Origin of the sequence: Prevotella melaninogenica ATCC 25845, assembly GCF_000144405.1 — a bacterium.
In the GTDB taxonomy this organism is placed as follows: Bacteria; Bacteroidota; Bacteroidia; order Bacteroidales; family Bacteroidaceae; genus Prevotella; species Prevotella melaninogenica.
This window is the reverse complement of the sequence record NC_014370.1, coordinates 954,217-1,011,887: the sequence shown is the minus strand read 5'-3', so window position 1 is coordinate 1,011,887 and position 57,671 is coordinate 954,217. Positions and strand designations below refer to the sequence as shown.

Below are 57,671 nucleotides of genomic sequence, written 5' to 3'. Positions count from 1 at the left end.
GTGTAATGACCGATTCGGTTTTAATCATATAGAGGACGATAATGAATAAACGAAAAGAGGAGACCCTGTGGTCTCCTCAAAACAATATAGTATTTGTTTTAATGATTTACAAGTCAAACTTGTAGCCCAAAGTAATTTGGAATACGCTGTTCTTATTCTTGTAGTTCTCAAAAACCTTGGTCAAACCCCAGTTGTAACGAGCGTCAAGCTGGAAGTTGTTGTATTCGTAAGAGATACCTACAGGAATAGAGAAGTCAACTGACTTTGCTTTAATATCATTAGTAGAACTTCCTGTTCCAAGGAATGTGTTAGCTTCTGCCTTAGTAGTGCTACTAACCAAGAAGCCAGGTTGAACACCCAATTTAACAGCCAAACCCTTTGTTACATAAACGTTTGCCATAATTGGAACGTTAATGTAATCAAGTTTATATGTATGCTTAAATGTCTGTTTCAGAACAGAATACTCCTGCTTAGCACCTTGCATAGAGTAGAGAACTCCTGCACTTACAGAGAAGATGTCACTTGCTTGATACTCGCCTTCAACACCAGCAGCAAGACCAATACGTGGATCTGAATCTTTTACTTCTGTGAGGTTAGCGATGTTTACACCAACCTTTGGCTGAAGGTTGAATGAACCAACTGCATGCTGTGCGAATGTAGATACTGATGAAAGCATCAGTGCTGCTACAACTAAAATCTTTTTCATAACTCTTTGTTTTTTTATTAAGTATATTTTATTCTATAGTTATCCTTTATTATTCTCCTCATCATAAGCCTTTTAAAGCCTCCAATAGAGAAGTTTTATATTGAATATTTCGTTAATTATGTGCGCAAAGTTAAACGAAACTAATGTAACTTCAAAGGTTTTTGCGTTAAATATTATTTATATGACACAACAACAAAGAAAATACATAGAAAAAGGTGGATTGAAAAAGATTTTTCTTTCAATCCACCTTATTGTATACCTAATACTGACCTTATAATCTTTATGAGGATTATAAGACTCTAATACTTACTTTACTTGGCAACTAAGTTCCTTACCCTCTGATAGTTCTTTTACACTGCTAAGGGTTGAAACAGCGATGTTGTAGAGCGCTTCCTTTGTAAAGAATGCCTGGTGAGAGGTCAATACAACGTTTGGAACCATCAGTAAGCGAGCCAATACGTCATCGTCAATCATCTTGTCGCTCTTATCCTCATAGAAGTACTCCTTCTCCTCTTCATAAACATCAAGACCAGCTGAACCCACCTGCTTTGTACGCAAGCCTTCGATAAGGTCTTCTGTGTGGATAAGCTGACCACGACCAGTATTGATAATCATCACACCCTTCTTCATTTTCGCAATACTTTCCTTATTGATAAGGAACTTTGTGTCTGGTGTCAATGGGCAGTGGAGGGAGATGATATCACTATTCGCATAAAGTTCGTCAAGCTGAACAACCTTCACATTATACTGCTTTGCAAACTCTTGATCTGGATAGAGATCGTATGCCATAATATTCATACCAAAGCCGTGAAGAATCTTTATAAGCTCTTTGGCAATACGACCCATACCAACAACACCTGCTGTCTTACCATGCATGTCGAAGCCTAACAAACCATGTAATGTGAAGTTTCCATCACGTGTACGGTTCACAGCACGATAAATCTTACGGTTAAGACTTAGCATCAGTGCTACAGCATACTCAGCAACAGCATGTGGAGAGTAAGCAGGTACGTGTGTCACCTTAATACGACCTTCAGCAGCCTTAAGGTCAACATTATTGAAACCAGCACATCGAAGAGCTACAAGTTTTACACCATTGTTCACTAATTCATCAATAACTCTTGCATCGCACTCTGCATTTACGAAAATACAAACCACGTCTGCGCCCTTTGCCAAAGGCACAGTACTAATACTGAGACGCTCTTGATAATAGCGAATATCGAAATTATAATCCTTGTTTACTTCGTTGAAAGACTCGATGTCATACGACTTTGCGTCGAAAAATGCTATCCTCATTGCTATTTACCTAATTTAATTATTATAAGTGCTATAGATAATCCTTAATATGGTAAAAGGATTTCTTTATTTTTCTGATTCCTCAGGTAATCTTTAATGTGTAAGTTATCCAACTTACTTAAGACAATGCAAAGGTACACATAATTTGTAATTCTTGCAAATAATTATCTTTTATAGTTGTTCTTTATGAGATAGAATAGTTTATCATTTTGCAGAAATGAAAGCTATATTACTATGATAGTTTTAATTTTATTTTGCTGTCACTTTTAACATTTTAGATGAATCTGTTATAAATCAATGAGTTACAAGTCTTTTTCAGATGATAGGAGTGAAAGGAAATCTATTTTAAAGAATTTGTGATGTTATTAGAAAGTAGAAATTTGGAATGAATTGACGAGGTAGCGTATAATGGCTCAGAATTACTCATGGTTAAAAGTACAATTTAGTCACTCTCACCGTTGATAACATCCCTTATCAACAAGTCTCTTTTCTTCGCTTAGAAAAGAGTCATTATAAATTTTTCTCCTCTTTCCTTATCTATGTTTAAAGTCCCAGCACATATGGTGCGAAGGCACAGCACCAATGGTGCGGATGGGGAACACCAATAGTGCGAATGGTGAAGAGTGGAACGAAATAAAGTATTCTAATGATACGAATAGTAGTTTCTTGCTTGTTTTTAATAGAGGTTTTAATTTCAATGGGACCTATAAATTGAACGGTAAATTTTCTTTTTATGTTGTAAATGATTATCTTTGCTTTTTCAACTGTTTATTATCAAACCTATTAACAAAACATTAATGATGATGAATAATAAAATAGAATTATATAAAACAGATGCGAAACTGAGAGTATACAGAATGGAATTGAGGAGAACCTCTAAGAACTATCTTAGAGGAATACTCTGTTGTGTATTTTTGTTACAAGCATATATACTCAATGCACAGATGTCAACAGAGGTTGTATATGTTAAAAACGGAATCGTAAAAAGCTTTTATGAGGTATATGATAATCAATTACAAGGTGGGGGAATTACTTATCGTCACATTGGACGTACGATTTCATTGAACAGGAAAACATATCCCTTCTATGTAAATTTAGAAGATAATGCCAGTATTAGAAGGTTTATAAATCCTAAGGATACTATGGGTTATAAACAATTTTACAATGAGGATTTTGCTTTAGATGCTCAAAAGGGTATTTATAAATATGATTTAGGACTTTCGCCATTTGAATACACGTATGATAGTGTTGTATCATCATCGGGGTGTTGGTATTATCCAAAGAGGAATTGCAAACAGATAATAGCTTGTTATTACTTTTCAGGATATGTAATTCTATATCATGTAGATATAAAGAAGAAGGACATTGACTCACACTATAGGATTAATAAAATGCTTGAGCAAAAGACGTTTATGATTCTGAAAGAAGCAGAAACATTAGATTATATACCTTTAAAGGTTACCTCGTCAATGGGGTTGAGAAACACCCCAGTTTATTCTATATTTCGTTACTTAGAGGAATAATAAAAGGTCAATTGGAGAATCATTTTTATTGAGTTTGAGTTCATATTAGTCTAAACTTATTAAAGGAGTGTTCGAATATGGTTCAGATATTCATCTACTTGTGGGTCTGACATACGCTTCCATATATCTCCTAATAACGCAACACCACCAAAGTGCCACTCTTTGACAAGAAAGATGTTATTAGCAGTTATACCTCCCAAGGCAATTACTTTTTCATCAATGATGTTTTCCATAGCAGCCTGCTTAAGTGAGGTAGGGGAGAAGGCTGCATGATATCCTACTTTAGAGATACTATCAAAGATAGGGCTCAAGAATACATAGTCTTTTGAGTCTTTTTGTGTTATAACTTCCTCTATGGTATGACAAGAGCAAGAAATGCTTCCATGATAAGCCTTGGGAGCTACAGAACAGAGCCGATTCAAATGAATACCATGAAGTTTATATTCTTCTGCCAATTCGAAATGTTCGTGCAGAACGATTCTACTGTGCCACTGTTCGGGTATTTGAAGAAGAAGCTGCTTGTAGGCTTCTAATGATGCTTCAGGCTTACGCAGATGCAATAAATCAAGCCCTTGTGAAAAGAGTTTACTTATGAAGGTAGCCTCTCCCGATAAGAACTCGGGAGAGGTAATGATTATCCATTTCATCAGATAATGTTTATTTCTTTAGTTTATCTATAATCAAATCGGCTACCTTCTTGCCAGATAGTAACATACCACCAAATATTGGACCCATTCTTGGAGTTCCTGCTACGGCTGAAGAAGCCATGCCACATACATAGAGTCCAGGGTAAATTTCACGCGTTCCTTCAACGACCATGCGTTCACCTTCAGCTACATCCAAGGACTTTTCACCCACAACTCCGCCTGTAGCAGTGTCAAGTCGGATACCATTCTTACGTGCCACAACCTTACATATCTCGCTGTCGTGACCGGTACCATCAATCACACATTTAGACATGATGTTTAATGGATCAACATGTAGTCCTTCACGAAGGACTGGAGTCCAGTTGACTACAACACCACTTACAACATCATTCTTGAAGACAACATCTTCAACAGAATAGCAGTTGAAGATTGTTGCACCAGCATGAGCTGCATGATAAAGCAAAGCGGAGGTACTTTCAACGGAGTCAATGGTATAAAGTTCGTTTTCATAAGGCTGATAGCTGATATTGAAGTCCTTGACAATGTGCAATGCTTCTTCCTGTATAACAATTTGGTTGAACATCATTGCGCCACCCCACATACCCCCGCCAGGTGACAACTTACGGTCAAATAAAGCTGTTTTTAACCCTGCTTTCGCCAGATAATACGCTGCTACAATACCAGAAGGGCCACCACCAACGATGGCAACATCGAGTTGTAAATTACGCTGAAGTTTGTCGAAATAGGTACTAATAATACCTTTTGATACTTGTGTCTCAATCATAATAAATTTATATTTACGGATAATTGTTATTTTTTTGCTTATTCCTCACAGTCCTTGAGAGAATGACTTATACGTGCAGCACAGAAATGTGGACCGCACATTGTACAATAGTTTGCATCAACAGAGTTGCTTGCTTTGTAATATTCAAGCGCACGCTCAGGGTCGAGTGCTAAGTTAAACTGGTCTTTCCAACGAAAGTCGTAACGTGCTTTACTCAATGCATTATCACGGATAGAAGCACTTGGATGTCCCTTTGCAAGGTCTGCTGCGTGGGCAGCTATCTTATAAGTGATGACACCAATACGTACATCTTCTTTCTCAGGTAGGGCAAGATGTTCCTTTGGTGTTACATAACATAGCATGGCTGTTCCATACCATCCAATGAGAGATGCACCAATAGCAGAAGTGATATGGTCGTATGCTGGTGCAATATCTGTGACAAGTGGACCTAATGTATAGAAGGGTGCACCATGGCACTTATTAATCTGTCGTTCCATATTCTCCTTGATTTTATGCATTGGAACATGACCAGGACCTTCAATAAAGACCTGTACATTCTTATCCCATGCACGCTCAACTAATTCGCCCATCGTGTCAAGTTCAGCAAATTGAGCCGCATCATTCGCATCGTGCGTACAACCAGGACGTAGTCCGTCTCCCAACGATATAGCAACATCATACCTTGCACAGATATCACATATATCATCAAAATGTTCATAGAGGAAACTCTCTTTCTGATGTTCCTTACACCATTTAGAGATAATACTACCGCCACGACTTACGATACCTGTCAATCGATTGTCAGCAAGATGTATATTCTTTAATCGTATGCCACAATGAATTGTAAAGTAATCCACTCCTTGTTCGCACTGTTCAATTAAGGTATCACGGAAGATTTCCCAGTTAAGAGCTTCAATTTTCCCATTAACTTTCTCAAAAGCTTGATACATAGGTACAGTCCCAACTGGTACAGGACAGTTACGAAGAATTCGTTCTCGTGTCTCATGAATATCCTTACCTGTAGATAAATCCATTAATGTATCGCAACCCCATTTACAACTCCAAACAGCCTTTTCAATCTCTTGTTCGATATCAGAAGATGTGGAGGAATTGCCGATATTGGCGTTTATCTTCACAAGAAAGTTCGTCCCGATAATCATCGGTTCAGATTCTGGATGCTTTTTGTTAGCAGGTATTACAGCCCTCCCTTCGGCAATTTCCTTGCATACAAACGCTGGAGTGATACGCGTGTCGATACCCAATTCCTCACAATTCATATTCTCTCTGATGGCAACATATTCCATCTCTTCAGTTATTATACCCTGTTTGGCGAAATACATTTGGGTCTCTCTTTCCTTACGTTTTATGACCCAAGGCTGTCGAAGTTTAGGCAGTCCGCACTCTAAGTTGATATCAATATTAGGATCACTGTAAGCACCACTGGTATCATATATATACACAGGAGCATTGTTTTCCTCACATCTTTCTCCTTTCTTGATAGTAACAGTAGGTGTAAGATGTACTTTACGCATTCCCACTTTGAGTTCAGGATAGAGTTTTCCACTTAGGTAAACCTTCTCAGAGGAAGGATAACTAAACTTGAATTCTGCTTTCATTTATTGTTTGATTTAAGTTCATTAATAAATCTTTTCATGGTGGTAACTGGGTCATAACCATTGTTAGCATTAAGGATAGCACCACTAACAGCTACACCACTTACCCCTGTCTGCATTATATCCGATACATCTTGTAGAAGTATACCACCAATGGCAATAACAGGAATATTAATCCCGTAAGCAGTCATTTGCTCAATGATACGGCTATACCCATCTAACCCTAAGATAGGAGATAGCTTTTTCTTGGTCGTAGTAAAACGGAAAGGACCACAACCAATGTAGTCTGCTCCAGCAGAATAAATACGTTTGATATCCTCAAAAGTATTTGCTGTACCACCAATGATTTTATCCTTTCCAATAAGGCGACGTGCTTTATCGATAGGCATATCGTTCTTACCAAGATGCACACCATCAGCACCTGTCCTTTCTACCAGTTCTACATAGTCATCAAGAATAAGGACTGCATCGTATTGTCTGCATAGTTTTCTCGTACTTTTAGCAGTCTTCAGAACCTCCTCTTCTGAAGCATCTTTCATTCGAAGTTGAATCCATCGGCATCCTCCTTCGAGTGCCATTCGAACGCCATCTATGTAATCATAGCGTTCATTGGTATGTGTAATAAATTGTATCATAAAGTTATTAGTTTCTTAGGATTAAACAAATGGTTGACAGGCCCGTGTCCTTCGCCTATATGAATATCCTTACCAGCTTCCAATGCTTGAGAAAGATAGTTCTTTGCAGCAGCTATAGCATCAGCTAAATCCAGTCTACGTGCTATAAAGGAAGTGATAGCAGAGGATAGAGTACAACCTGTTCCATGAGTGTTTCGGGTGTCTATTGTTTTATGGGTGAAAGTTTGTACACCTTCATTAGTCGTATAAAGTCGATCTACCTTTCTATCTCCTTTCGCATGTCCTCCTTTTATCAGAACAGCTTTACACCCCAAACTCAAGATTCTTTGTGCTGCTATATCCATGTCATCAATAGTATATATTTTCATATTTGACAATATCTCAGCCTCAGGAAGATTAGGAGTCAGTAGGGTAGACATAGGAAGCAAAGAATGACAAAATAGTTCTAAAGTATCTTGTTTCATAAGTCTAAAGCCACTCGTAGATATCATAATCGGATCAATCACTATCGGAATGTTCGGATAAAACTTCAACGTATCAGCTATGGCGTGTATAGTAGCACAATCATTTACCATCCCAATCTTTACAGCATCAGGTTTTATATCGTCCATAACCGCCTTAATCTGATCTGCAACGATAAGAGGATTCATGCCATAAACAGCCTGTACACCTTTCGTATTTTGCACAGTAATAGATGTAATAACAGCTGCAGCATAGACACCCAAGGCTGACATAGTCTTTATGTCTGCTTGTATTCCAGCTCCACCGCTACAGTCAGAGCCTGCAATTGTCAATGCACAAATATATCTCATGCACCATATCGGTTTGTAGAGGTACGTCTATTGCAGTTTTTCAAAAGATGATACGAGATAGAAAACAGTCTCATTAATGACAAACAAAGTGTAAGTATAGAATGAGACAATCCCTGCGGCTGCATTATCAGCGTCAGGTTCTATGGGTATAATCTCAGCAACACAACCGTGAAGCACCCCTTGTTTCTTAATTTATTTATCGGTTGACAAAAGTAAATGTTATTACTTAAATAGGAAATAGTTACCTAAGATTTAACTTATATTTAACGTTTAGTGCGCCATATTATATGGTTCTCTCCCCAATTAAAAGACTATGTTTGCCAAGGAGTTGATGCTCCGCACATGTGGTGCTAATGGTAAGCACCAATGGTGTTGGGGGCTAAATGCCTTGCAATAGTTAGCCAAAGTAAAAGCTATTTATTGTTGCCATACCTCATGGTATAGTCATTATTCCCTATTCTTGACCTTTTTATAGAAGCTTTCGGTACATATATTGCAGAAAAATATGTAAATTTGCACTTATATTAGCGTTAATCAACACACATATAAATCGTGAATAATTCTTCCACTATAAAGGGTTATGGCTATGCCAGCCTTTCTGCAATTACGTTCGGTACTATCCCGCTTTTCTCCATTCCTGTAATGGAATCGGGAATGTTATTGCCGTCAGTTTTAATCTATCGTTTCGCCTTCGGTTGTCTTTTTATGATGGTGATCCTCTTATGGCGTAAGCAAAATCTACATATACGATGGGGAGATGGACTCCGTATCACATTCCTTTCGATTCTGTATGCTGTGTCGGCTGTATGTCTTTTCAGTAGTTACGAATATATGCCTGGTGGTATAGCTACCACCCTGCTATTCTCTTATCCGGTATGGACGGAGATTCTTCTCATTCTTTTCTTTAATGAAAAACTTACAATTCGCATATCCTTAGCTATTTTACTTGCTATTGCCGGTGTGGCTTTTCTTGGTGGAATAGGGCATACAGACGGTATTAAGTCGATGTGGGGTGTTACACTTGCCATGTCTTCAGGACTGCTGTATGCTATCTATATGGTACTTTTCCCTCATATGCGTATTCGTAAGTTGCCGGCGTTGAAGGTTAATTTCTACATCTTTTTTATGGCAATGTTGCTACTCATTCTTTATGCAACATTTACGACAGGAGGTGTACAACGAATTACGAATGCAGACTCTTTCCTTTCATTGATACTACTGGGTTTGATTCCAACCACTATCAGTAACGTTACATTGGTTCGTTCACTCACCTTGATTGATTCTGCCAGTGTTGCTATCTTAGGAGCCTTTGAGCCACTCACTGCAATGACTATTGGTATCACACTCATGGGCGAACCACTCACAACATCTATTATTATTGGTTGTGTACTTATCATTACTTCCGTAATAATTCTTATCACAAAGGGTAAAACCTTACCTAATCCTCTTAGGAAATATGCCGAACATCAAGAATAAAAACATACTATGGCATCTTCTTGCCATTGCTATTGTCGCCGTATGGGGCACTACCTTTGTAAACACAAAGGTGCTTTATAACAGTGGGTTAACACCGTTGGAAATCTTTTTCCTACGCTTTGTTATTGCCTATATTTGTATATGGTTTATCTCGCCACGTCAGCTTTTTTCTCATACATGGCGTGATGAATTAATTATGGTTTTATTAGGTATAACGGGAGGTTCAGTGTTCTTCCTTGCAGAAAACTATGCAGTAGGACTTACTTATGTCAATAACGTTAGTTTCATTGTTTGTACTGCACCACTGCTTACAGTACTACTTGGTATTACCTTTGTGAAGAGTATTAAAGCAAGTTGGTCATTGATTCTCGGTTCGTTGATAGCCTTGATGGGTGTTGCTATCGTTATCTTCAATGGTAGTTTTGTCCTACATCTGAATCCTTTGGGCGACCTCCTCACGTTATTGGCATCACTATGTTGGGCTGTTTATTCCTTACTAATGAAGAAGATATCAAACAGTTATTCGGCTGTTTTTATAACACGTAAGATATTCTTCTACGGACTTGTAACGGTATTGCCAGCCTTTCTTTTTGACCCATGGACGGCAACTACCTCCATGCTCCTCACACCGAAAGTTATCTTAAACCTATTGTTCCTTGGTCTTGTAGCGTCTTTCCTTTGCTTTGTTCTGTGGACATTAGTCATTGCGAAGATTGGTGCCATGACATCATCGAACTATCTATATCTAAACCCTATCACCACAGTAGCAACCAGTGCTATCTTCCTCAACGAGCCAATGACAGCCATAGCCTATGTCGGGAGTGCGTTGATATTAATAGGTGTGGCGGTGTCGAATAAATAATAGTAGTGCTTTATAGATACTAACCATTACATAAGAAACTGGTAAGGGAAGCAAGTTCTCCTTTCTATTAGTTTGTCTTAAACTATATTGTCTTTCAATAATAACTTAGTCATAATATGAGAAAAATAGTATTGATTACTGGTGCTACCAGTGGAATTGGCGAAGCCTGTGCACGTAAGTTTGCGCAAGGAGGTTATGATGTTATCATTACTGGGCGTAGAGCACAACTTCTTGCTAACCTAAAGAAAGAACTCGAAGCAGAAGGAGTGAGAGTGTTAGCACTTGCTTTTGACGTACGTAATCGTAATGCGGCAACTGCAGCTATCAACAGCCTACCACTTGAATGGCAGCAGATTGATGTCTTAATTAACAATGCTGGTTTGGCTCTTGGCTTAGAACCTGAATATGAAGGTAGCTTTGAAGATTGGGAAACGATGATTGATACCAATATCAAAGGACTCTTAACCATGACACGCCTTGTTGTTCCAAGAATGGTAAAACGTGATAGTGGACATGTTATTAATATCGGTTCTGTGGCAGGCGATGCAGCCTATGCAGGCGGTAATGTCTATTGTGGTACAAAGGCAGCAGTAAAGACTATTACCGACGGACTCCGTATCGACCTTGCACATACCTCTGTACGTGTGACGAATGTAAAGCCTGGATTGGTAGAAACCCACTTCTCTAACGTACGTTTTCATGGCAATGATGCTCGTGCTGAAAAAGTATATGAAGGTGTTAAGCCACTCACTGGTGCCGATATAGCTGAGGTTGTGTTCTATGCTGCTTCTGCTCCTGCGCATGTTCAGATTGCCGAAGTGCTTGTTCTTGCTACGCATCAGGCAAACGGAAGTGTGCTACATAGAGACACATCAAAGTAAGTCTTTCTTTTCCACCTTGCATAAGGGTAGCATTTAACACAAAGAAGAGAGGACACTTCTACTTTTAAGAGTGATATAAGAAGATATATTAGTTATGGGAATACAAGTTTATAGTTTATTATAGATGTATCTAATAGACGTATAAACTTATATTCCCATTTGTCTTATTCAATTCAAATTGGGGCTATAAACACTTACTTTTTAGAATAGATAGTATTTGAATTTATTTTACATTAATCCTTAATCTCTTTATAGAAATCAGGTAAAAAAGTACTATTTTATTTGCCTTTGTAACTGTCTTGCTATTAAGATGTTACAAGATTGCATGAGAAAAGGTGCTTAATTGGCCTTCAAAAGGGCGTTAGTAAGACTTCAAAAGGGCACCTTTTGCAAGTCAAAAGGGCGTCTTTTCAAAGCCAATTAAGCCTTGATAAGAATAGTGATGGTGAAAAATATTTACAAAGTAGATTATTCTTTCTGCTGTAAAGGGTTCTACTTCTCTATTATATCAATAAAGAGCATTGTATGCTAAAACCTTTTCTTAGAATGTTTATTATTCCTTAGACTTCTTCTCACGAGCAGTCTTAATCCTATCTTGAATCATCTGATAGTGTGAGATAGCATGTTTACGAGCATTGATAATCTGGAACCTATAGACAAAGCAGGTTGTAACAAAATATACGGCTGCTTGTATCCATAACGCACGAACTTCTGGCAATACATCATCAATGGTAGCACCCATAGAGGCTATTCGTAAATATCCACGAACGCCAAAGGTGGAAGGAATAAGCCAACTGACACCCTGCCAGCCACCAGGAATACTACTCTGTGGCCATGATGCACCCGTAAGGAAAAGGAAAGGGATAGAGGTAAAGACCACTAAAAGCATCACATTCTCACGATAACGCACAAGACACGAGATAGTCATACCGAAGAAGATAACCGCTAACAAATATGGCAACAGAAGCCAAAAGAGGTCAGCAGGACGGGCAAGCATCGTGAAGTTAAACAAATGGGGTACAACCATTGTTACGTATGCTGCCATAACACAATAAATCATGAAATAGCAAGAGGATTTGCCCAGTACTATCTTCATAATTCCATTGTAGTGTTTACCGATAGGGACAAGATCTTGGAAACGGTTGTTTTCACGTGCTGTACCTGCTGATAAGCCAATTCCGAGAAGTAATGTTTGCTGTAGAATAAGAATCAACACACCAGGAAGAATAGCATTACCATAACCTCCCGTTGTGTTAAAGATAGGCTCTGCATCTACTATCATTGGTTCGGTGCTAACCTCTTCATCTCTTTCTGTAAACGATAAGGTATGTTCTTTCTTTATGTCAGTACCTATTTCCATTGATACTGCCAATGCAGTCTGATAGATAGCCTTATAAGTAAGCATCAGACTCATATCACAATACACGCCCACATGAGCCTTTTCACCACGGTGCAAAGTGCGATCAAAGTCACTTGGAAAGTAGAGTACACCATGTACAGCCTGTTTTCCTACCAATGCTTCAGCCTCTTGCAGATTATTACAATAGTAGGCAGCACGTACATCAGGTGACGCATCAAAGTCTTGAATAAACTCACGTGAAGATGAAGAGTGAGATAAATCGACAATAGCGACAGGAACTTCACGCACCACCTCATTATTATATATCCATGAGTAAAGCAGTGGGTAAGCCAAAGGTACAACAAGAAAGAATATTAATACTCCTTCGTCTTTAATCGTACTCTTCGTCTCCAACCACCATATATAACAAAGAGAAGACAGAAAACTCAGTGGTCCTGAGCTTGCTTTCTTTTTGTTAATAGACTTCGTTGTATTCTTTGTTTCTGACATAATTGACCGTTTGTTAACCCTCTTCTTTGAGAGATTATTTAATCAGAGATGAGTAATACACATAAATATAACTCTTTATGGAACTTTTCCTTTGATAAAATTCTGCACATAAACTCATCCTTTATGACCGTTAGTGGCTGACACTTGCATATCTTTAAGGTATATACACATATTCAACCATTGCTCGTTTAATATTTCTAATCACAAGGATTGGCAGTGAGGCAAAAGCTACCAGTGCTATGACATTCACCCACGCATTTATCAAAGGATACCCATTAAAGATACAGATTTGATAAATCATATAGTAATGGCGCAATGGTATAATCTGTGCCAAGGCTTCAATCATACCGTCCATAGCAAATAGTGGGAAGGTTGCACCACAGGCAGAGAAGCCTACCACAGCCCAAAGAGAACATATACTCATAGACATTCGCAGAGAAGGCATCAATCCAAAGACAAAAACACCGAATCCCTGAGATGACAGTACAGTAAGTATGGCAAGGAAGATAATCATGCCCAGCCCACCGGGGTGTGGAAAGTTTAGATAACCATAGACATACCATTCATATCCTAAAAATATGGATAAGAAGATGAGTGTCTGTGGTAATAGTTTACCTGTAAGTGCTAAAAAAATATTATTTCCAGCCATAGACATCCACTCATTAGCTCTACCAAACTTTAGTTCTGTACCGATAGAATAGGCGGTAATAAGAAACATGAATAGCACCAGAATACCAGGAATCATAATACTACTTAAATAAACATTATAGTTCATCCAAGGATTACCAACCATGTGTACGTCGAGACCTATTGGCTGAATGATTGTTTTAATCTCATCAGGCGTCTTTCCAAGCATCTGCAACTTAGCTGCACCAACAGCTGCAGAACTAAGAGTAGTTACAGTCTTGAGGTCTTTGAAAATCATACCTCCCGCAACGAGTGTCACATTACTATAATAGAAAGATACCTCTGGCTGCCGCTGGGAAACAAGCTTAGCCGTTGTTCCTTCTGGGATATAGAGGAAACCATATATCTCATTGCGCTGTATGGCTTTACGTGCTTCAGATACATTGTTGTAATGCCCTGCGACACGAGTACTTTGAAAACCATCCAACTGACGAATCATAGCACGTGTAACAGAAGTGTTATCATTGTCGACAACACCACAAGGGAGTTTTTCTGGCTGCCCAGTACTCATCAGAGATGTAAAGAAAAAGATGATAACAAGAGGAAAAACCACCATACAACAGATGTAGATGGGGTTATGTATCATCAATCCAACTTCACGAGCAGAGAGATTAACAATCCTTCTTATGTATAAGAGTAACTTCTTCATTATGATTAAAAAGCCTCCTCAACTCCCTATATAAAAGGATATTATGTGAGGAAAACTGCCTTTAAATGTCTTTGTTAGATGGTCTTTAAATAATGATTTTTTAATAGCTTATTAGTAAAGCAAGCCCCTCTGTCTTTAGTATTAATCCTTAGCACCATTGGGGTTAGCCATCAGCACCACATGTGTTTACCATCAGCACATCTATAGAAGGTGCTAAGAGAGTTTTGCTTTTGCCATTATTAGAGAACTAACATCCCGTTAGGCAACTCCCCTCCTTTGGAGGGGCTGAGGGAGGTCCTACTTCTTTAGTATCAACGACATACCAGGCTTTAAACCTTCAACCTTCTTTGTTGGTTTTGCCTTAACTTGGAATGTCTTTAGATCATACTGTCCATTGGTCTTAGTAGCCTTCCACACAGCATAAGAACCTTTATCCTTTAAGGAGGTTACACGCAGTTCAATATTCTTATCAAGAGCAGGAACAAAGGCTTTTAGAACTGTACCAACCTTCATGTCCTTGAGTTGATCCTCACGAACATTAAAGGTTCCCCATATATCATCAACCATTGAGATACTCATAATAGGACTACCTAAGCCGACAAGTTCACCTACCTTTGGATAGATTGTTTCAACCTCTCCGTCTGCTGTTGCACGCTGTACGGTTTCTTTCAAGACTGATCGAACAACATCAACTGCAGAACGAGCAGCCTGCGCTTGCTTTCTTGCAGCCTCTTTTGTCTCACGTTGTGCACCATTTTTAGCAAGTTCCCACTGCGATTTAGCAACTTGTACACCAGCCTTTGTTGCTTCGTATGCTGCCATAGCCTCATCACGTTTCTGTGCACTCATCACTCCTTCGTCGTACAATCGTTGCATACGACCGTAGGTCTTTTCGGCAATATCATTTGCTGCAATAGCCTGCTGATAAATTTGATAAGCACTTTCTACAGTCTCACGACGTGTAGGACCTTCTGCCAAAGCACTCAAAGCATCTGTTGCACCAGCCGCAGCTTCAGCCACTTTCTCTTGTGTACTTGCTTCAGGGATAGCCAATGTAGCAAGGACGTCTCCCTTGTGAACAAAGTCGCCTTCTTTTACTTTAATGTCTGTGATACGGCCTGGGAACTTACAAGCTACACGATATTCACTTACTTCTACTTCTCCTTGTATGGTTTCTTCTGTGCGGTCAATGGTGAAATAACCAATAACGGCCACGATAACTACTACAGAAACAAAGCCTATTACGGCTAAAAGTATGTTATTATGTTGTGATTTTGCTGACATATTTTTGAAGTTTGATTTTTATGTATTAAGTATTTTATTCTTGCAATATGAACCTTTAAGATATGAGTTTGTGACTTTCTAATACTCCATGAAATGCAAGTCTCAAAGTTCAAACTTGTATTATAAACCGCCAAGAGCCTTTTGTAATCCTGTTTGTGCTAACTTTACGCTGATTTCTGCATCAATGATTGCCATGCGTGAAGTCTGCCAAGCAGTCTGAGCAGCCATAACTTCTGTAACCGTCATAACACCCTCTTTGAAGCCTACGTTGGCACAACGAAGGTTCTCTTCTGCAGCAGCCATATTCTTCTGAGAGGTAGCAAGTTGCTTGTTTGCATCTTTAAGACGGAGTCTGTTCTGCTCTATCTCCAAGTCAATCTTCTTACGTACGTCATCCATTTCTAACTGTGCTATAGTCGTAGCGGTCTTACTTGCGCGTATCTTATATTTGTTTTCTCCCCAATTCCATACTGGTACTTGAACTGTTATTCCAATGTTCCATAAGTCCGTAAAACGTTTCTGAAAACCATTAAAGAGATTCGGATTTGATACGGAATAGCCAGCAGTAAGAAGTACATGAGGCATATAAAGTGAACGAATAAGTTTGGTATTCTGTATGCTCAAATCAACAGCATTCTGTAAGAGACGTAGCTCTGGGCGAGCTTCGTTAAGCCCTGTTGTATCTGAAGAAGAGACTGTATAGTTGTCAAACTGCGTTGATGGAGTAGGAGGGAGGTCGGCATCACCTTCATCAGACAGAGGTATATCACCATTCAAATCAAGACCACAAAGTTCGCACAATGCCATCTTTGCCAATGAAACACCACTTTGAATACGAGCAATTTGCATGTCAGCTGTATTAACAGCTACCTCAACCTTCAATCCATCAGCTCGAGTAGCTACACCCTCGCGTATCATCTTCTTAACATCCTCATTGAGCTTTTGAGCTAAATCACGATAGCGAATTGCTAACGCTTCTTTCTTCTTTAAGGAGATAGCAAGCCAATACGCATTATCAACTCCATAGAGGACTAACTGTCGTTTAAGGCTGATATTGTTTTGTGCAATCTGCTCACCAATAGCTGCCATATCGTTAGCTGCTTTGATAGCACCTCCCATATAAATAGGTTGATTGACAACAATACCACCGGCATAGACGTTCTTTGTGTTTGAACGGAATGCGTCATTGATACTTTGTCCAATATTGTTTCCTACCTGAGTGAGTGGTGTCGCAACATTGCTAAAGAGCTGACCAAGTTGCTGAGCTATCTGTGGACTGAGGATACCTTGTTGTGCTAACGAGGTCAAGTTCTGTCCGATCTGACCACCTAACTGCCCAAAAGTATTTGTTCCAAGATTGCTAAATGCATTCTTCTGATCATCGCTGAGAAGTGAAATCTCTTGTGAAAAGTGTTGATAACCAGCAAGTGCATCAACACGTGGCAGATACTTTGTCTTAGCTGCCTTACGTGTGTTTTCTGCCACATCTACTGTCATACGCGAAACCTTTAGCTGACGATTGTTTTGTAAAGCCAGCTCACGACACTTCTGCAGAGAGTACACCTCCTGTGCATGAATGCCCAAGGTGACACCCAATAACATTGCTATGGTGAATAACTTTTTCATTATTTAATTCTTCTAAAATATCTTTATGCAAAAATAGTCTTTTTCTATTGATTAACAAGGAAAAGGAAAGTGATAATCATTAAAATACAAAAATATGCCTATTTTTAGGGAAATATAGAATAACTTTGAAAATAAATGTTTAACTTTGCAGGATAGGTTTGTATAAAATACAAGTACGAAAACATTTCATACAGTGAACAAAAACAATTTCTTTTATCGTGCGTTTGACCTCTATTATGATGGGTTTCGGCACATGACATTGGGTAAAACACTTTGGACAGTGATAATAGTTAAGTTGGCTATTATGTTCCTTGTGTTAAAAATTTTCTTCTTTCCAAACTTTCTAAAAGCGAATGCAGAAAAAGGAAAAGAGGGTGAATTCATTGAGCAACAACTGATGAAAAGATAACGAACTTCAGTTATTATCATCATTTATTACCGATAGCAATATATTCAATTCATAACATTTTAATAAATAACAACAAACAATGGAAAACCTACTTTTAGCCATTGATCCAGGAACTGTTGACTGGTCACGTGCACAGTTTGCACTGACAGCCATCTATCACTGGCTTTTCGTTCCCTTGACACTGGGCTTAGCTGTCGTAATGGGAATCATGGAGACTTGTTATTATCGCACCCGAAAGGAGTTCTGGCGTACTGCAACTCGCTTCTGGCAGCGATTGTTTGGTATTAACTTTGCCATGGGTGTTGCTACTGGTATCATCCTTGAGTTCGAGTTTGGAACTAACTGGAGCAATTATTCTTGGTTCGTTGGTGACATCTTTGGTGCACCACTTGCCATCGAAGGAATCTTGGCTTTCTTTATGGAGTCAACATTTGTTGCAGTGATGTTCTTCGGTTGGAACAAGGTTTCAGCGGGCTTCCACCTTGCATCAACATGGCTCACTGGATTGGGAGCAACGCTCTCAGCATGGTGGATTCTCGTGGCTAATGCGTGGATGCAGTATCCTATCGGTTGTACATTCAACCCTGATACGATGCGTAATGAGATGACCTCATTCCTCGATGTTGCACTGAGTCCATTTGCAATTGACAAGTTCACACATACCATTACTTCTTCTTGGATATTGGGCGCAGCATTCACAGTTGGTGTAAGTTGCTGGTATCTGCTTCGTAAGCGTCACATAGAGCTTGCAAAGGAGAGTATTAAGGTAGGTGCAGCTGTTGGTCTTGTAGCTTCTCTTTTAGCAGGTTCTACAGGTCATAACTCTGCTTATATGGTAGCGCAATCACAGCCAATGAAGCTTGCAGCTATGGAAGCTCTCTATGAAGGAGGTACTGATCAGAGTTTGACAGCAGTTGCTTGGGTGAACCCATTTGAGCAGCCTGATTACATGAACCAGTCTGAACCTCCTATGCGAATAGCTGTACCTAACATGCTTTCTATCCTTGCAACAAAGGATGCTCATGGTTATGTTCCTGGTGTAAAGGATATTATCCGTGGTTATAAGAAGGCTGACGGCACAATGGAACCATCGTTGAAGGAGAAGCAGGAACGTGGTCGTAATGCCATCCAAGCACTTAAAGACTATCGTGCAGGAAAGGACAAAGAGTCTAATCTCAAAGTTCTTGAAAAGGATATGAAGTACTTTGGCTATGGATATATTAAGGATGCTAAGCAGGTTGTACCATTCATTCCTGTTAACTTCTGGTCATTCCGCATTATGGTAGGCCTTGGATGTTTCTTCATCCTTATCTTTGCAGTGATATTGTTTATTGTTTACAAGAAAGATATTACTCGTCCACGCTGGTTACAGAGAGTAGGTATTGCACTCATTCCATTAGCTTTTATTGCAAGTGAGTGTGGATGGCTTGTTGCCGAATTTGGCCGCCAGCCATGGACAATCCAGGATATGCTTCCAACATGGGCAGCAGTGAGCGACCTCTCAAGTGGTGGTATCGCATTCACCTTCTTCCTCTTCCTTGTTCTCTTTACTGCAATGTTGACAGTTGAAGTTAGTATTATGTGTAAGCAAATTAAGAAAGGACCAGAACTATGACATACGATTTTCTACAACACTACTGGTGGTTCATCGTCTCACTTTTAGGCGCGCTACTTGTCTTCCTGCTGTTCGTGCAGGGTGCAAACTCAATGATTTTCCAATTGGGTAAGACAGAAGAAGAGCGCCGTATGCTCATTAATTCAACAGGTCGTAAGTGGGAGTTCACCTTTACAACACTCGTAACATTCGGTGGAGCATTCTTTGCTTCTTTCCCATTGTTCTATAGTACCAGTTTTGGTGGTGCTTATTGGGTGTGGGTATTGATTCTCTTCACATTTATCATTCAGGCTATTAGCTATGAATTCCAGAATAAGGCAGGTAACCTCTTTGGTGTTCGTACCTTCCAGACGGGATTGATTATTAATGGTATTCTTGGTCCATTGCTCTTAGGTGGAGCTGTTGCAACCTTCTTTACAGGTTCTAACTTCATCGTAGAAAAAGGTAACATTACTGACTTCATGCAGCCTGTTATCTCTCATTGGGCAAATGGTTCACGTGGACTCGACGTACTGCTCAATCCTTGGGTAGTTATCTTTGGTATTTCAGTAGTATTCCTTGCACGTATCCTCGGTACACTCTATATTAATAATAATGTGAACGATGATATTATCCGTGGACGTGTTCGCAAGCAGTTGCTCGTTAACACAGTTCTTTTCTTACTGTTCTTCTTGCCTTTCCTTATTGTAACATTGGTAGGTGAGGGCTACGCAGTAAATGAAGCTGGCGTTATCGTTATGGAGCCAATGAAGTATCTGAACAACTTATTAGCAATGTGGCCATTGGCTATCATTCTGCTTGTAGGTGTTGTTCTCTTGCTTTTCGGAATTGTTAAGACAGTTCTTAAGCCAGAGTATGTACGTGGTATTTGGCCTGCAGGTATTGGTGTCGTATTGGTTGTTTTGGTTCTCTTCCTCATTGCAGGATGGAACAACACAGCTTACTATCCATCAACAGCCGAGCTACAGAGCTCATTGACGCTTCAGAACAGTTCTTCAAGTGAGTTCACATTGAAGGCTATGTTCTATGTTAGCTTCCTTGTTCCATTCGTTTTGGCATACATTGTTTATGCTTGGCGTGCAATCGACAAGAAGGCTATTGATCGTAAGGAAATTGCTGAGGACGACCACGCTTACTAAGTTTTAGTCTTCCTTTTCTATACAGATAAAAGCCTATGGGGGTGAGAGAAGTTTCTATTTATGAGCTTCTCTCACCCCTTTCTTCTTATAGAAAGAAGTACTAAACTTGATTTTAAATCAGTTTGTTTATTAGACAACAACACTCACTTATTCATAAAAAAAAAGATAATTTTGTGATTGAAATATATTTACAAACATCTCTATAAAAGGCACTTTTGAACTCAAGAAATGACCATCAAAAAGCATAGTTGCAACTATCAGTTAATCAATAGATTACAAAGTCAGAAAACAAAAGGTGCTTAATTAGCTTCTAACTAACGCCCTTTAAGGCTTCAATTAAGCCTTAGTTAGAGGTCAATTAAGCCTCAATTGAACCCTTATTGGGCGTCTTTTATTTTGTGTGTTTAGAATTATCTTTACAAAACAGCAGCTTTGTATCGTATCAACCAAAATGGAATTAAAAAAATAAAGTTCAAATTCCGATTTATAGAATATGTTTTATATCTTTGCAGAAAATATGCTGCACTCGGCAAAGTGGAAGCAAGCTTCCTTTGCTCTCGTTTGCGTTATTTTTGCAGAAAATAGTTGTATGAATTTGAAGATAAAGATATTAGTTTTATTGATTACTCTATTTCTCTTTGGTGGTTGTTCTTCAGAAGTAAACTATAGTAGTAAAATAATAAACTACGATTTTAATCAATTAGATGGTGTCTTAATCTATAATAGAGATATTGACGTGACCATTTTTGAGCTATTTAGGGAAAAGGGGAGCGGTCTTGTGTTTGTAGATAACCAGTTGATAATAACTAAAAAGCCAAAGAACTATCCCTTACAGGATAACGAGATAATTAAGTTTCTCAAGGCTTATAAGAAATTAAACCTATCGTATTGTTGCATAGATAATGGGAAGATAATAAGAGTGATTTCTAATGGCATTGACTATATAAAAATAAATAAAGACTATAATGACAAAAGATACCTTTTCGACTCGCATAAGCAAGAGTATGAATATATAGGCAATGATTGGTATGTAAAGAAGATGTAAATACCATAGACAAAAGAAAAATGAAACAGAGATTATTATTTTATACGGTATGGATTGCCATTTTCCTATGCATATCGATTTTGATTCTTTTCATAACTGCCATAACACAAGGCTATTTTCCATATCTAAATTTGCTGATATACGTACCAATGATTATACTTTCGTCTGTCTCATTTGCAGTCATCTTTGAAGACAAATGGTGGGTAAGTCTAATTGAAGGTATGGTCACAAGTCTGCCAGCTCTTTACCTATTCTCTTTTATTTAAATACCTTTAATTGTAGAAAAGTAAAAGAATATTCTTTCTACTTCTCTTTATCACCCTCTACTTCACCAATTTTTCGTGTAGAATTGTCAGCTAACACGTCGTTGACTATGTTCGTAAGTTGCTCTTTCAATTCGTTAATAAATTGAGAAGCATCATACTTTTTAGCTTCGATATCACGAAGTTTCTTCTCCCAGATACCCGTCAATTCGGCTGATGTAAGAAGTTTCTCGTGAATAGTATCAATCAGTGCAATACCTGTCTCAGTTGCTTCTATATTCTTTCTTTTACGACGAATATAATGGCGTTTAAAGAGCGTTTCAATAATTCCTGCACGTGATGAAGGGCGTCCGATACCATTCTCCTTCATAGCAGCACGCAGGGTTTCGTCCTCAACAAACTTACCAGCTGTTTCCATTGCACGAAGCAAAGAGGCCTCAGTGTAATGTTTTGGAGGGGTTGTTTGTTTTTCGGTAAGGGTAGGGGTGTGCGGTCCTGATTCCCCTTTCTTAAAGGTAGGAAGTAGAGGAGAGGTTGTATTGGTTCCTTCTTGGCTGTCATCTGATGGAGTAGAGGAGGAACCTGTAGGGGTATCAGTGCAAACTCTCCAACCCAAATCCAATATTTCTTTGCCAGAAACCTTAAACTCTATCTCGTCCACCTTGCCCAATACTGTTGTCGTAGAGAATTTACAATCGGGATAGAAAGCTGCGATAAAACGACGCGCAATGAGGTCGTACACCTTTTGTTCAGCATCTGTCAGTCCTTGTGGTAGTACACCAGTTGGAATAATGGCATGGTGATCGGTCACCTTTGAGGAATCAAAGACACGTTTTGTCTTAGGCAATGGCTTACCACCCAACGTCTTCACGATATCGGCATAAGGTTTTTTACCCGCAAATGTAGTCTGAAAGAGTCCGTTCATTATCTGCGGACACTTTGGATAAATATCATCAGAGAGGAACTGTGTGTCAACACGTGGATAAGTTGTAAGTTTACGTTCGTAGAGAGTTTGAATCGTATTGAGCGTCATCTCAGCAGAGAATCCAAACTTACGATTACAATCTACCTGCAGAGAGGTGAGATCATAAAGTTGTTTTGGCTGTTCTGCCCCTTTCTTTTTTGCTACACTTGTAATTGTAAAAGGCTTTCCTTCAATCGTTGAGAAGGCTTTTTCGCCTTCTTCTTTAGAGGTGAATTTACCCTTTGTTGCCGTAAACTGCGTTTCACGATAAACTGTAGCTAATACCCAATAAGGCTCTGGCTTAAAGTTATCTATCTCTTTTTGTCGCTGTACGATGAGTGCCAAGGTTGGTGTCTGTACTCGACCAATTGACAGAACCTGACCTCTGCCATAACTATTGTTGCCATACTTTAATGTATAAAGGCGTGTAGCATTCATTCCTAACAGCCAGTCACCAATCGCACGAGACAATCCTGCGAGGTAAAGTGGCTGATACTGCTCTTGTTCCTTTAAGTTGGCAAACCCCTCACGAATAGCTTCATCCGTCATCGAAGATATCCAAAGGCGCTTCACAGGACACTTTACACCTGCTTTTAGCATTACCCACCGCTGAATTAATTCACCTTCCTGACCAGCGTCACCACAGTTGATAATCATCTCTGCCGATTGGTAAAGCTGCTCAATAACAGCAAACTGCTTCTTGATACCTTCGTCCTCAATGAGCTTAATACCAAAGCGTGGAGGTATCATTGGCAATGCAGCGAGACTCCAATATTTCCAGTTCGTAAAATAATCATTAGGTTCCTTCAACTCACAAAGGTGACCGAAGGTCCATGTTACTTGGTAATTATTGCCCTCCATATAGCCGTTACAAGCCTTGTTGGCACCAAGGATTCGAGCTATATCTTTAGCAACACTGGGTTTCTCTGCAATGCAAACTATCATACAATTTCTTCTTAGTTTTAAGCCATTTTACCTTTGCAAAGGTAAGAAAAATATTCTTTGTTAAGGATTAAACTTATTTTATTACCTGTCTTTTTTGTGATTTTCCTATGCAATCTAAGTAATTTTATCTAAATTTGTAGCATAGAAACGAACAAGAAAAGATAAAATTATGAGAGTTGGTCTCTTTATTCCATGTTACGTCGATGCACTTTATCCACAAGTAGGCGTAGCAACTTATAAGCTTTTGAAAAAGCTAAAAATAGATGTTGTCTATCCCGAACATCAGACTTGTTGTGGTCAACCAATGGCAAATGGTGGCTTTCAGCGTATGTCAAATCACCTTGCTGGACGTTTTGAGGATAAGTTTAAAGACTTCGATTATATCGTAACACCGAGTGTTTCTTGTGCTGCTTTTGTGCGGGTTAATTACCCACAAATACTCGATCATGAGTGTCAGACACCTAAGAAAACAATGGAGTTGGTAGAATTCTTACACGATGTTCTGAAGGTAAAGAAACTTCCTGGAAGTTTTCCTCATGTCGTGTCTGTTCATAACTCTTGTCATGGTGTACGTGAATTAACGCTTAGTACACCTTCTGAATTGCAAGAGAAACCTGTAAATAAGATAGTTGAATTATTGAAACTCAAGGAAGGTATCATGGTTAAAGAACCTGATCGCAAGGATGAATGTTGCGGTTTTGGTGGTATGTTTGCTGTTGAAGAACCTTATATCAGCACTGCTATGGGTAACGATAAAGTGAAACGTCATATGGATACGGGAGCTGAGTTTATTACTGGTTCGGATAGTTCATGCTTAATGCACATGCAGGGTGTAGCAGGAAAGAACCACTATCCTATCAAGTTCATGCATGTAGCTGAGATCTTAGCTGCAGGTTTATGATATTTATATAAAGGTTATAAAAGACAAAAGAGTTATGTCAACATATCATTCTAAAAAAGCAAAAGAGTTTCTGAAAGACCCTAAGAAGGTTGAACGACATGACCGTACATTTTGGTCATTACGTCAGAAAAGAGATGCTGCAGCGGCAGAGCTACCAGAATGGGAGGATTTACGTGAACATGCAAGTCGAATAAAAGAGCATACAGCAACCCATTTAGCTGACTATTTAGAGCAATTCTCTAATAGTTTGGAACGTAATGGTGTTATTGTTCATTTTGCTAAAGATGCACAAGAGTTTAATGAAATGGTTTATGGGATACTTGAATCTCATAAAGTAAAGAAACTCGTTAAATCTAAATCAATGCTGACCGAGGAATGCGAAATGAATCCTTATCTGATAAAGAGAGGAATCAATGTCGTTGAATCCGACCTTGGTGAGCGTATTCTTCAACTTATGCATTTGAAGCCAGCGCATATTGTTATGCCTGCTATTTTCTTGACTCGTGAAGAGATTGGAGAGATGTTTGAAGAGAAAGGAATCTCTAAAGAGAAAGGAAATTATGACCCAACTTATCTTACACGTTGTGCACGTGAAAATTTGCGTGGTGATTTTATGGATGCTGATGCAGGACTGACAGGTTGTAACTTTGGTGTTGCTGCGACAGGAGATTGCGTTGTCTGCACTAATGAAGGTAATGCTGACATGTCAACTTCAGTACCTAAATTACATATTGTTGCCATGGGTATTGAGAAAGTTATTCCTGATTATGATTCGTTGGCAGTGTTCCAACGCTTATTAGCACGCTGTGGAACAGGACAACCATCAACTGCCTTTACCTCTCAATTTCGTAAGGCACGACCAGGAGGTGAGATGCATGTAATATTAGTAGACAATGGTCGTAGTGACATGATTGCTAATAAAGAACATTGGATGACACTGAAGTGTATTCGATGTGGTGCATGTATGAATACTTGCCCAGTCTATCGTCGTTCAGGAGGTTATTCATATAGTTACTTTATTCCAGGTCCTATTGGAGTTAATCTTGGTATGCTAAAGAATCCAAAACTGCATAGTGGGAATGTGTCTGCATGCTCATTATGTTTGAGTTGTGATTGTGTTTGCCCTGCAAAGGTAACTCCTGGTAGTCAGATTTATCGATGGCGTCAAAGCCTTGAAACGTATGGAACAGAGAACAAAGAAAAGAAAGTGATGGCAGAAGGAATGAAAGTTGTTTACGAAAACTATCATATTTATGATGCTTTACTTCGTAATTCATCAGTAGCCAATCACATACCAGAATCGCTAATGGATATAAAGCTTAATCCATGGAGCATTGGTCATACAATGCCAAAGTTTGCGAAAAAGCCTTTCCATGTCATATTTAAGCACGCAATGGAGGAATTGAAGCATGAATAAAGAAGATTTATTTAGCAAATTACGACGTAATACAAAAGAACAGTTTGATATGCCCGAGAAGCCTATTGAGGGTATTAAATATCAAGATGTAGTACAGCAATTTATCGAGATGAGTCATATTGTAGGCTGTGAAGTCATTGAAGCTAAGGCAGAAGATGATATCAATGCACTGATACAAAAGGCTTATCCTGACGCTAAGATATTGGCTTCAAGTATAAAAGGAATAAAGGCAGACCTTAATCCTGACACTGTTTCAAAGGCACAAGACCTCGATGGAACAGATGTAGGAATCATTCAGGGAGAAATTGCTGTAGCAGAGAACGGATGTGTATGGGTACCACAAACAATGAAAGAAAGAGTTGTTTGTTTCATCTCAGAGAACCTTGTAATCCTCGTTCAACGTAACAATATCGTCAATAATATGCATGAAGCATATAAAAAGATTAACATGACAGACTATGGTTACGGCTGTTTTATATCCGGTCCAAGCAAAACAGCCGATATAGAACAAGCACTTGTTATGGGAGCACAAGCAGCACGTGGAGTCACAGTTATCATAATAGGATAAACGTTAATTTTGTCAAAAACATAAATATAACGTATTGTTAGGAGAGGTTTACGACTTTTTTTATTAACTTTGCAAGGAGAAAAAGAAAGTTAAAAATATAACTGATTTTAATAAACATATAAGTTATGAAGATTGAAAAAGTACATGCTCGCGAGATTATGGACTCACGTGGCAATCCTACAGTTGAAGTAGAGGTAACTCTCGAAAATGGTGTAATGGGTCGTGCAAGCGTTCCATCTGGTGCTTCTACCGGTGAGAACGAGGCTCTGGAGCTTCGTGATGGCGACAAGAACCGTTTCTTGGGTAAGGGTGTTCTCAAGGCTGTTGAGAATGTAAACAACCTTATCGCTCCAGCTTTGAAGGGTGACTGCGTGCTGAATCAGCGTGCTATTGACTACAAGATGCTTGAACTCGATGGTACTCCTACTAAGAGTAAGCTCGGTGCTAACGCTATTCTCGGTGTTTCTTTGGCTGTAGCTCAGACTGCTGCTAAGGCATTGAACATTCCATTGTATCGTTATATCGGTGGTGCAAATACTTATGTATTGCCAGTACCTATGATGAATATTATCAACGGTGGTGCTCACTCTGATGCTCCTATCGCATTCCAGGAGTTCATGATTCGCCCAGTAGGTGCTCCTTCTGAGAAGGAAGGTATCCGTATGGGTGCTGAGGTTTTCCACGCACTTGCTAAGCTTTTGAAGAAGCGCGGTCTCTCTACTGCAGTAGGTGATGAGGGTGGTTTCGCTCCTAAGTTCGATGGTATCGAGGATGCACTCGATTCAATCATTCAGGCTATCAAGGACGCAGGCTATGAGCCAGGCAAGGATGTTAAGATTGCTATGGACTGTGCTGCTTCTGAGTTCGCTGTATGCGAGGATGGTAAGTGGTTCTATGACTATCGTCAGTTGAAGAATGGTATGCCAAAGGATCCTAATGGTAAGAAGCTTAGTGCTGATGAGCAGATTGCTTACCTCGAGCACCTTATCACAAAGTATCCTATCGACTCTATCGAGGATGGTCTCGATGAGAACGACTGGGAGAACTGGGTTAAGTTGACATCTGCTATCGGTGATCGTTGCCAGCTCGTTGGTGATGACTTGTTCGTAACTAACGTTAAGTTCCTCGAGAAGGGTATCAAGATGGGTGCAGCTAACTCTATCCTTATCAAGGTTAACCAGATTGGTTCTTTGACAGAGACTCTCGAGGCTATCGAGATGGCTCATCGTCATGGTTATACAACTGTAACTTCACACCGTTCTGGTGAGACTGAGGATACAACTATCGCTGACATCGCTGTTGCAACAAACTCTGGTCAGATTAAGACTGGTTCTATGTCTCGTACAGACCGTATGGCTAAGTACAACCAGCTCATCCGTATTGAGGAGGAACTTGGTGCTTGTGCTAAGTATGGTTACACAAAGTTGAAGTAATCCATTTTATCACCTTGTGTGATTAAATGAATTTTTATAGAGTAGGGGATAATTGCTTATAATAGTGATTATCTCCTATTTTTATTGTTTGTAGTTATAGTGAATGTCATTGGGATTTCCATAACATAAATAGATTTCTTCGTTATACAATAAATTATTAATGTATAAGCCAATGTCTTATAGCAATAAAACAATTAGCCTTTTAGCACTTTTGTTGTGCGAAAAAACTTTACACTAATTCTTGAAAATAGTCATTTAAAATGCTCAAAAATACTATTCTGGACGATTATTGTAAGTACCTATACTTCAATAAGTTACAAAATAGCAAAAGAAAAGGTGCTTAGTTGGACTTCAAAAGGGCGTTAATAAGGTTGCTAAAGGCGTCTTTAGCAAGTCAATTAAGCCTTAATTGACATCTAATTTAACTTCAATTAAAAAGCAATGGACGAAAATTATTTACAAAGATGATTTTTATTAGGTTATTATGACATGATATTTAGAAACGATTTCTTTCTTAAGTTTTAAAGTTATTCATTTTAATTTATTGGTGTCCGATAAAAACTTTTAGGGGTTTATCTGTGTTAGATAAAATAGACTTAAACTTATGATTTCATTAATTTATCTGGTTATTATAGGCTCTCCTTGTCAAAATAAGCACATTTTATAATGCTTACAGTTTGAAACTGAAAACCAAGCCCCTGGATAAGTAAAACAGCTGCAACACCGTTGGGTAAAGAGATGCAGAGCTTTCAGCTTATTTTTATCGGACAGCAATATTTAAAATCAGAAGAAACGAAAATATGGTCAATTCGGGATTTACTGCGACTATCCTGCATAAAGTCATTCCATGTTCCAGTAGGTGTCATGCGTTGTAGAGCGTTGGTGTAACAATCACGTAGAACTCCAGAGTTAGAGAATATTTGATAGATTTCATCTGTTTGGTCTACATTAAAATCGCCCGTCAGAATTGTAGGTAACCCTTTTGATAACTGATTAATGCGTTTTAAAATTAATCGAGCACTCTCTCTCCGTGCCACAGTACCCACATGGTCCATGTGAGCATTGAAGAAATAAAATTGCTTACCCGATACCTTGTCTTGAAATTTTCCCCATGTGCAAATACGAATACACGCTGCATCCCATCCCAAAGAAGCTCTTTCAGGAGTAGGAGAGAGCCAGAAATTACCACTATCTAATAAACTAAGTTGATTTTTTTTATAAAAGATTGCTGCGTATTCTCCTTTTTCTTTACCATCGTCTCGTCCAACACCAATATAACCATAACTATCTAATCCTTTCATTAAATCATGTAGTTGGTCTACAAGTACCTCTTGTGTACCAAATATTTCTGGCTGTTCAAAATTGATGAAGTCACACAAATGTGAACAACGTTGTGTCCATGCATTGCCTTCTTTTTCATCATTTGGGTTGTTATAACGGATATTATAAGTGCCTACATAGAGTCGTTGAGCCGAAAGGCTACAGCTCAGTAGCAATGCAAGGAATAGTGTTGTTAGTTTATTCATGATTTAAGTTCTTTATTGTTCCACAATCTATAATATACTTTTAAATGCAGCTTTATGTTACAAAAGTACATAATGTTTTCCAAAAGTCATTACTCTATTAAGTTTTTGTTTACGCTTATGTAATTTTACTTTATGAGTTGTCCCGTCTCTGGATACCCTTTATAAGTGTTGTTACCTTGTCTTATCTTCAGGCTTGATCGATCCTTTACCCTAATTAAGAATAAGACAGAACTCTGGTTGGAACTAATGAATTTCTTCTGATATAATATTAAAACAATACGTTTCGGCTATTGATATACAACATTATCTAAGCTGCCTTTTAATAGTTTTCCTATGCTACCTCGACGACTTTTTGCGTTACCTTTCCACCGATGAGTTTTACCTTTGTAAGTAATATCAATACCTATATTTCCAGACTTGTCATAAATTGTATAGTTTGCATCCTTGTTTTTGAAAGTTATCTTACCATTTTTCTTATCATATTTAAAGTTTGATGTCTGGTGAGACATGTCATTTGGATAGTAAAATTCCACATTCTTTTTAGCATCAAGAATTACATAATAAAGCAAATAATTGTCTAAGTTATAAAGGATAACGTCTTTGTTCTCTTTATCAATATGGAACTTGAAGTAACCTTTGATAAGTTCACTTTTAAGGTTAATGGTATTGACGACTGTCTTTATAATTTTTCGTCCTTTCCACTCTTCTGTAGTTACAGTACAAAGAGGGGCTCTTTGACAGTCTTCAGTGTGCGTGCTGATTAGCTTTGGGTGGTTGTTTTCTACAATATAATCTGAGTACTGGTGCCAGCAACAACCACTTTTCGTCATTGTAGATATAACTTTGTTTTTAGCATCAACCACAAACATGCCGCAATTATTTTGTGCTAATTCAGTGAAACCTTCATTATAAACAAAGTCTTTTTCCGATGCTAAAAATATTTGAAAGGATGGTCCACCATAGCAACTGTTGAATCCATCCATAATAGCAAAGTCTTTTATTCCATCAAAATTATAGTCTTCATAGAGCAAAACACTATATTCTCCATAAGGAATCTCGGCTATGTTTGCCATAATTTCTCCATCATGAAGGTCAAATGATAGTTCATTGGCATCAACATGAATAAGCTTCTTTTTTGTGGCACGGTCATAAACTTCAACCCAACCAGCAGAAGAAATAGCTGATGTGTCAGAGAAATAAACCTTACCATAGTATTGTTTGGAAAAGCCATCAATGTTGAATGTTACTTGACCAAAGGCTGAATGTAACCAACCTAATACTATAAAGCAAAGAATAAGGATTCGTTTCATGTTTAGTGGTAATATAGTTAGCTTCTGCTTGTGTCTTACTTACTAAGCAGACTAATAAAAGGCATTAATAAAAAAGAAGTCCCCCTCTCCTTAACAGGGGGAGGGGAGTGTCTTCTAAAATCTACTAATAATCTCCTCTGGCTTTACAAGTTCCTGTTCGCCAGTAGTCATATTCTTTAGTGTTATCTTACCTTCTTGCATTTCAGTTTCACCTGCAAGGGCAACAAAACCAATGTTCTTTGCATTGGCATAGCTCATTTGTTTCTTCATTTTAGCCTTGTCAGGGAACATTTCAGTGCGAATACCAGCCCTACGTGCAGCTGCAACAATTGGCAGACAGTAGGCTGTTTCCTTCTCTCCGAAGTTAATAAAGAGAAGCTGTGTACCCTGTACGCTCTCCTTTGGATAGAGGTCGAGCGTATTTAGAACATCATAAATGCGGTCAGCACCAAAGCTAATTCCGACACCAGAGATACCTGGCATACCAAAGATACCAGTTAGGTTGTCATAACGTCCACCACCTGTGATAGAACCAATCTGTACATCAAGGGCCTTAACCTCAAAGATAGCACCTGTGTAATAGTTTAATCCACGTGCCAAAGTAAGGTCGAGCTGTATCTCATTGTTTAGTCCAGAACCCTTCAATGTTTCAAGGATAAAACGCGTTTCTTCAACACCTTTTAGTCCAGTTTCACTCTCCTTCAAGACTTCTGCAATAACATCAAGTTTCTCTTCATTGGTTCCTTCTAACTTAATGATAGGTTGCAACTTCTCTATTGCTTCTTCAGAGATTCCATTATTACGCAGTTCTTCGTTTACATTATCAAGTCCTATCTTATCAAGTTTGTCGATAGCAACTGTGATGTCAACAATTTTATCCTTCTCACCAATTACTTCAGCTATACCTGTGAGAATCTTTCTATTGTTAATCTTTATCTGTACGCGAATGCCAAACTCTGTAAATACAGTGTCAATAATCTGCATTAACTCCACCTCGTTTAGTAATGAGTCAGAGCCTACTACATCGGCATCACACTGATAGAACTCACGATAACGACCCTTCTGTGGACGGTCTGCACGCCAAACTGGCTGTATTTGGTAACGCTTGAAAGGTAGCTGCAACTCATCACGATGCATCACCACGTAGCGAGCAAAAGGTACTGTAAGGTCATAACGCAATCCCTTTTCGCAGAGTTTTGTCTGCATCTTTAGTGTATTGCGCTCCTTAAGTTCTTCATCGCTAACAGCCTTCAAGTAATCTCCTGAATTCAAAATCTTAAAAAGAAGTTTATCTCCTTCTTCACCATACTTACCCATCAACGTCTGTAAAGTCTCCATAGAAGGTGTCTCTATCTGCTGAAAGCCATAGAGAGCGTAAACACGCTTGATGGTATCAAATATGTAATTTCGTTTTGCCATCTCATCTGGACCGAAGTCACGGGTACCCTTTGGGATGGAAGGTTTGTTTGCCATTTGTCTTGTATTTTTGTTTTACGAATGAAAAATATTAGGCTGTGAGAAACGAATATAAGCTTTTCTGAATGCTTATAACCGCCAGTCACAGCCTAAACAAGATTATAAAACGATCGTTTGTTCGCGGTCAGGACCAACAGAGATAATACCAATGCGGGTCTCAAGATAGTTCTCAAGGAAAGCTACATACTCACGGAACTCCTCTGGGAATTCATCCTGTGACTTACATTTTGTCATATCTTTCTTCCAACCGCGGAAATCCTTGTAGATTGGTTTCACATTATCAATCTCGTAAGGGAAGTCCTCTGTCTCTGTACCATCTGGCAACTCGTATGCAACGCATGCCTTGATAGTTTCGAAGCTATCAAGAACATCACTCTTCATCATAATAAGCTCAGTCACACCATTTACCATTACAGAGTAGCGAAGCTGAACAAGGTCAATCCAACCACAACGGCGCTCACGTCCGGTAACAGCTCCATACTCATGGCCGAGATCACGAATCGTCTTTCCGGTCTCGTCAAATAATTCTGTTGGGAATGGTCCAGAGCCGACACGAGTACAGTAAGCCTTCATGATACCATAGACATTACCCACCTTATTAGGACCAATACCAAGTCCAGTACAAGCACCTGCACAAATTGTATTTGAAGAAGTTACGAAAGGATAAGAACCAAAGTCTACGTCTAACATTGTTCCTTGTGCACCTTCGCAAAGAATATGCTTACTTTCACGAAGGAGGCGGTTGATTTCATTTTCAGAATCAACAAACTTAAACTCCTTCATATATGCTATGCCTTCCATCCAAAGCTTCTCAGTCTCTTCTAAGCCTTCAAAGTCTGTCCAACCAAGTGCTGCAAGCATTTTCATATGACGATCCTTATGAGCAGCATACTTTTGTTCGAAGTCACAGAGGATATCACCAACACGTAAACCATTTCGACTGATCTTATCAGTATAAGTAGGACCAATACCCTTGCCAGTAGTTCCAACCTTATCTTTACCCTTTGCTGCTTCGTAAGCGCGGTCGAGGATACGATGTGTTGGCATGATAAGGTGGGCTTTCTTTGAGATATGTAAACGCTCCTTTAGGGGATGTCCACTCTTCTCAAGGTCTTTTGCTTCACCCATAAAGAGATCTGGAGCTAAAACAACTCCATTGCCAATGATGTTAACTTTGCCACCTTGGAAGATGCCAGATGGTATAGAACGCAGCACGTACTTCTGACCTTCGAACTCAAGAGTGTGTCCTGCGTTCGGACCTCCTTGGAAACGAGCTACTACATCGTAGCGTGGTGTGAGTACGTCTACAACCTTACCTTTTCCTTCATCACCCCATTGGAGACCCAACAGGACGTCTACTTTACCTGTGTTCATTTGCTTTTATGTGAGTTTTTTACTTGTTTCTGTGTAAGAAACTTGCTTCTCTGACGCGACAAGGCAGCTTGACAGCGTGAGCATATGCCATATATATATAAGGAGAAACCATCTCGGCGAAAGCGGTGGAACTTTGTGTTCTTTATAGCATCCGCAATCTCTGGGGAATCAACTTCTGTCACTGTTCCGCATAGCGTACAGATCTGATGGATATGATCTTCATTGTTATAGCATGCCTCATACTTGGTTTGACCGATGAACCGATGTCTGACTACGAGACGTAATTCAATGAAAAGACGCATCGTATTGTAAAGTGTGGCACGAGAAACTCGAAAATTATTCTTTTCAAGTGCTGCACCCAATTCATCTAAGGAGAAATGTTCTCCCATGTCATACACCGCATCCAAGATGGCATATCGCTCTGAAGTCTTGCGATGATTGTTAGCTTCGAGGTATTCATCCAGAATGTCTCGAACTCTTTTTTTGACTATATCTTTAGTCACAACTTACTGATTAAATTCGCACAAAGTTACTATTTTTAAATGATATAACTACTATATAGTAATGAAAAAAAGTTAAAAACATTGTGCTTGAATAATAGTATAAAAGCTGTCTTGTATTTCTTTTTACATGTTTATTACACTATGGTATTATTCTTTATACAAGTACTATGTCGAATTATTTTCATGAAAAAAGGTTCTTGCGCTAAATGCGTAGATTGTTAATAGAATGAGATTAATCCACATATATGGCATAATTTCCTCCAATAAGATAGTTTTATAAAGGCTCAACACCCAACAACCATCACCCAACACCAGTATGCTTACCCCCAATTAGAGGGTTTTAGAACGGGGGATAAACTACACGAAAAACGTAATTAGGTGCGATGTCTATCTATCTTCTACAAACAACCTACTCCCTCATTAGTTGAGCTTTGTTAATTATTTTCATTCTGTACAAAACCAAAACATGCTCTTTTGGCTTCTAAAAAACGCCCGATTGGCTTGTAAAAGGTGCCCTTTAAGCCCCTTACTAACGCCCTTTTGAAGTCCAATTAAGCACCTTTTACTTTACTACTTTATAACTAATTGATATACTGTTGGTTATAAATCTGCTTTTTGTATGTGTTTTTGCTGTTATTTATAGATGTCTTGCTTGAAATTATGTAATGATTTTTCAATCTATTGTCTATAGATTATCGAAGTCTTAAAATGAAAAGGTTTTCAATGAAGTGGATGATAAAAGGATAGATAGTTGACAGTCTTAGCCATATTTTTGTTTAATGAGTAACTTCGTTTTTTCCTTTATAGCAATACGAAAAGCGTCCACACATTTAACGGAAGAACCCCAAAAAAACATTTCTCTTCATGGAAATAAGTAATTCTTGTCATGAACATAAATTCTTTTCTTCACGATAAAAATATATTAGATTTAGTCTAAATCATAATTTATGATGATTTTTTCTTTTTTCTTTACTTGTCTAATGAAAAATAATACATATCTTTGTGCACGAAACAAGATATAAATCCTATGAAACTAAAAACCATATCTACCAAATTGAAAAGTATGATAGATAAGTTTCTATCATGCATCTCATATCGGCAAAAGGTTACATTATCTATTTTGTGCGGTGTGATAGTAGGATTAACAGGGTTATTCTTTTATCTTCTACGTATGCATACCTATATAATAGGTGATGACCCAGCGGCATGTATTAATTGCCATATCATGTCACCTTATTATGCTACGTGGTCACACTCTGCACATGCTCGTAACACCACATGTAACGATTGTCACGTTCCTAATGATAACGTTGCTGCACACTATGCTTTTAAAGGTATGGATGGTATGAAGCATGTTGCTTATTTTGTTACATTTAATGAATCGCAAACTATTCAGGCAGAATCAGCATCGGCAGAAGTGATAATGGATAACTGCATCCGTTGCCATAAACAATTAAATCAAGAGTTTGTTAATACTGGCAGAATAGATTACATGGAGGCTCAGCGTGGTGAGGGTAAAGCCTGTTGGGATTGTCATCGTGATGTAGCACACATGAAGATGAATTCTCTCTCAAGTACTCCTGGTGCAGAATATGTGGAACCAATGCCACCTTCTCCTGTTCCAGATTGGTTGCAAAAAGTTTTAGGAAAGAAAAAATAAGAACTAAAAATCGATAATTATGGCAAAGACATTAAAGAAATGGCAAGGCTGGCTACTCTTTGGAGGAGCAATGGTTCTCGTGTTCATTCTTGGACTGCTCTGTTCTTCAATGCTTGAAAGAAGAGCTGAGATTGTAAGTGTGTTCAACAACAGACGTACACCGATGACAGACTCCATTGTATCTCAGAATGAGAAATTTGCAGCTGATTTCCCACGTGAATATGAGACGTGGGCAATGACAGAAGACACAAGTTTCGTGAGTAAGTACAATTCTTCCCAGGAAGTAGATGTACTGGCTGAGAGACCCGAAATGGTTATCCTATGGGCTGGCTATTCTTTCTCAAGAGGGTATAATACACCACGTGGACACCGTCATTGTATTGATGACTTACGTAAGATTATGCGTACAGGAAGTCCAGGTGTTGATGGACAAGATGACATACAGCCAGGAACCTGTTGGACCTGCAAGGGTCCTGATGTTCCACGTCTAATGCGTGAGAAAGGAACTGATAAATTCTATGCTGCCAAGTGGAGCGACTGGGGACCAGAGGTCATGAACACCGTCGGTTGCTCTGACTGCCATGATGCAAGGACGATGGAACTTCGTCCCGCTCGTCCTGCTCTCTATGAGGCATGGGCTCGTGTCGGTAAAGACGTGAGAAAAGCCAGCCATCAGGAGATGCGTAGCCTGGTCTGCGCACAGTGCCACACGGAATATTACTTCGAGAAAGAGAATGGTAACTATCTACATTTCCCTCAAGAAAAGGGTATGACGTGTGAGGCAGCAGAGGAATACTACGATAGTATTGGCTTCTATGATTACATTAATCCACTATCAAAGGCGAAGATTTTAAAGGCACAGCACCCTGGTTATGAATTGTATTTACAGGGAATCCATGGACAGCGTGGTGTTTCATGTGCTGATTGTCATATGCCTTACATCTCTGAGGGTGGTGTGAAATATACAGATCACCATATTACAAGTCCATTAGCAAACATCAGTCGTACTTGCCAGACTTGTCACCGTCAAGATGCTGAAACACTTCGTCAGAATGTATATGAGCGTCAACAGAAGATTTATGACTTCCGTACTCATGTCGAAAGAGAACTTGCTGCAGCACATATTGAAGCTAAATTTGCATGGGAAAAGGGTGCAACTGAGGCTGAGATGGAGCCTGTTTTGAAAGATCTTCGTAAGGGTCAGTGGCGTTGGGATTATGCTGTTGCCAGCCACGGTGCTGCTTTCCATGCTCCACAAGAAGTAATGCGACTCCTTGGAAGTGCAATGGAATATGCAAAGGATGCACGCTTACAGATTGCACGTGTAGTTGCTCGTCACGGCTTTACAGGACAGATTCCTCTTCCTGACGTTTCTACTAAGGCTAAGGCACAGTCTTACATTGGCTTAGATATGACTAAGCTTAATGCACAAAAGAAGCAGTTCCTTGACACTATCGTTCCGAAGTGGATAGAGCAGGCACGCAAGAATAAGCGGTTTATAACTAAACCGATGTAAACAAACTTACACACAGGATTCCTTCCCATTAGGGGAGGAATCTTGTTCAGTAAAATAGGAATACTCTATTTGAAGAATATTCTTGTATCCTAATATTTTATATATCAAAACGAAATCATTTATCTGCTCGTACTTCACAAACATAAAATAAAGTTTTTCAAGACCTTATTAATAGTGGGGGAGAGCCTCTTTTACTATGTGGAATAAACCTTATACACTTAGAGAAGGTACAGCAATAGTAGTTGGTTTATTGGTTACAGGTGGATTATTACAGGTAACAATAGGTCCCTTAGAGTGGGGTATCTTTGCTTGGCCAGCCAACATTATTACATTAATCTTACTCGTACTGGCACTTATCATAGTCTATGTACTTCGTAAGCGGTCTTATTTCTGTCGTTTCATGTCAACCATGCAAGCGGCGATTCCAGCTATTGCTACAGCTGCAATACTCACTCTTCTTATGGGACTTACCAAACAAGTAGCAGAGGGGAAAGCTCCTATAGACCCACTTGGTCTAACAAAGATGCTTAATTTCTGGCCGTTTGTCCTTGTTTACTTATGGATGACAGCCATTGTTGGTGAAGTAACTTTGAATCAAATAGTACATTTCTCTTGGCGTCGCTTGCCAACACTAACGAGTCATGTCGGACTGTTCCTTGTTCTTACATGCGGTACACTTGGTAGTGCAGATATGCTTCGAGTAAAGATGTTTTGCGAGCAAGGACAGGTAGAGTGGCGTGGTCTTGATGCTTTTAGTGCCGTTCATCACCTCCCTGTGGCAATTCAGCTGGAGAAGTTTACCATTGATGAATATCCACCTAAGCTCATGCTTATTGACAATATGGGACTTCCGCTTCCTAAGGGAAAGCCTGAGAATATTCTTTTAGATAAGAATGTAAAGTCTGGTCAACTGTTAGATTGTAAGATTGAGGTTCTCAAGCGCATTGATAATGCTATGCCAGTTATGCTTAGTAAAATGGTTGGTAAGATACCTGGTGGTATGATGGGCAATATCCGTATGGACTCTTTAGGACAGGCACGTAATAAGGATGGCTATATAGCTTCGGATGCAACAGGTACTGCTTGTGCGATATTGGTGAAGGTCACTACTTGCAATGCACCCTACAAGGGTGTGCAGCATAGCTACACGGGTTGGCTCACTTGTGGAAGCTATCTTTTCCCTTATCAGTCTTTGAAACTTAGTGATGGTAGAAGATTGGTTATGCCAAATCGTGAGCCACGTCGTTTCGCTTCACTTGTTGACATCTATACACAGGATGGAAAGAATATTCACACCGAGATAGAGGTTAACAAACCTTTTAGTATTGATGGATGGAAAATCTATCAGCTAAGTTACAATGAGCAAATGGGCAAGTGGAGTAATCTAAGTATCTTTGAGATTGTAACAGACCCTTGGATGCCAGTTGTCTATGTAGGTATATTCATGTTGTTATTTGGAGCTGTTGGAATGTTCTTGACAGCAAGTCGTAAGAAGGAGGTTAAGCTATGATTTGGAGTTATTTTATCATATTTGCAGTTGTATCAGTAGTTTTATGGGCTATAGGTGCATGGGCTGCATGGCGTAACCGTCGTATCTTAGCGTTTGGCGCAACAGGTCTTGGACTTGTAATCTTCTTTTCCTACATTCTCATTATGTGGATAACATTGGAACGTCCACCACTTCGCACGATGGGAGAAACGCGTTTATGGTATAGTTTTTTCCTTCCTTTGGCAGGTATTATTGTCTTTAGTCGTTGGCAGTATAAATGGATATTGAGCTTCTCAACACTTCTTGCAACAGTGTTTGTATGTGTTAATATCTTCAAGCCTGAGATTCATTCCAAGACGCTTATGCCAGCCTTGCAGAGTCCATGGTTTGCTCCTCATGTAATAGTGTATATGATGGCATACGCACTTTTGGGTGCAGCAGTAGTCATGTCGGTCTATCTTCTTTTCTTTAAGAAGGGAACTGATACAGATAAAGAGATGGAGATAACTGATAATCTTGCCTACGTTGGACTATCATTTATGACACTTGGTATGCTTATGGGTGCTTTGTGGGCAAAAGAGGCATGGGGACATTATTGGTCATGGGACCCAAAGGAGACATGGGCTGCTATTACTTGGCTTGCTTATTTGGTCTATGTTCACTATCGTCAGTATCATCCTCGCATTGTTCGCCCAGCCTTATGGGTACTCATTATAGCCTTTATCTTACTGCAGATGTGCTGGTGGGGAATTAATTATCTGCCGTCAGCGCAAGGTGTAAGTGTACATACATATAACTTAAGTTAAAAGACTTTATTCCAAATCGGTTCATTAGAAGGTTATTTCTTAATTCTAATGAACCGATTTTGTTTTACTTATATATCTCCTTTTGCTATTATCATTAAGTCATATTTTTGACAAAACCCTTTGTCCTTCCATTTCTTTTTTATACTTTTGACAACTGAATTCAACAATAATAAGATGAGACAGATTATTAATCACTTTACAGACGATGACCTTTATAAGCTTACAATGTGCTGCGCTGTCATTGACAATTACCCACGTGCACATGTTTGCTATCAGTTTGTTGACCGTGACGATACGGTCTACCCAGAAGGTTTTGCACGTGAAGTGGAACATCAAATAGAGTTACTTGAGACGGTTGTTATTACCGACGAAGAAATAAACTTTCTTCGACAGAAGTGCAATTATCTTCCAGAATGGTTCTTGACATACCTTCGCGGCTTTCGCTTTTCACGTGAGTGGGTGAAGGTATGGCAGGATGAGGATGGGCATCTTCATATTGAGTTTGAAGGATTATGGGCTGATACTATTCTGTTAGAGGTAAAGGTTCTTGCCATCATTTCAGAGCTATTCTATATGTTTAACGACCAAGCTCAGGAGTTTGATTATCAAGAACTTTACGATAAGACTTTCCATAAGACAGAGCGATTACTTGAAGCCGGATGTGTGTTCTCTGACTTTGGTACACGTCGTCGTGCCAGTCTTACAGCAGAAGATACTGCTGTTCGTGCCATGAAGGATTGCTACGACAGTCGTGAATGGAAAGGGCGCTTTGTTGGTACAAGCAATATTCATCTTGCTATGAAGTATAATCTTATGCCTGTTGGTACGATGGCGCATGAGTTTATTTGCGCTATTGGCGGTATGTTTGGCCCTCAGATGGCAAACTATATGGCTATGGAAGCATGGCGTAGAACTTATCGAGGTGCTTTGGGAACTTACCTTTACGATTCCTTTGGGTGGGATATATTCTCTTATAATTTCTCTGAAGACTTTGCTAATCAGTTCAAGGGGTTGCGCATAGACTCTGGTGATAACTTTGAGCAGTTAGAGAAGATTATTGCAAAATATAATTCTTTCGGTATTGATGCACGTGATAAGCAGGTGCTATTCTCAAATGCTTTAGATACGGATAAGGCTATTGAGATACAGCGTTATGCTGAGAATCGAGTGAAGCCTTCATTTGGTATTGGTACTCACTTCACCAATGATTTTCCACATGTAAAGCCAATGAACATTGTTATTAAGCTGGTCGCTGTAAAGATTACGGAGTCGTGGCCGTTCTATAACGAAACCTGTAAGATCTCTGAAGATAAAGGTAAGCATACGGGTAAGCCAGAGGTTATCAAGCGGTTCATGGAGGCAATTAATTATAAAGAGTAGATTTCTATCTAATTTTTACCTCGAATATTACAGAGGAGATACGTCAAAAGGCGATAATAAGTTGATGAATTAATGTCATTACTTATTATCGCCTTTTGAAGTTATATTGCTCTTAATCTATTATCAAGGTCATATTTTAAGAATAGCAAATAATGATAATCATAATTATGAAGTGTAGTAGTAATCATAATTATGAATTATATCTTTGCTCCAGACTCTATCTTGTTCAATCCCTTCTGATAGTAGATATAGTAAAGTACGCCTGACAGTGTTAAACCAAATGGGAAGGCAAACCAGACACCGACCAGCTGATAGTTCATAACGACTCCAAAGAGATAGCCTAAAGGAAGAGAAACAATGAAGAAAGATACAAACGCAATCCAGATTAGCGGACGAACATTAGCTGTGCCGCGCATTGCATTGGCATAATTACACTGTAAGCCATCACCAAACTGATAAATCATAAATGGAATAATCGTCATAGATACCATTGAAATAACGTTTACATTATCAGTGAAAAGTCCACCAATGATATGACGGCAAATGAAGATTGGCACAGAAGTGAGTATGGCAAGCAAGAAGACTAAATGAATTCCAGCCGTTGCTGTTCTTCTTACAGCAAGATAGTCACGTTGTCCCATGAAGTTACTAATACGTACTGCTACCGCTGCTGCCAAGCCATAGTAGATCATGTAGCCTAACTGTGAAATCGTCAACATAACCTGATGAGCCGCTAAGGATTCTGTACCGAACCAGCCAACCATCAAGCTTGAAAGGCTAAAGGCAGCAGTTTCCATACCCATTTGTAATGCTAAAGGAATACCAAGAACAGTAATCTGCTTGAAGTCTGCATATTTCACCTGGCCTAAACTCCATCCTTTCTTGTATTCTTTATATTTTTTACTAAAGAAGAAGATGCCTACCATAATGAAAGCCATCACGATACGTGAAATCATTGTAGATAGTCCTGCACCAACCAGTCCCATCTCTGGAAGTCCTAAATGGCCATAAATCAGTATCCAGTTGCCAAAGATATTCATCACATTTCCAGCAACAAGAATCCACATTGCCACCTTTGTGTCAGTGATACCATCGGTAAACTGACGGAAAGTATTAAACCAACATACAAATGGGAGAGACACAAGTTGGATAAGGAAGTAAGGGCGAATGAGTGGTAATAACTCTTCTGGCTGTCCCAAATGATGAATATTCAAGTACAGAACTATCATAATGGCAGATAAAAGTATTGCCATACAGGTGTTTGCTGCCGTAGCACTCTTCATTACCTCACCAATACGATGAGTCTTATCCTGTCCGTATAGGATACCAACAAGTGCTGTAATAGCATATGTAAAGCCAATAGCAAAAATAATGACCAACGTAAACATATTGTTGACAAATGCCGCTGCAGCCAATTCTTCTGTACTATGATGTCCAATCATAAGCGTATCGGCAAAGTTAAGAATAAGGTTTCCTAATTGTCCGATAATGATTGGAACGCCTAAATAAGTAAGGTTACGATAGTGTGTTTCGTACTTTGAGAATTGATATGACATACTAATTTTTGCTATTTATTATCCTAAGTGTGCTGCAAAGGTACGAAAAAATTTTGTATTTTCATACAATTTTAATAAATCATTGAAAGATAGAATCAGATGATAAAGTAGGGATTAAATGATTTTATAATTTGACAGTGAGTTACAAATTATTTATTTATCATAATGCTCATTATGTATTAAGTATATAAAGAGATATTAAAAACCATTAGGCGTTATTTATATTCTTACTTATAAAATTAGTTATCAAAGAGAAAATAAGTATGTTTGCACAACAGAAACTATACAAATTATTGCTGTCCGATAAAAATAAACTGAAAGCTCTGCATTTCTTTACCCAACGGTGTTGCAGCTGTTTTACTTATCCAGGGGCTTGGTTTTCAGTTTCAAACTGTTAGCATTATAAAATGTGCTTATTTTGACAAGGAAAGCCTACAATAACCAGATAAATTAATGAAATCATAAGTTTAAGTCTATTTTATCTAACACAGATAAACCCCTAAAAGTTTTATCGGACACCAATAGATTTTAAAGTTCCACATTATGCTATCTTTACCAACAGCTATTGGCTTGGTAAATCGCGTCACAATATCTCAGACCATTATCCCGTCATGGTAAAGCTTACATATTCACAAGCCAAAACTAAAACGAGATAATGAGGATTTCCTTTATATCAATTTAATACAGGTGTTATAGTCTTTTAATTATATTGCTAAACATAATATAGTCTAATATAATAGATGAAACACAGTTTGTGTTGTATGTGAACCCCAATGGTGCTCCTACTTAGCACCATTGGTGTTCACGTATAATACTGCTATTTATCTTTATAAATTCACTTTTTACTATCAAATAGAAAATCTCTTAAATATAAGTCTTAAAGTAACATCCTTTCATCATCAAAATAGGTATAGTAACAAGAAGCTACCCTAATTAAATACCTTTCAAATCTCCTTTGATGGCCTTAAGTATTTTATGGGGAATAGACGAAAAGACAGAAGCTTTAATTTCTCGAGGTGAAAAACGGTAAAATCGATAGTAAAGTTTCAATTTTCTGTAGGTGGTAATAGAAAAATATTGAATTTTAAACTTAAATCTACGATTATGACCATGAAATCCAAAGTTGCCACCAAACCATACAACATCCATAAATTGATTCATTGCTTTCAAAGAATCCTTATCATAAGATAATGGTGATAGTGCATATTTTTCATCCATACCCAAAATATTTACCAATATCAACTGTACAACATCAAAAGCTTTTCTAAAATCTAATGCGTCTAACCAAGCGAAGAATTTCTTCTTATCAATAAGATTATAATGCGTTTTCAATAGAACAGCAACATCAGAGAACTGACGTAATCCAACTCCCAACTCTACAAGATGATGGTAAAGATGAAGAAAAGTATACAATACATTTAAAGTTGGTTCCAACGTTGGAACCAAACACCCATCAACTTCAACAATGGTAGGAGAAGATGAACGAAAGATTTCATCCCATATTTTCTGAGATTTATTGCTTGCGAACTTCATCAAGCAATGATGTAACTCTAAAATAATAGAGTTATGAACTAACTCATAGTGTTGCTCTGATGGCTTTCCCTCTGTATGAATACCCCAAGTATTTGCCATTGCTAATATAACCTTAGGAAGATTTGTTTCATTACAATAGAAATCAATATCCCCTGGGGTACGAACAAGAGGATTAGGATAATATCGTCCTATAGTCTGCCCTTTAACAACAATAGATTCTATACCATTATCAACAAATAGCTTACACAATAAAAGTAACTCTGAATTAACAGCCTTATTAGAAGCTATTATCCTACCCTGCACTGCTAATACCTTCATAACATCTTCTCGGTCTAAACTAACGTTATTCCGAATCAAGCTGTTAGCAACCATTCCTAACACAGCCTGCTTTGAAGCCAACTCATAGACTGAAAGAAACTCAGAATGACTCAAAGTTAATTCCAGAGGAGTTTGCCATAGTTCACTTCTCAGAAGTTTTAAAAAGTTAGAATAAGAAGTTGACTGAAACTGAGCCATATATAATATAGGATTATTTATCGAGTACAGAGTATTTACTATTATTACTTACATACTCTGGTACAATTTCTTTCATTTTTTCAACAATAGCCATATCGTCGTAGGTGTGACTCAAAGCTATAAGTGATTCTATTTGCTTGTTTACCTCATTAAAATCGTACTCACGTACCTCTGCGATACGAATCTTCTCGTGAAAACTTGGAAGTGTATTTTCAGTTGTACTCAACACCTCCTCATATAGCTTCTCGCCAGCACGCAAACCTGTATATTTAATTTCAATATTCTTAGCACCAGAAAGCTTAATCATTCGTTTAGCAAGATCAGCTATTCTAACAGGTTTACCCATATCGAACACGAAGATTTCTCCACCACCTCCGTGTGTACCAGCTTCAAGTACCAATTTACATGCTTCAGGAATCAACATGAAGAATCGAATGATGTTAGGATCTGTAACAGTAACAGGTCCTCCAGCCTTTATCTGCTTCTCGAACAAAGGAATAACAGAACCATTTGAACCTAATACATTACCAAAACGAGTAGTAACAAATTGTGTAGTAGGTTTACCATTTGCCTGCTCATTAATCATTTTGTTAAGGCTCTGACAATATATCTCACAGATACGCTTTGAGCAACCCATAACATTTGTTGGGTTTACAGCTTTATCTGTTGAAACCATAACAAATTTCTTAACGCCGTACTTAACACTAAGGTCTGCAATAACTTTTGTTCCCCAAACGTTATTTTGTATACTTTCAGACGGATTATTTTCCATCATCGGTACATGCTTATACGCAGCTGCGTGGAAGACATAATCAGGCTTATAAGTTTGGAAAATCTTCTCCATTCTTTCCTGATTAGAGATGCTTGCAACAATAGTATGCGCCTTAATATCAGGCCATTCAAATTGCATCATCAAGCGAATGTTATGTTGAGGTGTCTCTGCCTGATCAATAAGGATTAGCTCTGCAGGTTTATAGACAGCAATCTGACGTACCATCTCAGAACCAATACTACCAGCAGAACCAGTAATCATAATCTTCTTATTACGTAAGAGATTACCAATGGAATCCATGTCAACATTAATTTGATCACGTGGAAGCAAGTCTTCAATACTAATCTCCTTAAGTTGAACCTTTGTATAATCATCATTTTGAGTCCATTCTTTCTCTGCTGAACTCATAAAGATTTGTACACCAAGACTTAAAAGTATATCCTGTAACTTTGCATCATTACGGAAACGCTCATTCTGCAGTGGAGAGACTAAAACAGCCTTTATTCTCAATGCTTTAATATGTTCTGCAAGATTATCATCTACAAGATAAATCTTCTCACCCATGAGAATTCGACCTTTGATATCTGGGTCATGTGCAATAAATCCCTTTAATAAGAACTTACGTGGAACATTACTTCTAATACTTTTTGCCAAGCCAACACCACCATCCTTTACACCATAGATGAAAGTGCGAATACCTTTATCTGTATTAAATAAGACTTCATAAACTGACTTTGTTAATATACGAAAGGCCATCATACCAATGGTCGCAACAAGATACATTGCTGCAATTTGTCTTCCTTGAAGACGAACAAATTCAAGATCCCAATGATAAACAACATAATGCATTGCCTCTGCAACAATAAGAGAGAGGAGCATAGCCAATACTACTCGTTGCAAATCAACAAAGGAAGAGTAACGAATAATCCCTGAATATGTACGAAAAATTCTAAAACCAATAAGGTTAAATATCATGTACATAAAGATTGTTTTACTTAACAATACAATATGCTGAGGGGATACAGCACCATGATAATATAACCAAAAGACAAAGATACCTGAAAGATAACAGATAACAATGTCTATAGCCAATATGACCCAATATGGTAATGCATTTCTTGAAAGATACCAATTTAGCAGTTTGTCAAATACTTTCATAATCACTTTAAATAGTTTACAGGTGATTGCTCATTATGAATAATGAACTTGTTCGTTCTCTTCTTAGTAAAAAATTAATTTTATGATGCAAATATACTCAAAAAAAACTAAATGACATACATCAATCAAGTAATATTTGATTTAATAAATCTAAAAAAACAATTGTATCATTTTATATCCATTTGAATATGATAAAGTCCTGCATAAAGGTTTGACTGATGAGTGAAGGTGACAATAACTTCACGTTCACCATAATCCATAGGTTTCATCTTTGGCTCAAGAATAAAATTTCCATCTGTAGACTTATAACCTATACCTCCAAGAGTTTTATAGCCAGTATTGATAGCTTCTTGAGCGATAAGATACATTTCCTCTTCTGACCAAGTGAAAATATTAATACGATCAATGAAAAGATTACTTCCGATAATTGTGCCAAAGAAGCCTATTTGCCTTGGCTTGCTACCTGTAACTTTATCCTTGCTATTCTGTACATCATAAATCATATTATGATGAAAAACAACCTCCTTCTGGGCTCCAAACCCATCAATTATTTGTGAAGAATTTAACTGAAAATTATGACTAATGCCTGTTAGTACGTCTATACTCTTTGACCTTTCATTTTCTTTGCTAAGCAAACTATGAAGATAAGTAAAATTAAATCTTCCTTTCTGTGGTATTATGCCATCTGAAGACATCTTATCACTAATAGTTCCAGTCTTTTCTTTTGGAGTATCTGGATACTTTATATTAGCAAGATATTTATCCTCCTTTGATGTTTGACTGGACTCAATCTCTTTCACCTTATTATTAATAGAATTAATACGTTCCTTCTTTGCCACATCATCATGTACGGCCTGAGGTTCTTTAGATTCAGTTGTAGGATTACTATTTAATTTCTTTGTAGCTTTAACATTTTGCTCTTTATTTTCTCTTGCTTTATAGATACTTTTTGATTGTGCCATTATTAACGCCTCGTCATGGCGATATCGTTCGCAGAATTCATCTTCATTAGTATTTTTATCAATGTAATGATCCTTTCCACCTTTAATCTCATTGACTTTAGAACCATTGCGCCAGATAGTAGTAAATTCTAAACGACCATTCTCGGTATAAGTATAACAAGGGCCATCAAGTAATCCATTGCGATATGATAATTTCATTCCAATGTTACCACTTGGAAAAAATGACAAAGCACGACCATTTGCTTTACCATTCTTATATTGTAACACAGACTCTACTCTACCGGACTTATGGAAAGTTCTACACACGCCATTTAAGACCGTGTTTCTATCATTTTGTCTGTTTATACTTATATAATGTTTCTCTGCTTGAAGTTGTCCTGTAATATAATAATCATAAAACATCTTCTGCCCCTTATCATCAATAGCCAAAACTCTATAGTAAGCAGCTTTATCAGCACTGCTAACTCCTTTCCACTGACTATCATAGAAAAAAGCACCATGAGGAATATAACTACGTGCTACACGTTGAGCTGTAGCAACTGTAAATAAAGTACTTACAAGTAAAACAAAGTACAAACGTTTCATATATAAATCTCTAATTCTTTTGCAAATATACACCAACCAATACAAAAAAAAGAATTTTCTTCTGTTTTTTTCTTTAAATATCAAGCATATTTCAAAACAAAGTATTATCTTTGTCACAATATAAAACTGTAACTGAAAATCGATTAACTATGCCTGGAGAAAGAAAGACTATCAATGACTTTAAGTTGCTCATTCATCTTCTTAAAGAAAGGAAGATTTGTAAACGAACAGTAGTTGTTTGGCCTGAAGAAAGCCATACACAAGAAGCTGTGTGTAAAGCTGTACACGATGGTTTCATTGAGCCCATATTAGTATGCTCTAAACAAACTATGGAAGACTATGCCAAAAAGAATGCTTTTCAATGTATTATTGCAGAATCGCCAGAGGATGCAGCTCGCAAAGCTGTTGAATTAATTAGACGAGGTGAGGCTGACATTGTAATGAAAGGCTTTCTTAATACAGACGTCCTTCTACGTGCTATACTTGATAAAGAAGTTGGAATTTTACCGAAAGATACTGTATTAACACATATAACCGTAGCAAAGTTACCCGAGTATCCGAAATTACTTTTCTTTACCGATGCAGCTGTTATTCCTGCTCCAAATGACAAACAGCGAAGAGCACAAGTACAATATATTGTAGATTTCTGTCATGCCTTTGAAATAGAATGTCCTAAAATTGCTCTTATCCATTGTTCTGAGAAAGTGGACGAACGTCATTTCCCATATACAGCTTCATACAGAGCACTAAAGGCAGAATCTGAAACTGGTGCCTTTGGTAAATGTACAATAGATGGACCATTAGATTTGATTACCTCTTGTTCTGTTGAAGCAATGAAAATCAAACAAATAAACTCTCCCATCAATGGAGAAACTGATGCATTAATTTTCCCAGACATTGAAGCCGGTAATTTGTTTTATAAAACCGTTACCCTTTTCTGTCATGCGAAAACAGCAGCCATTCTTCAAGGTACCATGGCGCCAGTAGTGCTCCCAAGTCGTGGCGATACAATTGAATCTAAGTACTATAGTCTTGCACTTGCAAGTCTTATCTCCAAATAGTATATATAAGGTATATAAAGAAAACATTATGGCTTACAAGATTTTAGCTATTAACCCTGGATCAACATCAACTAAGATATCACTTGCCAATGATGATCAGCCTGTCTTCGTTGCTGACATTGCACACTCAAGAAAGGAACTGAGTAAATTCAAGCGTATATCCGATCAGTATCATTTCCGCAAACAAGTTGTAATTGAAGAATTAAAGAATAGAAATATTCCTTTGGATTTTGATGCCGTCATCGGACGTGGTGGACTTGCAAAACCAGTGTCAAGTGGTGTGTTTACAATCACTGAACAGATGATAATTGACCAGCAACGGGCTATTCACCAGCATGCTTGTGATCTTGGCTGTATGATTGCAGATGAGATTGCGAGAGAGATTCCAGGATGTAAGAGTTTTATTGCAGACCCTGGTGTGGTAGATGAAATGGAACCAGAGGCACGACTATCAGGCTCTCCTCTTATGCCACGTATGTGTATTTGGCACGCCCTAAACCAAAAAGCTATTGGTAGACGATTTGCTAAAGACATGGGTACAACTTATGAAAAGCTTAACCTTATTATATGTCATTTAGGCGGAGGAATATCTATTGCAGCACATTCACAAGGGAGAGCTATTGATGCTAATAACGCATTGGATGGTGAAGGACCATTTTCTCCAGAACGTGCAGGAACATTACCTGCAGCCGACTTGATTCATCTTTGCTTCAGTGGAAAATATACTGAGGAACAATTATTGGAGAAAGTGAGTGGCCAGGCAGGTCTAATAGCTCATCTCGGAACAAATGATTTACGAGAGATAACAAATTGGATTAAGGCTGGTGACAAACATGCTGAACTCGTCGTTTCTGCTATGATTTGGCATATTGCTAAAAATATAGCTGCAGAAGGAGCAGTACTATGTGGCAACATTGATGCTATTCTGCTGACAGGTGGTATGGCAAAGTCAGACTATATTATTGAACGTCTCAAGAAACGTCTCTCCTATCTTGCACCGATTCATGTTTATCCTGGGCAAGATGAGATGCAAGCTTTGACAGAGAATGCACTGACAGTTCTTCGAGGTGAACGCGAAGCAAAGGAGTATTAAATACTCCTACAAGTACAAGAACCCTAAACAATTAATACATAGTTTATAAATCAAAACTAAATCTTATGAAGGTACATGAATACCAAGCAAAGAAATTCTTTGCAAGTTATGGGCTTCCAGTAGACCGCAATATTATTTGCCGTACTCCTGATGAAGCTGTTGAAGCCTACAAGCAATTAGGTATTGAGAAAGCCGTAGTGAAAGCTCAGGTTCACACGGGTGGACGTGGTAAGGCTGGTGGCGTGAAACTTGGCTGTAATGAAACTGAGATTCGTCAGCATGCAGAAGCTATCTTAGGTATGAATATCAAGGGGTTCATTGTAGACAGAGTACTTGTCAGTGAAGCTGTAGACATCGCATCAGAGTACTATATGAGTATCCTTGTTGACCGTAAGTCAAAGTGTCCTATGTTAATGCTGAGCCGTGCAGGTGGTATGGATATCGAGCAGGTAGCAAAGGAGACACCAGAGAAGATTGAGAAAATTGTCATCGACCCAGTTATCGGAATGAGCGACTATCTTGCACGTGAGGCAGCCTTCAAACTTTTCGATGACATGGCACAGGTTAAACAGGCTGTACCAATCTTCAAGAATATTTATAAACTCTTTACTGAGAAGGATGCCTCATTGGCTGAAATCAACCCATTAGTCATGTTGAAGGATGGTTCTTTGAAAGCCATTGACGCAAAGATGACCTTCGACGATAATGCCCTTTTCCGTCACCCAGATGTAGCCGAACTTTTTGAACCTACAGAGGAAGAACGCAAGGAGCGTGAAGCTAAAGACAAGGGATTCAGCTATGTGAACCTTGGAGGAAGCATCGGTTGCATGGTAAATGGTGCTGGTCTTGCAATGGCAACCATGGATATGATTAAGTTATATGGTGGCGAACCAGCTAACTTCCTCGATATTGGTGGTAGCTCTAACCCTGAGAAGATAGTTGAAGCTATGAAACTTCTCTTGAGTGATAAGCATGTTAAGGTAGTGTTAATCAATATCTTCGGTGGTATTACCCGCTGTGATGATGTTGCAAACGGACTCTTGGAAGCATTCAAGGTTATCGAAACTGATATTCCTATTGTCATCCGCTTAACAGGAACCAACGAGGCAGAAGGTAGAGCCATCCTTGAAGGAACCCACTTCACTGTCGGCACAAGTATGGCAGATGCTGGACATAAAGCTGTAGAACTGAGCAAAAAACTTTAAAACACAAGAGTTATGAGTATTCTAATCAATAAAGATACAAAGTTAATCGTACAGGGCATTACAGGTCGTGATGGTAGTTTCCACGCTTCTAAAATGAAGGAATATGGCACCAATGTGGTTGGTGGAACATCTCCTGGCAAGGCTGGTCAGGAAGTATGCGGCATCCCTGTATTCAACACAGTTAAAGACGCTGTTGCAGCAACTGGTGCCAACGCATCTATTATCTTTGTCCCTGCCCCATTCGCAAAAGACGCAATGCTTGAAGCAATTGATGGTGGCGTGGAACTCGTCATTTGTATCACTGAAGGCGTGCCAACACTCGATGCAGTTGCAGCACAACGTTATGCTAAGATTAAGGGTGTAAAGGTAATTGGTCCAAACTGTCCAGGACTTATTTCTCCAGAAGAGAGTATGGCTGGCATTATGCCAACTAATATCTTCAAGAAGGGACATACGGGTGTTATCAGCCGTAGTGGTACACTGACCTATGAGGTTGTGTATAACCTCACACAAGCAGGTTTAGGACAATCAACAGCAGTTGGTGTTGGTGGTGACCCAGTCGTTGGACTTTATTTCGAGGAACTTCTCCGTATGTTCCAGGATGACCCAGAGACAGATAGTATTGCACTCATTGGAGAGATTGGCGGTGATGCTGAAGAGCGTGCAGCTAAGTTTATCAAAGAGCATGTTACAAAGCCTGTAGCAGTATTTATCTCTGGTCAGCAAGCTCCTCCGGGCAAACAGATGGGACACGCTGGTGCTATCATCTCAAGTGGCTCTGGTTCTGCAAGCGAAAAGATTGCAGCTTTTGAGGCTGTAGGTGTACCTGTTGCACGTGAGACAAGTGAAATACCAGAACTCCTTAAGAAGCAATTAAAGAAGTAAAAGGCTTGGTATTTAAACCACTTTCTATAAGATTTAGAGGAATATCCACTAAGGGTATTCCTCTATTTTATTCCTAATTGTCCTATTTTAGCCCATACCTCTTTATTTATTGCAGTTCATTTTACAAACTTAGAAATATAGGATAAATGCTTTATTTTTTATAAGTTATCAACACTTTATCCATGTAATACACATGAGGTAAAGTCTCTTTTATTATTAATCTAACTTTTAAGTGATTAACTACAGAGTCACCATATATTTTATAAAGTGTTTCTGATGTTTGTGTTGCAGAAAGCCATATAAACTCTCCTTTATACTTACACTGAATACCACTACTACTTGCCCTACCAGCCCTTCCTATTGGAGTATAGTGTTCAACACAAATATATTTAGTAATATGCCCACATACACTTTTGCTTCTCATCACATTTAATATATAGAAACTAAACCATACTACAAAGAATACACATCCTGTTACATGAAAATAATAACACAAAGCATTAATTCTTTTAAGTAACATATAGGATATTACGAATATAGGAGCACTCAAAGATAGAGCATAAACGTATGTATCTATTATAAAATTTTTCCCCATATATAGCAGTAAAAATAATCCTACTATAGCAAAGAAATACCATAAAGTATCTTTCCAGAGAAGAACTTTTAACTTCATAATCCTATTCATGTATAAAAACATCGTCGCATAGAACTTTTATAATAATAAGAGATGTTTAGACTAAAGGCTTCATTACTTTCTTCCATGATACTGCTTTATATAACGGTACATAAAGCTTATCAAAATTAAACCTAATAAGAGAATTCCAACCCTAACCCAAATATCATCTTTTATATCATAAAATAGTGTATCATTCCATTCGTTATAGTATAGAACCTTATATAGTTTTCCTTCATTAATATCTTTTCTGCTTACAGTAACGGTATAGTCTTTCCCCTTATAACGTACTATAATATATGAACTGATATTTATAGCTCCGCTATGCTTAGAAACGATTTCATATGACTTAATAGGTCCAGCCTTAATTGCCTTATTATCATAATAAACCACAACTATGCTGTAGACTGAATATATAAGACAAGCCAGCACTACAAACAAGAGATATTTTCGTATTTGATGATATTCTATCTTATTGACTACCATAGTCCTTAGACATTTACACCTTCTTTTAACCCAAATCGGCCATTAGAGCATAAATAGATTTCGTTTTAATTCTCTATATCCTCCATATGTATCTTAATACGATTTCACGTCGAAAAAAGAACTTAATGAAAGCAACATCCCAAAGCAATAACATGCATGTAGAAAATTAGTAGAAAGTTTTATCAAGTCTTCTTACTTGAAAAGCTTTTGTGCAAATGTTGCTAAATATTCTCTCCAGTTACGCCAAGTATGACCACCTTTTGTCTTAAGATAAGCGTATTTATAAGATTCTTTATCCAATGCTGCACGGAGGTTTTCATCGTCGTGTGAGAGAAAATCATCCTTACCAATACCAATCCATATAAGCTTAGGAGATTTCTTACACAACATCTTAAACTTCTCGTCAATGTTCTTATAAATAGGAGAAAGACTATCACCATCCTTTGCCATTTGATTAAATGCAGCAGAAAATAAGCCAATATAATCAAAGGCATCAGGATTATTTAATGCAGTATAAATCGAATGAAAACCGCCCATAGACAGTCCAGCAATAGCTCTGTTTGCTTTATCCTTCTTCACACGATAAACCTTTTCTACAAACCAGATGATATCAGGAAATGCCTTTTCAAAGTTTCCATCCATTGTTTTAGGGTATCGCATTGCAGCAGTAACAAATCCACGAGACCCTTCACCTGGTGCTGCTTCCTGCGAAATATTACCATTTGGCATTACCACAACCATTGGTTCTGCTTTCCCCTCAGCAATAAGATTATCCAGAATTTGTGTGGCACGACCCAATTCTTCCCATGCATTCTCATCTCCTCCCATACCATGAAGTAAGTAAAGAACAGGATAGCTTCGCTTACTTGTTTCGTAACCAGCTGGCGTATAAACCGTCATACGACGTTTAAGTCCTGCTGTTGGACTATCATACCACACTTTTCTAACCGTTCCATGAGGTACATTCTTTACTGCATACAAGCCATCTACACCGCCGCCAACAAGCGCAACACTATATGTATTACCAATATCACGCACCATATATATGTTCTTTGGATCTGTTATCTTTACACCATCAACAATGAGATTATAACTATAAAACTCAGGCTTTAAAGGTGCAGTTGTCAGTGTCCACCGTCCATTTGTATCCTTATTCATCAACTGTGGACTCCAATCACCATCTGCATACTTATCAGGAATTTCCTTCCCTGCATATAGGAAATTACCTGTCAGTTCAACCTTCTTTGCATTTGGTGCAAAAAGACTGATAGTTAAAGAATTATCAGCATTAACCACAGGAGACACTATCTCGTCATCTTTCCAATTAAGAACCTCCTGAGCAGCTACTAATGAAATGCTTGTAAGACAAGCAAAAAACAGAATAAACCTTTTCATGATTTCATATTTTAATTTATTTCATTAACTTAATTTTCAATCTATGCACAATCTATATTCAAAGTGTAAACACTTATTCGATTATGATTATATACTTTGTAAAGTCCGAAAACATTATTATCAATGCGTAAAAAAGGTGTCAGATAAAAATAAAGACTTCTCCCCCACTTATTTAGATACCTTTTACTATGATACCACTTAAAATCAATAGACTCTATCTCGTTTTATTGCCCCATCAGTTTATGCTTTTGGAAATGACACTACTCATCGGCAAAGGTAATTAAAAATCATATAAATTCAAATTCATAAACAAAAAAACTAAAAGGCAAGTGCAATAAAAGAATATCTGCATGCACCATTACGACACATACACTTTCTTTTAAGTTTCTTTCTTATTATCTAATTAAAGATATGTTTAGGCATAATAACTGATTCAGCTTTAACAACAAGTTGATACCATTTCGGTAAGGTTTTGCAGTGTGTTTAGTGCTCCGCACCATTAGTGCGAAGCCTTAATGAATGATTTGAGCCCTTATTCTTACTCCTTAATAAAAAAAGTCGCATTATTATTTAACAACCATTTTCTTTATACTACCATCAGAATACTTCACGATTTGTAACCCTTCTGTGTTGCATTGAGTATTTATGGTTTCCATATGCTTTTAAATCCGACAATAAATAATGGTCCTTTTAGTTGCTATTCTCAACATAATATATTATATTTGTCATATCAATTCAGTTATAAAGAATTATTTTTATTCACAATTAAAGAATATCTATTATGGTAGTAACGAAAGCAATTTATCAAGGGAAGGGACGCGTTGAGGCAAAACACGTAAGATCGGGAGTTCTCGTAACAACAGATGCTGGAAAAGCAGTTGGTGGCCTTGGAGAAAATCAAAACCCTGTTCAACTATTAGGTAACGCATTATCTGCTTGTGTTCTAACTCTTATGGGTTTGCAAGCTGAGCGTAGAGGTGTAGACTTCACTGGCTGTTATGCTGAAGTTGGTGAGTGCGAAGAAGATATGGAAAAGTTCACAGTTACTCGTATTCCGATAACTTTTCATCTTAAGGCTTCATTTGATGAAAAACAGCGTAAGAAGTTTGAGTATATAGCTAACAAGGCATGTTTTGTGGGTAATACGTTAACTGCAGAAAAGGTTTTCACCTTTGTGTACGATTAAAAGCACTTTTAATATGTCGACAATATAAGGTAATTAGCTATCGAACCGCTTATCATCTATATATAAAGAAAAGTCCTGCCATAATCTAATAACCGATTATGACAGGACTTTATTCCTTCTATATGCTACTAATTAATAACTTTCAAAAGGACTTCTTTTTAGCCAGAAGTCTACGTTATGAAAGCTTACACTCATCAATTAACCTGGAGCTAGGACTCAAGAAATTAGTCAGTTCTGCGAATCTTGATAATCTTATCAAATGTGGATGAATCTTATTAAGATATGATCTGTCCTCATTATCCATATAATTTGGAATATGAATCGCCCATCCTCCTATTTTTAATACTGGAACTACATCTTCTGAATATGAATCTCCGACCGCTAATAATTGCTCTGCTTTTACACCAAACTGTTTGCAAAGTCGTGTATAAGCATCTGGTGTTTTATCCGATACAATAACAATATCATCAAAATAGGGACGTAGTCCCGAGCGTTGAAACTTATTTTCCTGATCAAGCAGTTCTCCTTTTGTAAATACAATCATTCGATATCTACCAGTGTCATGCAGTTTTGCCAATGTTGTTTTAACTCCATCGAAAGGATGACCTGGTAATCGCAACAATTCTTTGCTTACCTCAACAATCTGTCCGATATCATAGCCCTTTACCTTTCCGTGACTGATTTTGACCGCATTCTCTATTAGTGATAGCATGAAAGCCTTACTTCCATAACCAAGGATTGGTATGTTAGCCTTTTCAGTGGCGCGGAGAGTATGGGACACCTCATCTGCAGAAGCATACGGGGCAAGAATCTCACAGTACACTTTTTCCACTGTATTAAAGTAGGTCTGACTACCCCACAGTGTATCATCAGCATCAAATGCTATAAGTGAAATCTCCGTCATAAGCCTAAAAAATTAGATATTATTGTTATCGTGAACATTCTCTTCTTTATTGAACCTTGTCCAATAAAGGCTGGTCGTAGACAGTAAATAATAAAATTCCTTTCAAAAATAATAAATCCTCCTTTCCTTTCTTTTTGCAGCAAAGATAATCCTTTTTTCCGTCATTACAAGTTTTTTATCAATATTTTTATCAACAAAACTGTTAATTTTACTTTTATTAATTATATGCAAATACATTGTATTTATCGACAAACCGCATGTATGCGTTAATAAACGTATTTTATCTATGCGCTCTGTTAACATCGACAAGCCCTATTTCAACTACGATGTTGAGGTAATTAATACGTTGAAAAGTTTGATTAATTCAAATATTTTTGCTTTCTTTGTGGTCGTTTAAATTTGGAAAGAAGATGTATATTTTGAATACTATTCTCTCATAAATTACATCTATAAAGTCCAAATATTTACCTAATTGGAAACTAAAAACAAAATGGAACAAAAACTCTTGACAATAGCCTTAGTGTCTTCTGCAATCGGAACAGGTCAGAAAGCTTTAGCTCAAACACGTGGAACAACTACAGATAAGCCAAATGTAATTATTATATTGGCTGATGATCTTGGCTATGGTGATT

The 57,671-nt window shown here is 38.1% G+C and carries 48 protein-coding genes, 1 pseudogene and 1 riboswitch (1 of these 50 running past the window's edge); of the genes and pseudogenes, 24 read left to right on the top strand and 25 right to left on the bottom strand.

Translation table 11 applies throughout. The annotated features are described in order from the left end of the window. Positions 1–106: 106 nt before the first annotated feature. Together HMPREF0659_RS04000 and HMPREF0659_RS03995 are read right to left on the bottom strand one after the other, a co-directional pair. On the bottom strand, positions 107–706 hold the full coding sequence (locus tag HMPREF0659_RS04000; protein ID WP_013264908.1) for a porin family protein: 600 nt from the start codon (positions 704–706) through the stop codon (positions 107–109). A gap of 306 nt (positions 707–1,012) precedes the next feature. Further along, positions 1,013–2,002 carry a 2-hydroxyacid dehydrogenase gene (locus tag HMPREF0659_RS03995; protein ID WP_013264230.1) on the bottom strand — a complete coding sequence of 330 codons (990 nt, stop codon included), beginning with the start codon at positions 2,000–2,002 and terminating at the stop codon, positions 1,013–1,015. Between the two features lie 797 nt (positions 2,003–2,799). On the opposite strand from HMPREF0659_RS03995, the gene HMPREF0659_RS03990 reads away from it, so the two are divergent. Beyond that, entirely contained in the window at positions 2,800–3,525 is a 726-nt protein-coding gene (locus HMPREF0659_RS03990; RefSeq protein WP_226893160.1) for a hypothetical protein, read from the top strand. A 59-nt stretch (positions 3,526–3,584) separates the two neighbouring features. Here the strand turns inward: HMPREF0659_RS03990 and HMPREF0659_RS03985 are convergent, their stop codons facing one another. From HMPREF0659_RS03985 to thiD, 5 genes are read right to left on the bottom strand one after another with little or no spacing between them, the layout of a single operon-like run. Next, on the bottom strand, positions 3,585–4,172 hold the full coding sequence (locus HMPREF0659_RS03985; RefSeq protein ID WP_013264887.1) for a thiamine phosphate synthase: 588 nt from the start codon (positions 4,170–4,172) through the stop codon (positions 3,585–3,587). 10 nt (positions 4,173–4,182) lie between these two features. Next, the gene (locus HMPREF0659_RS03980; protein WP_013264222.1) at positions 4,183–4,956 is read right to left on the bottom strand and encodes a sulfide-dependent adenosine diphosphate thiazole synthase; all 774 of its coding nucleotides are present in this window, start codon (positions 4,954–4,956) and stop codon (positions 4,183–4,185) included. A 38-nt stretch (positions 4,957–4,994) separates the two neighbouring features. Further along, positions 4,995–6,572 (bottom strand): phosphomethylpyrimidine synthase ThiC, encoded by a 1,578-nt coding sequence (gene thiC, locus HMPREF0659_RS03975; RefSeq protein WP_013264013.1) that lies wholly within the window; start codon positions 6,570–6,572, stop codon positions 4,995–4,997. Further along, positions 6,569–7,204: a thiamine phosphate synthase gene (locus HMPREF0659_RS03970; protein ID WP_013264568.1), complete on the bottom strand. Its 636-nt coding sequence runs from the start codon at positions 7,202–7,204 to the stop codon at positions 6,569–6,571. Before HMPREF0659_RS03970 ends, thiC begins: the two co-directional genes overlap by 4 nt. Beyond that, positions 7,201–8,016, bottom strand: coding sequence for a bifunctional hydroxymethylpyrimidine kinase/phosphomethylpyrimidine kinase (gene thiD, locus HMPREF0659_RS03965; RefSeq protein WP_013264572.1), 816 nt, complete (start codon positions 8,014–8,016; stop codon positions 7,201–7,203). Before thiD ends, HMPREF0659_RS03970 begins: the two co-directional genes overlap by 4 nt. A 92-nt stretch (positions 8,017–8,108) precedes the next feature. After that, positions 8,109–8,207: riboswitch (TPP riboswitch) on the bottom strand. Positions 8,208–8,568: 361 nt separating this feature from the next. On the opposite strand from thiD, the gene HMPREF0659_RS03960 reads away from it, so the two are divergent. The 3 genes from HMPREF0659_RS03960 (at position 8,569) to HMPREF0659_RS03950 (ending at position 11,235) form a co-directional block, all read left to right on the top strand. Then, positions 8,569–9,492 (top strand): DMT family transporter, encoded by a 924-nt coding sequence (locus HMPREF0659_RS03960; RefSeq protein WP_013263884.1) that lies wholly within the window; start codon positions 8,569–8,571, stop codon positions 9,490–9,492. Then, positions 9,473–10,354: a DMT family transporter gene (locus HMPREF0659_RS03955; RefSeq protein ID WP_013264271.1), complete on the top strand. Its 882-nt coding sequence runs from the start codon at positions 9,473–9,475 to the stop codon at positions 10,352–10,354. The genes HMPREF0659_RS03960 and HMPREF0659_RS03955 overlap by 20 nt, the downstream gene beginning before the upstream one ends. A 116-nt stretch (positions 10,355–10,470) precedes the next feature. Further along, positions 10,471–11,235: an SDR family oxidoreductase gene (locus tag HMPREF0659_RS03950; RefSeq protein ID WP_013265016.1), complete on the top strand. Its 765-nt coding sequence runs from the start codon at positions 10,471–10,473 to the stop codon at positions 11,233–11,235. A gap of 553 nt (positions 11,236–11,788) precedes the next feature. Here HMPREF0659_RS03950 and HMPREF0659_RS03945 read toward each other — a convergent pair. From HMPREF0659_RS03945 to HMPREF0659_RS03930, 4 genes are all read right to left on the bottom strand, one after another. Further along, positions 11,789–13,084 (bottom strand): ABC transporter permease, encoded by a 1,296-nt coding sequence (locus tag HMPREF0659_RS03945; protein WP_013263983.1) that lies wholly within the window; start codon positions 13,082–13,084, stop codon positions 11,789–11,791. A 154-nt stretch (positions 13,085–13,238) separates the two neighbouring features. Continuing rightward, positions 13,239–14,420: an ABC transporter permease gene (locus HMPREF0659_RS03940; protein ID WP_013264476.1), complete on the bottom strand. Its 1,182-nt coding sequence runs from the start codon at positions 14,418–14,420 to the stop codon at positions 13,239–13,241. Positions 14,421–14,717: 297 nt separating this feature from the next. Further along, complete coding sequence (locus tag HMPREF0659_RS03935) at positions 14,718–15,704, bottom strand: HlyD family secretion protein (protein ID WP_013264712.1); 987 nt, start codon at positions 15,702–15,704, stop codon at positions 14,718–14,720. Between the two features lie 120 nt (positions 15,705–15,824). Continuing rightward, positions 15,825–17,330: a TolC family protein gene (locus HMPREF0659_RS03930; protein ID WP_013263833.1), complete on the bottom strand. Its 1,506-nt coding sequence runs from the start codon at positions 17,328–17,330 to the stop codon at positions 15,825–15,827. A gap of 193 nt (positions 17,331–17,523) precedes the next feature. On the opposite strand from HMPREF0659_RS03930, the gene HMPREF0659_RS03925 reads away from it, so the two are divergent. The 4 genes from HMPREF0659_RS03925 (at position 17,524) to HMPREF0659_RS03910 (ending at position 21,538) form a co-directional block, all read left to right on the top strand. Further along, a complete protein-coding gene (locus HMPREF0659_RS03925; protein WP_004361154.1) occupies positions 17,524–17,739 on the top strand; it encodes a DUF4492 domain-containing protein in 216 nt (71 codons plus the stop codon). A gap of 79 nt (positions 17,740–17,818) precedes the next feature. Beyond that, a complete protein-coding gene (locus HMPREF0659_RS03920; RefSeq protein WP_013264766.1) occupies positions 17,819–19,354 on the top strand; it encodes a cytochrome ubiquinol oxidase subunit I in 1,536 nt (511 codons plus the stop codon). Further along, the gene (locus HMPREF0659_RS03915; protein ID WP_013264086.1) at positions 19,351–20,493 is read left to right on the top strand and encodes a cytochrome d ubiquinol oxidase subunit II; all 1,143 of its coding nucleotides are present in this window, start codon (positions 19,351–19,353) and stop codon (positions 20,491–20,493) included. Before HMPREF0659_RS03920 ends, HMPREF0659_RS03915 begins: the two co-directional genes overlap by 4 nt. A 493-nt stretch (positions 20,494–20,986) precedes the next feature. Then, the gene (locus HMPREF0659_RS03910; protein WP_108235545.1) at positions 20,987–21,538 is read left to right on the top strand and encodes a hypothetical protein; all 552 of its coding nucleotides are present in this window, start codon (positions 20,987–20,989) and stop codon (positions 21,536–21,538) included. Positions 21,539–21,841: 303 nt separating this feature from the next. Here HMPREF0659_RS03910 and HMPREF0659_RS03900 read toward each other — a convergent pair whose 3' ends face one another. Next, complete coding sequence (locus tag HMPREF0659_RS03900; RefSeq protein ID WP_013264979.1) at positions 21,842–23,710, bottom strand: DNA topoisomerase 3; 1,869 nt, start codon at positions 23,708–23,710, stop codon at positions 21,842–21,844. 169 nt (positions 23,711–23,879) lie between these two features. On the opposite strand from HMPREF0659_RS03900, the gene HMPREF0659_RS03895 reads away from it, so the two are divergent. The 4 genes from HMPREF0659_RS03895 to eno all read left to right on the top strand — a co-directional run bounded on the left by HMPREF0659_RS03895 (position 23,880) and on the right by eno (position 28,029). Beyond that, complete coding sequence (locus HMPREF0659_RS03895) at positions 23,880–24,611, top strand: (Fe-S)-binding protein (protein ID WP_013264220.1); 732 nt, start codon at positions 23,880–23,882, stop codon at positions 24,609–24,611. A 34-nt stretch (positions 24,612–24,645) separates the two neighbouring features. Continuing rightward, complete coding sequence (locus HMPREF0659_RS03890) at positions 24,646–26,028, top strand: LUD domain-containing protein (protein ID WP_013264517.1); 1,383 nt, start codon at positions 24,646–24,648, stop codon at positions 26,026–26,028. Further along, the gene (locus tag HMPREF0659_RS03885; protein ID WP_013264415.1) at positions 26,021–26,596 is read left to right on the top strand and encodes a LutC/YkgG family protein; all 576 of its coding nucleotides are present in this window, start codon (positions 26,021–26,023) and stop codon (positions 26,594–26,596) included. Before HMPREF0659_RS03890 ends, HMPREF0659_RS03885 begins: the two co-directional genes overlap by 8 nt. A gap of 125 nt (positions 26,597–26,721) precedes the next feature. Continuing rightward, positions 26,722–28,029 (top strand): phosphopyruvate hydratase, encoded by a 1,308-nt coding sequence (gene eno / locus HMPREF0659_RS03880; RefSeq protein WP_013264782.1) that lies wholly within the window; start codon positions 26,722–26,724, stop codon positions 28,027–28,029. Positions 28,030–28,778: 749 nt separating this feature from the next. On the opposite strand, the gene HMPREF0659_RS03875 is transcribed toward eno, so the two are convergent. The 5 genes from HMPREF0659_RS03875 to HMPREF0659_RS03855 form a co-directional block, all read right to left on the bottom strand. Further along, positions 28,779–29,555 (bottom strand): endonuclease/exonuclease/phosphatase family protein, encoded by a 777-nt coding sequence (locus HMPREF0659_RS03875; RefSeq protein ID WP_013264612.1) that lies wholly within the window; start codon positions 29,553–29,555, stop codon positions 28,779–28,781. Between the two features lie 287 nt (positions 29,556–29,842). Then, positions 29,843–30,865 carry an XAC2610-related protein gene (locus HMPREF0659_RS03870; RefSeq protein ID WP_013264441.1) on the bottom strand — a complete coding sequence of 341 codons (1,023 nt, stop codon included), beginning with the start codon at positions 30,863–30,865 and terminating at the stop codon, positions 29,843–29,845. Between the two features lie 114 nt (positions 30,866–30,979). After that, on the bottom strand, positions 30,980–32,338 hold the full coding sequence (hisS, locus tag HMPREF0659_RS03865; protein WP_004361112.1) for a histidine--tRNA ligase: 1,359 nt from the start codon (positions 32,336–32,338) through the stop codon (positions 30,980–30,982). A 102-nt stretch (positions 32,339–32,440) separates the two neighbouring features. Continuing rightward, positions 32,441–33,715 carry an adenylosuccinate synthase gene (locus tag HMPREF0659_RS03860; protein WP_013265019.1) on the bottom strand — a complete coding sequence of 425 codons (1,275 nt, stop codon included), beginning with the start codon at positions 33,713–33,715 and terminating at the stop codon, positions 32,441–32,443. Next, on the bottom strand, positions 33,712–34,218 hold the full coding sequence (locus HMPREF0659_RS03855) for a Fur family transcriptional regulator (protein WP_013263943.1): 507 nt from the start codon (positions 34,216–34,218) through the stop codon (positions 33,712–33,714). The genes HMPREF0659_RS03860 and HMPREF0659_RS03855 overlap by 4 nt, the downstream gene beginning before the upstream one ends. Positions 34,219–35,245: 1,027 nt before the next feature. Between HMPREF0659_RS03855 and nrfH the strand changes: the two genes are divergently transcribed. The 5 genes from nrfH (at position 35,246) to pncB (ending at position 41,069) form a co-directional block, all read left to right on the top strand. After that, positions 35,246–35,878, top strand: a complete 633-nt coding sequence (gene nrfH, locus HMPREF0659_RS03850; RefSeq protein WP_025838860.1) for a cytochrome c nitrite reductase small subunit — start codon at positions 35,246–35,248, stop codon at positions 35,876–35,878. A gap of 19 nt (positions 35,879–35,897) precedes the next feature. Then, positions 35,898–37,394, top strand: coding sequence for an ammonia-forming cytochrome c nitrite reductase (gene nrfA, locus HMPREF0659_RS03845; protein ID WP_013264668.1), 1,497 nt, complete (start codon positions 35,898–35,900; stop codon positions 37,392–37,394). Positions 37,395–37,590: 196 nt separating this feature from the next. Then, positions 37,591–38,904 (top strand): cytochrome c biogenesis protein ResB, encoded by a 1,314-nt coding sequence (locus HMPREF0659_RS03840; RefSeq protein ID WP_013264079.1) that lies wholly within the window; start codon positions 37,591–37,593, stop codon positions 38,902–38,904. Beyond that, positions 38,901–39,689, top strand: a complete 789-nt coding sequence (ccsA, locus tag HMPREF0659_RS03835; RefSeq protein ID WP_013264529.1) for a cytochrome c biogenesis protein CcsA — start codon at positions 38,901–38,903, stop codon at positions 39,687–39,689. The genes HMPREF0659_RS03840 and ccsA overlap by 4 nt, the downstream gene beginning before the upstream one ends. Positions 39,690–39,863: 174 nt before the next feature. Beyond that, on the top strand, positions 39,864–41,069 hold the full coding sequence (pncB, locus tag HMPREF0659_RS03830) for a nicotinate phosphoribosyltransferase (protein ID WP_174254476.1): 1,206 nt from the start codon (positions 39,864–39,866) through the stop codon (positions 41,067–41,069). A gap of 197 nt (positions 41,070–41,266) precedes the next feature. On the opposite strand, the gene HMPREF0659_RS03825 is transcribed toward pncB, so the two are convergent. Continuing rightward, positions 41,267–42,625 (bottom strand): MATE family efflux transporter, encoded by a 1,359-nt coding sequence (locus HMPREF0659_RS03825; protein WP_013264802.1) that lies wholly within the window; start codon positions 42,623–42,625, stop codon positions 41,267–41,269. Positions 42,626–43,149: 524 nt separating this feature from the next. Here HMPREF0659_RS03825 and HMPREF0659_RS13020 point away from each other — a divergent pair. Beyond that, positions 43,150–43,281 (top strand): annotated as a pseudogene (locus HMPREF0659_RS13020) (endonuclease/exonuclease/phosphatase family protein); the annotation flags it as partial. Positions 43,282–43,558: 277 nt separating this feature from the next. Here HMPREF0659_RS13020 and HMPREF0659_RS03820 read toward each other — a convergent pair. The 3 genes from HMPREF0659_RS03820 to HMPREF0659_RS03810 form a co-directional block, all read right to left on the bottom strand. Next, the gene (locus HMPREF0659_RS03820) at positions 43,559–44,674 is read right to left on the bottom strand and encodes a nucleotidyltransferase family protein (RefSeq protein WP_013264562.1); all 1,116 of its coding nucleotides are present in this window, start codon (positions 44,672–44,674) and stop codon (positions 43,559–43,561) included. Positions 44,675–44,687: 13 nt separating this feature from the next. After that, positions 44,688–46,604: a polysaccharide biosynthesis protein gene (locus HMPREF0659_RS03815; protein ID WP_013264249.1), complete on the bottom strand. Its 1,917-nt coding sequence runs from the start codon at positions 46,602–46,604 to the stop codon at positions 44,688–44,690. A gap of 167 nt (positions 46,605–46,771) precedes the next feature. Continuing rightward, positions 46,772–48,151 (bottom strand): toxin-antitoxin system YwqK family antitoxin, encoded by a 1,380-nt coding sequence (locus HMPREF0659_RS03810; protein ID WP_013264899.1) that lies wholly within the window; start codon positions 48,149–48,151, stop codon positions 46,772–46,774. 149 nt (positions 48,152–48,300) lie between these two features. On the opposite strand from HMPREF0659_RS03810, the gene HMPREF0659_RS03805 reads away from it, so the two are divergent. The 4 genes from HMPREF0659_RS03805 (at position 48,301) to sucD (ending at position 52,395) form a co-directional block, all read left to right on the top strand. Then, on the top strand, positions 48,301–49,212 hold the full coding sequence (locus tag HMPREF0659_RS03805; protein ID WP_044045862.1) for a phosphate acyltransferase: 912 nt from the start codon (positions 48,301–48,303) through the stop codon (positions 49,210–49,212). 28 nt (positions 49,213–49,240) lie between these two features. Continuing rightward, complete coding sequence (buk, locus tag HMPREF0659_RS03800) at positions 49,241–50,305, top strand: butyrate kinase (protein WP_013264400.1); 1,065 nt, start codon at positions 49,241–49,243, stop codon at positions 50,303–50,305. Positions 50,306–50,370: 65 nt separating this feature from the next. Then, positions 50,371–51,510 carry an ADP-forming succinate--CoA ligase subunit beta gene (gene sucC / locus HMPREF0659_RS03795; protein ID WP_013264279.1) on the top strand — a complete coding sequence of 380 codons (1,140 nt, stop codon included), beginning with the start codon at positions 50,371–50,373 and terminating at the stop codon, positions 51,508–51,510. 12 nt (positions 51,511–51,522) lie between these two features. Continuing rightward, positions 51,523–52,395, top strand: a complete 873-nt coding sequence (gene sucD / locus HMPREF0659_RS03790; protein ID WP_013264181.1) for a succinate--CoA ligase subunit alpha — start codon at positions 51,523–51,525, stop codon at positions 52,393–52,395. 151 nt (positions 52,396–52,546) lie between these two features. Here the strand turns inward: sucD and HMPREF0659_RS03785 are convergent, their stop codons facing one another. The 3 genes from HMPREF0659_RS03785 to HMPREF0659_RS03775 all read right to left on the bottom strand — a co-directional run bounded on the left by HMPREF0659_RS03785 (position 52,547) and on the right by HMPREF0659_RS03775 (position 54,949). Continuing rightward, positions 52,547–53,068, bottom strand: coding sequence for a hypothetical protein (locus HMPREF0659_RS03785; protein ID WP_146160281.1), 522 nt, complete (start codon positions 53,066–53,068; stop codon positions 52,547–52,549). Between the two features lie 75 nt (positions 53,069–53,143). Further along, on the bottom strand, positions 53,144–53,554 hold the full coding sequence (locus HMPREF0659_RS03780) for a hypothetical protein (RefSeq protein ID WP_044045860.1): 411 nt from the start codon (positions 53,552–53,554) through the stop codon (positions 53,144–53,146). A 192-nt stretch (positions 53,555–53,746) separates the two neighbouring features. Further along, positions 53,747–54,949 (bottom strand): esterase, encoded by a 1,203-nt coding sequence (locus tag HMPREF0659_RS03775; RefSeq protein ID WP_013263866.1) that lies wholly within the window; start codon positions 54,947–54,949, stop codon positions 53,747–53,749. A 781-nt stretch (positions 54,950–55,730) separates the two neighbouring features. Between HMPREF0659_RS03775 and HMPREF0659_RS03770 the strand changes: the two genes are divergently transcribed. After that, positions 55,731–56,135, top strand: a complete 405-nt coding sequence (locus HMPREF0659_RS03770; protein ID WP_013263974.1) for an OsmC family protein — start codon at positions 55,731–55,733, stop codon at positions 56,133–56,135. 175 nt (positions 56,136–56,310) lie between these two features. Here the strand turns inward: HMPREF0659_RS03770 and HMPREF0659_RS03765 are convergent, their stop codons facing one another. Next, on the bottom strand, positions 56,311–57,039 hold the full coding sequence (locus HMPREF0659_RS03765) for an HAD family hydrolase (protein ID WP_013264925.1): 729 nt from the start codon (positions 57,037–57,039) through the stop codon (positions 56,311–56,313). Positions 57,040–57,529: 490 nt separating this feature from the next. Here HMPREF0659_RS03765 and HMPREF0659_RS03755 point away from each other — a divergent pair, with 490 nt between their 5' ends. Further along, positions 57,530–57,671, top strand: the start of a protein-coding gene (locus HMPREF0659_RS03755; protein ID WP_013263832.1) for a sulfatase-like hydrolase/transferase. It continues 1,400 nt past the right edge of the window; the window shows 142 of its 1,542 coding nt (coding positions 1–142); it begins with the start codon at positions 57,530–57,532; its stop codon lies off the right edge, out of view.

Excerpts from the sequence above, each read along its gene's own strand:
- eno (WP_013264782.1), top strand. The coding sequence starts at position 26,722 with ATGAAGATTGAAAAAGTACATGCTCGCGAGATTATGGACTCACGTGGC.
- HMPREF0659_RS03945 (WP_013263983.1), bottom strand. The coding sequence starts at position 13,084 with ATGTCAGAAACAAAGAATACAACGAAGTCTATTAACAAAAAGAAAGCA.
- nrfA (WP_013264668.1), top strand. The coding sequence starts at position 35,898 with ATGGCAAAGACATTAAAGAAATGGCAAGGCTGGCTACTCTTTGGAGGA.
- HMPREF0659_RS03885 (WP_013264415.1), top strand. The coding sequence starts at position 26,021 with ATGAATAAAGAAGATTTATTTAGCAAATTACGACGTAATACAAAAGAA.
- HMPREF0659_RS03915 (WP_013264086.1), top strand. The coding sequence starts at position 19,351 with ATGACATACGATTTTCTACAACACTACTGGTGGTTCATCGTCTCACTT.
- HMPREF0659_RS03770 (WP_013263974.1), top strand. The coding sequence starts at position 55,731 with ATGGTAGTAACGAAAGCAATTTATCAAGGGAAGGGACGCGTTGAGGCA.
- thiD (WP_013264572.1), bottom strand. The coding sequence starts at position 8,016 with ATGAGATATATTTGTGCATTGACAATTGCAGGCTCTGACTGTAGCGGT.
- HMPREF0659_RS03930 (WP_013263833.1), bottom strand. The coding sequence starts at position 17,330 with ATGAAAAAGTTATTCACCATAGCAATGTTATTGGGTGTCACCTTGGGC.
- hisS (WP_004361112.1), bottom strand. The coding sequence starts at position 32,338 with ATGGCAAACAAACCTTCCATCCCAAAGGGTACCCGTGACTTCGGTCCA.
- HMPREF0659_RS03840 (WP_013264079.1), top strand. The coding sequence starts at position 37,591 with ATGTGGAATAAACCTTATACACTTAGAGAAGGTACAGCAATAGTAGTT.
- sucC (WP_013264279.1), top strand. The coding sequence starts at position 50,371 with ATGAAGGTACATGAATACCAAGCAAAGAAATTCTTTGCAAGTTATGGG.
- HMPREF0659_RS03815 (WP_013264249.1), bottom strand. The coding sequence starts at position 46,604 with ATGAAAGTATTTGACAAACTGCTAAATTGGTATCTTTCAAGAAATGCA.
- HMPREF0659_RS03805 (WP_044045862.1), top strand. The coding sequence starts at position 48,301 with ATGCCTGGAGAAAGAAAGACTATCAATGACTTTAAGTTGCTCATTCAT.
- ccsA (WP_013264529.1), top strand. The coding sequence starts at position 38,901 with ATGATTTGGAGTTATTTTATCATATTTGCAGTTGTATCAGTAGTTTTA.
- HMPREF0659_RS03970 (WP_013264568.1), bottom strand. The coding sequence starts at position 7,204 with ATGATACAATTTATTACACATACCAATGAACGCTATGATTACATAGAT.
- HMPREF0659_RS03985 (WP_013264887.1), bottom strand. The coding sequence starts at position 4,172 with ATGAAATGGATAATCATTACCTCTCCCGAGTTCTTATCGGGAGAGGCT.
- HMPREF0659_RS03820 (WP_013264562.1), bottom strand. The coding sequence starts at position 44,674 with ATGGCTCAGTTTCAGTCAACTTCTTATTCTAACTTTTTAAAACTTCTG.
- sucD (WP_013264181.1), top strand. The coding sequence starts at position 51,523 with ATGAGTATTCTAATCAATAAAGATACAAAGTTAATCGTACAGGGCATT.
- HMPREF0659_RS03825 (WP_013264802.1), bottom strand. The coding sequence starts at position 42,625 with ATGTCATATCAATTCTCAAAGTACGAAACACACTATCGTAACCTTACT.
- HMPREF0659_RS03990 (WP_226893160.1), top strand. The coding sequence starts at position 2,800 with ATGATGATGAATAATAAAATAGAATTATATAAAACAGATGCGAAACTG.
- HMPREF0659_RS03775 (WP_013263866.1), bottom strand. The coding sequence starts at position 54,949 with ATGAAAAGGTTTATTCTGTTTTTTGCTTGTCTTACAAGCATTTCATTA.
- HMPREF0659_RS03860 (WP_013265019.1), bottom strand. The coding sequence starts at position 33,715 with ATGAACACAGGTAAAGTAGACGTCCTGTTGGGTCTCCAATGGGGTGAT.
- HMPREF0659_RS03895 (WP_013264220.1), top strand. The coding sequence starts at position 23,880 with ATGAGAGTTGGTCTCTTTATTCCATGTTACGTCGATGCACTTTATCCA.
- HMPREF0659_RS03785 (WP_146160281.1), bottom strand. The coding sequence starts at position 53,068 with ATGAAGTTAAAAGTTCTTCTCTGGAAAGATACTTTATGGTATTTCTTT.
- nrfH (WP_025838860.1), top strand. The coding sequence starts at position 35,246 with ATGAAACTAAAAACCATATCTACCAAATTGAAAAGTATGATAGATAAG.
- HMPREF0659_RS03870 (WP_013264441.1), bottom strand. The coding sequence starts at position 30,865 with ATGAAACGAATCCTTATTCTTTGCTTTATAGTATTAGGTTGGTTACAT.
- HMPREF0659_RS03950 (WP_013265016.1), top strand. The coding sequence starts at position 10,471 with ATGAGAAAAATAGTATTGATTACTGGTGCTACCAGTGGAATTGGCGAA.
- HMPREF0659_RS03900 (WP_013264979.1), bottom strand. The coding sequence starts at position 23,710 with ATGATAGTTTGCATTGCAGAGAAACCCAGTGTTGCTAAAGATATAGCT.
- HMPREF0659_RS03920 (WP_013264766.1), top strand. The coding sequence starts at position 17,819 with ATGGAAAACCTACTTTTAGCCATTGATCCAGGAACTGTTGACTGGTCA.
- HMPREF0659_RS03810 (WP_013264899.1), bottom strand. The coding sequence starts at position 48,151 with ATGAAACGTTTGTACTTTGTTTTACTTGTAAGTACTTTATTTACAGTT.
- HMPREF0659_RS04000 (WP_013264908.1), bottom strand. The coding sequence starts at position 706 with ATGAAAAAGATTTTAGTTGTAGCAGCACTGATGCTTTCATCAGTATCT.
- HMPREF0659_RS03980 (WP_013264222.1), bottom strand. The coding sequence starts at position 4,956 with ATGATTGAGACACAAGTATCAAAAGGTATTATTAGTACCTATTTCGAC.
- HMPREF0659_RS03890 (WP_013264517.1), top strand. The coding sequence starts at position 24,646 with ATGTCAACATATCATTCTAAAAAAGCAAAAGAGTTTCTGAAAGACCCT.
- HMPREF0659_RS03935 (WP_013264712.1), bottom strand. The coding sequence starts at position 15,704 with ATGTCAGCAAAATCACAACATAATAACATACTTTTAGCCGTAATAGGC.
- thiC (WP_013264013.1), bottom strand. The coding sequence starts at position 6,572 with ATGAAAGCAGAATTCAAGTTTAGTTATCCTTCCTCTGAGAAGGTTTAC.
- HMPREF0659_RS03780 (WP_044045860.1), bottom strand. The coding sequence starts at position 53,554 with ATGGTAGTCAATAAGATAGAATATCATCAAATACGAAAATATCTCTTG.
- HMPREF0659_RS03955 (WP_013264271.1), top strand. The coding sequence starts at position 9,473 with ATGCCGAACATCAAGAATAAAAACATACTATGGCATCTTCTTGCCATT.
- buk (WP_013264400.1), top strand. The coding sequence starts at position 49,241 with ATGGCTTACAAGATTTTAGCTATTAACCCTGGATCAACATCAACTAAG.
- HMPREF0659_RS03765 (WP_013264925.1), bottom strand. The coding sequence starts at position 57,039 with ATGACGGAGATTTCACTTATAGCATTTGATGCTGATGATACACTGTGG.
- pncB (WP_174254476.1), top strand. The coding sequence starts at position 39,864 with ATGAGACAGATTATTAATCACTTTACAGACGATGACCTTTATAAGCTT.
- HMPREF0659_RS03995 (WP_013264230.1), bottom strand. The coding sequence starts at position 2,002 with ATGAGGATAGCATTTTTCGACGCAAAGTCGTATGACATCGAGTCTTTC.
- HMPREF0659_RS03940 (WP_013264476.1), bottom strand. The coding sequence starts at position 14,420 with ATGAAGAAGTTACTCTTATACATAAGAAGGATTGTTAATCTCTCTGCT.
- HMPREF0659_RS03910 (WP_108235545.1), top strand. The coding sequence starts at position 20,987 with ATGTTTTATATCTTTGCAGAAAATATGCTGCACTCGGCAAAGTGGAAG.
- HMPREF0659_RS03875 (WP_013264612.1), bottom strand. The coding sequence starts at position 29,555 with ATGAATAAACTAACAACACTATTCCTTGCATTGCTACTGAGCTGTAGC.